Origin of the sequence: Pedobacter cryoconitis, assembly GCF_014207135.1 — a bacterium.
GTDB lineage: Bacteria > Bacteroidota > Bacteroidia > Sphingobacteriales > Sphingobacteriaceae > Pedobacter > Pedobacter cryoconitis_D.
The window spans coordinates 57672-115342 of sequence record NZ_JACHCC010000015.1; the positions used below are offsets into that span (position 1 = coordinate 57672).

Below are 57671 nucleotides of genomic sequence, written 5' to 3' on the forward strand. Positions count from 1 at the left end.
AATTTGATGTTGTTGACGTGAAAGGCAGCAACGGCTATACAATTTCTTTACCTGTGCTGATTCAGCCTGGACAAGCTGTAGGTACTGCTTCCATCGCTTTAGGTTATGGACGTGCTAAGGCTGGTAAAGCTGGTGATAACGTAGGTAAAAATGCTTATCCTTTTGCAAGTTTCAGTAATGGAACGCTGCAATATGCGACTACGATTACAATTTCTAAAACTGGTTCTACTTACGAACTTGCACAGACTCAGACTCACCATTCATTCGAAGGCAGAAACATTATCCGTGAAGCTTCTTTCAAGGAATATGTGAAAAACCCGTTTGCTGGTACTGGTAAACATGAGGAAGGTCATAAAACATATGATTTATGGGATAAATATGAGAAACCAGGAAATAACTGGGTAATGGCAATCGATCTGAATGCCTGTACCGGTTGTGGTTCTTGTATTGTTGCCTGTAACGTAGAAAATAATATTCCTGTAGTGGGTCGTGATGAGGTTCGCAGACGCAGAGAGATGCACTGGATCCGTATTGACCGTTATTATAGCTTTGAAGAGGGAGATAAGAGCGTGTCTGAGGAGAAAGAGATTGCGCACCTGGAGAATCTTGACCGTGTGACTGTTGTACATCAGCCGATGTTATGTCAGCATTGTGATCACGCTCCTTGTGAGACTGTGTGTCCTGTACTGGCAACTACACACTCTTCGGATGGTCTGAACCACATGGCTTATAACCGTTGTGTAGGTACACGTTACTGTGCGAATAACTGTCCGTATAAAGTTCGTCGTTTCAACTGGTTTAACTACTGGAATGATTCACGTTTTGATAACTACCTGAACAATGAATTTACGCAGCTGGTACTTAACCCTGATGTAACTACACGTTCAAGAGGTGTTATGGAGAAATGCTCAATGTGTATCCAACGTATTCAGGCTGGTAAATTAACAGCTAAAATGGAGAAACGTCCATTGAAAGACGGAGATATCAAAATGGCATGTCAGCAAGCTTGTTCAGCAAATGCAATTATATTTGGTGATGGCAACGATCCGGAATCAGAAGTGTCGAAAGCATTACGTAGTGAGCGCGTTTACTATGTATTGGAAGAGATCAATACACAACCGGGAGTAGGCTACATGACAAAAATTAGAAACACAGATTCATTACCAACAGTACAAGCGTAAGCTGATATTAAAGAAAACACATTATGTCAGGACATAACGAATCAATATTAAGAGAACCACTAATCACCGGCAGTGATATCACGTATGCAAAAATTACGGATGATATCTTAATGCCAGTTGAGAATAAGCCGAACAGGGCCTGGTGGATAGGTTTCATTGTTTCCCTAATGGGAGCAACCTTATGGTTAGTTGCAGTAAGTTATACTTTCTGGAACGGTATCGGAGCATGGGGATTAAATAAAACTGTAGGATGGGCCTGGGATATCACCGGTTTCGTATGGTGGGTAGGTATTGGTCACGCAGGAACACTAATTTCTGCAGTACTATTGCTTTTCCGTCAGAACTGGCGTAACTCAATTAACCGTTCGGCAGAGGCGATGACGATCTTCGCCGTTATCTGTGCCGCAACTTATGTTGTATCACACATGGGAAGACCATGGTTAGCTTACTGGGTATTACCATTACCGAATCAGTTCGGATCATTATGGGTAAACTTTAACTCACCACTGGTTTGGGATATGTTTGCGATCTCAACTTACTTCTCTGTATCATTATTATTCTGGTACACGGGTCTGTTACCGGATATTGCAACTATCCGTGACCGTGCAACAGGTTTACGCCGCAGAGTTTATTCTATCTTCTCTTTCGGATGGAGCGGTAACGTTAAAACATGGCAGCGTTTTGAGACAGTGTCTCTGATCCTTGCGGGTATCTCTACACCACTGGTACTTTCGGTACACACGATTGTATCAATGGACTTTGCTACCTCGGTAATTCCGGGATGGCACACTACAATCTTCCCTCCATACTTTGTGGCTGGTGCGATCTTCTCTGGTTTCGCCATGGTATTAACCTTATTACTGGTTGCCCGTAAAGTATTAGGTCTGGAAAACTATATCACCATGTTCCACATTGAGTCGATGAACAAAATCATCATCTTAACAGGATCTATCGTAGGTGTAGCTTATCTGACAGAGTTTTTTATTGCCTGGTATTCAGGTTCAGAATATGAAGCATATGCATTCGTCAACCGTTCTACTGGTCCTTACTGGTGGGCATACTGGATGATGATGACTTGTAACGTAATTTCTCCGCAGTTACTGTGGTTCAAGAAAATCCGTTTGAGCATTCCTGCAACATGGATCTTATCTATCGTGGTAAACATCGGTATGTGGTTTGAGCGTTTCGTAATTATCGTAACCTCTTTACACCGTGATTACCTCCCTTCAAGCTGGGCGATGTTCTATCCTACATGGGTAGATGTAAGTGTCTTTGTAGGTTCAATCGGTGTATTCTTTACTTTATTCCTGTTGTTCTTAAGAGTCCTTCCTTCAATTGCGATTGCTGAGGTGAAACTGTTACTTAAAACATCAAGTGAGCAAGCTAAACTTGCACAGATTAAAGAAGGTCATTTAGATAAAGTTCAGGTAAAGGAATACGTTGAATCTTTAGAGAAATTTGATAGTGTTAAACAAGAAGAATACGCAAAAATATAACAATGAGTAATATCAAATATATTTTAGGCAGTTTTGGCGATCCGGACGAAATGATGCATGGCATCGAAAAGTTACAGGAGAACAACATTAAGATCCATGATGTTTATACGCCTATGCCTATCCACGGCATCGAAGCCAAACTAGGAATTAAAAGATCAAGATTAGATATCCTTGCATTTTTCTGCGGGATAACAGGAACAATGTCAGCATTCGCCCTGATCTATCTGACCTCAGTTGTAGACTGGAGACATAATATTGGTGGTAAACCAGCATTCGCATTACCGGATTTTATTCCGATTATGTTCGAGGTAACCATTTTGTTTTGTGCATTTGGTTTAGTTGGATCTTACTATGCATCTACTCACCTTTTCCCAGGAAGAGCGCCAAGAGTAATGGACTTAAGAGCAACTGATGACAGATTTATTATCGCAGTTGATGCAAAGGAAAATGCTGATCACAGTAAAATTGATGGATTATTAAAAGAAGCTGGTGCTATAGAAGTTAAGCACAATGAAAGGAAGTATATTAGCTATGAATAAGAATAAAATAGTTGCAGCCTCATTTGTTGTTTTTTCCATTGTTGCAACACTTTCGTCTTGCAGGGATAAGAATAATCCAGGTTTGGAATATGCAAGGAATATGTATGATCACATCGCTTATGATCCTGATCAGCCAAATAAAAACTTTGCAAATGGTCAGACTGCGCAAACTCCTCCTGCAAATACAGATCCGATAGGATTTGTAAAGTATGAGTATGCAAATACTAAAGAAGGTTATGAAGCCGCTGGTACAAACCTGCACAATCCTTTAGCTAAGACTCCTCAGAATTTATTATCTGGTAAACATTACTTTACTGTATTCTGTAGTCCTTGTCATGGTGACAAAGGTGATGGTAAAGGTCATTTGGTTCAAATTGAGAAATTTACAGGTGTTCCGGCTTATCATGGTGATGCAGCATCATCACGTGGTGGTTTAATGAAAGATTTAACCGAAGGAAAAATCTATCATACTATCATGTACGGTTTAAATAACATGGGATCACATGCTTCTCAGCTTACTCCAGATCAAAGATGGAAAGTAGTGATGTATGTTCAACAATTACAAAAAATACAATAGAAAAGCAGATATAAATGGGAACTCACAATTATAATTTAACTGAGCAGTTTGAGTTTACAGGGAAAGCTAAAAACTTAAGCATTGCAGCGATCGTAATCGGTATCGCGAGTATAGCTTACGGTTTTTCTGATCATGGACTTCATGAGCGGACTTTCGCCAACCTGTTACTTATGGCCTATTACTTCGCCTGTGTATGTATGTCAGGTGCATTCTTTTTAGCTGTTCAGTTTGTCGCACAAGCTGGATGGTCTGCATCTATATTACGTGTACCTCAGGCGATGGCAAAAACACTGCCTATTGCAGTAGTGATCCTGATCGCTATTATTGGTATGGGTTTATACACGCATAACCTTTATCATCACTGGAACGCACCAGGATTAACTAATCCGGCAGATCCTAACTACGATAAATTAATCGATGGAAAATCGGCTTTCTTAAATGTACCTTTCTTTTTAGGACGTCAGGTTATATTTTTAGGTCTGTATTGTTTCTTCGCTTTATTACTTTCTAAATTATCAAATAACGAAGATTTAGAAGGTGGTTTAAATTCTTATACCAAGAGTTTTAAATACTCATGTATTTTCCTTGTTATTTATGGATTTACTACGCCGATATTTGCGTTTGATACAGTGATGTCATTAGAAGCACACTGGTTCTCTACGATGTTTGGCTGGTATAACTTCGCAGCAATGTGGGTAAGCAGTTTAGCAACAATGGCGGTAATCATCATCCTGTTAAGAAAAGCTGGTTACATGCAATGGGTTAACAATAGCCACCTGCATAACTTAGGTCAGTTCATCTTCGGATTCTCGATTTTCTGGACTTATGTATGGTTTGCTCAATTTATGTTGATCTATTATGCCAACATGCCGGAAGAAACTGTGTATTTTTACAAACGTTTTGAGTTCTATAAGTTCTGGTTCTTCCTGAATTTAGTGATGAACTTCCTGGCTCCGGTTTTATTACTGATGGACCGTGACAATAAAAGACAGGAAAATATCATGCTTGGTGTGTGTATAGTTGTATTGTGCGGTCACTGGGTAGATTACTATCAGATGATTATGCCTGGAACTGTAGAATCACATAATGGTTTTGGTATTATTGAAATAGGAACAGCTATAGGTTTTGTAGGCTTGTTTACCTTTACAGTATTGACTGCATTAAGTAAGAAACCACTAATTGCAAAGAATCACCCTTTCCTTCAGGAAAGTTTGAATCACCATTTGTAAGCAAAGGGTTAGAGAGTATATACATTAATTTATAGTAGAAGTACATCGTACTACTTTTAAGAAAATGAGTTTAAGAAAATATATAAGCAATAAGACAATAGCGGCTCTGGCAGTAATTGTTACTGTGTTTGGAACTACGAGCGCATTTGCACAAGAAGCTGCCGCCGGTGCTGCCGCTACGGCTAAACCTATTGATATGTTCCCGATCTACAAATCGGCAGCATTTTATACCCTGTTATTTTTACTGCTTTGCTTATTTATAGCAATAGTAGGTAAGGCAATGCGGGTATATGAATTGACACGTGAAGCTCAGGATAAACCTGCCGGAATCAACTGGAATACTATTAATGGTGTTCTGTTTGTGATTTTCTTAATCGTCGGTCTATACGGTGTTTATTTCGAATATACTGTTCATGGAAACATGCTTCTTCCTGAAGCTGCTTCGGAACATGGTAAGAAGATTGACCAGATGTTTAACATCACGCTGATCCTGACTACTATTGTATTCATCGGAACGCACCTTGTATTATTCCTGTTCTCTTATTTCTACAAAAATACTGGTAAAAGAAAAGCATATTACTATCCGCACAATAATGCGTTAGAGCGTATCTGGACAATCGTTCCGGCTTTAGTACTTACTGTATTGGTATTAATGGGATTCCTTACCTGGAGATCAATCTTCTATAAGATCGAAGATCCGAATAACAAACCACTGAGCATTGAGATTACTTCTCAGCAGTTTGCCTGGACAATCCGTTATCCTGGTGCTGATGGTGTTGTAGGAAAGAAAAACTACAAGCTGATTACCGGAACTAACAGTTTGGGTATGGACTTCAAGGATAAAAACAACCTTGATGATCAGATGGCCGAAGAAATGGTTATTCCTGTAAATAAACCAGTGAGATTAATCCTGACCAGTAAAGATGTTCTGCATAGTTTCTACATGCCGCATTTCAGAGTTCAGTTAAACACTGTTCCGGGTATGACTTCTTATTTTGAATTCACACCTACAATTACTACTGCCGACATGCAGACTAAAGTAAATGATCCAGCATTTAAATATCTTTTCTATTGCTCGAAAATTTGCGGATCTGGTCACTATAACATGCAAAAAGTTGTTAGGGTTGTTAGTCAGGCTGAATATGATGCATGGGTAGTTAAACAACCTAAGTTTATCAATAACGATTTGAGAAAACAATTTGGCTTGCCAACAGTACCGGATGCAGCTGCACCAGCAGCAGCTCCTGCTGATAGCACAGCTAAAAAACCTGCGAAGGATTCTTCTGCTGTAGCAATGAACAAACCGGCTTTAAAAAAATAATTATACTGGAATAGCGCATTATGTCAACTATAACATTACACGATACACATAACAACGATCACCATGACGGTCACGATCATGGGCATCACGAACAATCTTTCATAACAAAGTACATATTTAGCCAGGATCACAAGATGATCGCTAAACAGTTTTTAATAACTGGTATCGTTATGGCTGTTATTGCAATGGGATTGTCTATCTTATTTCGTCTGCAATTAGCATGGCCTGATAAGAGTTTTCCTATCCTGGAAACATTTTTAGGAAAATGGGCTGAGGGAGGAAGGATTAAACCTGAATTTTACCTGGCCCTGGTAACAATACATGGTACCATCATGGTATTCTTTGTACTGACCGCAGGATTGAGCGGTACCTTTAGTAACCTGCTGATCCCACTTCAGCTCGGAGTACGGGATATGGCATCTCCATTTATGAATATGCTTTCGTACTGGTTATTCTTCATCGCCTGTGTGGTGATGATGAGCTCATTCTTCATTGAGTCGGGACCTGCAAGTGCCGGATGGACAGTATACCCTCCTTTATCTGCTTTACCAAAAGCAATCCCGGGATCGGCTCTTGGTATGACATTATGGTTAGTAAGTATGGTTCTTTTTGTAGCTTCTCAGTTAATGGGTGGTATCAACTATGTAAGTACTGTATTAAACATGCGTACTAAAGGAATGGATCTTTGGAAAATGCCTTTAACTATCTGGGCTTTCTTATTAACTGCAATCCTTGGTATTTTATCATTCCCTGTTTTAGTAGCAGGTGTTGTATTATTAATCTTTGACCGTAGTTTCGGTACAAGTTTCTATTTGTCTGACATTGTAATGGGTACTCAGGTATTGCCTAACGAAGGTGGTTCACCGATCTTATGGCAACACTTGTTCTGGTTCTTAGGTCACCCAGAGGTATATATCGTAATTATGCCGGCTTTAGGTATCTCTTCTGAGGTTATCTCGGTAAATTCAAGAAAACCAATTTTCGGTTACCATGCGATGGTTTACTCTTTAATTGGTATTACTATTCTGTCATTCATCGTGTGGGGTCACCACATGTTTGTAACCGGAATGAATCCATTGTTGGGTGGTGTGTTTATGATCACTACGTTAATTATTGCTGTTCCTTCGGCCGTTAAGACGTTCAACTACCTGGCTACCTTATGGCGCGGTAATATCAGGTTCACGCCTGCTATGTTATGTGCTATTGGTATGGTTTCATTCTTTATTTCTGGTGGTTTAACTGGTATCTTCTTAGGTAACGCATCACTTGATATTAATCTTCATGATACTTACTTCGTAGTTGCCCACTTCCACTTGGTAATGGGATCTGCTGCGATCTTTGGTATGTTGGCTGGTGTTTATCACTGGTATCCAAAAATGTTCGGTAGAATGATGAACGCTAAACTAGGTTATCTTCACTTCTGGGTTACATTTATCTGTGCTTATTTAGTGTTCTTCCCTTTACACTTCTTGGGTCTGGATGGTGTTCCACGTCGTTATTATGCCTTTACTGAATTTGAATTCATGCAGAAATGGGTTACAGTAAACATCTTTGTAACGTGGGCAGCAATCGTTGCGGCTTTAGCTCAGGTGGCTTTCTTGTTTAACTTCTTCTATTCTATATTCTTTGGTAAAAAAGCAGTACAGAATCCTTGGGAGTCAAATACATTAGAGTGGACTACACCTGTTGAGCATATCCATGGTAACTGGCCAGGAGAAATCCCAACAGTGTATCGTTGGCCATATGATTACAGTAAACCAGGTGCTGAGCATGATTTCATTCCTCAGACTGTACCTTATTCTCAGACAATGAGCTCTAACATGCCACATGACTTTGAAGGAAATGCTGAATCTGAGCGTATCCAGAGAGAATGGGTTGAAAAACAAGCAAAAGAGAAAACAACACAGGATTAATATATCCGTCTTTTAATATACAATGAGGTTATCTGCTTGAGTATATACTTAGAACGGTAACCTCATTTTTTTTAAAATCAAACCAATGGTTCCTAAATCTGAAAAGAGATTTATCCGGTTAAACCTGATTACTATAGTAGTGACGTTAATACTCATCTTAGCTGGTGCAGTAGTACGTAGTACTGGTTCAGGTATGGGTTGTCCGGACTGGCCAAAATGTTTTGATCAATATGTCCCACCTACTTCGGTGGATCAGCTTCCAAAGGATTACAAACAAAAATACGTTGCCGGAAGATTAGCAAAGAACGAAAGGTTTGCGAAATTGCTGGATAAGATGGGTAAAAGTAATCTGGCTGACAGTATCCGTCATGATCAGACTATCAGTGTACCTGAGTCTTTTAATGTGGCGAATACCTGGACAGAATATATCAACAGACTGGCAGGTGTAACTACGGGTTTTTTATTAATAGCTGTTGCGGGATTTTCACTGATCTACAGGAAGAGCGCCAAAAGGATTATTATATTAAGCATATTCAACCTTTTTGTGGTTGTAATTCAGGCCTGGTTAGGTTCTATAGTAGTTTCTACAAATCTGACAGCGTGGGTGGTGACTGTACATATGTTACTGGCTCTGGTTTTACTGGCTGTGCTGGTTTATACTTATTACTATGCGCAGACCCTTTATAAAGTAGATACGGTAGTTATCTCGAAAGTATTCTGGTTAAAAGTACTGATCCTGGTTTCTTTAATATTGAGTGTATTGCAAATCGTATTAGGGACTGAGGTCAGAGAGGCAATTGATGCAGTATCGAAAAGCCTGTTATACCAGGAAAGAAATACCTGGATCGGGAAAATAGGGGATATCTTCTCTTATCACCGTGATCTGGCGATTGGAGTGGTTGTGCTCAATGCATTTATTTATCAGTTTGTGATGAATAAATTCGGAGGGAAGGCAACTGAATTAAAATTGGGGAATTCAATAGTTCTGGTATTGCTCGTACAGATTGCGAGTGGGATTTTATTGTCTACCTTTGCATTGCCGCCTGCAGCTCAGGTGGTTCATTTAGTGTTCTCTACAGTTCTGTTTACACTCCAGTTTTATTTATACCTGCTGGTATACAGAACAAGTACTTATAATCAATAATATTAAAACATATAGAATTGAAATTATTTTTCTCAGACCTATCTAAACTCATCAAATTCAGACTTACTTTTCTGGTTGTGTTTTCTGCGTCAGTTACTTTTTTAATTGGTTCAAGGATGCAGGTTGCCAGGGGAGAAGTTCCGTCTATTGACTGGGGAAACTGGCTTATTCTGGTAGCCGGTGGTTTTTTGGTCACCGCGGCAGCGAATTGCTTTAATGAAATCATAGAAAAGGATCTGGATAAACTGATGACCCGTACGATGGACCGTCCGATGCCAGCGGGCAGAATGACCACAGGACAAGGATTGGTATTAGGACTGATCATGGGTATGCTGGGCACCTGGTTATTAGGTAAACTAAATCTGGAAACTGGTCTTTTGTCGGTGTTTTCTATTCTTTTATATGCTTTTGCTTATACACCATTAAAAAGAAAATCCCCGGTTGCTGTATTTGTAGGTGCTATTCCGGGTGCTTTACCACCACTGATTGGCTATTTAGCTGCATTGGGACATACGACGAATTTTACGCATGTAGATTATGAAGTTGCCGGAATTCTGTTCCTGATTCAGTTTGTGTGGCAGTTTCCGCATTTCTGGGCAATTGCATGGGTTCTGGATGACGATTATAAAAAGGCTGGCTTCAGATTACTGCCAACCAAGAAAAGGGATAAGACTAGTGCAGTTCTTATTTTCTTAAGTACATTGATATTGATTCCGGTAAGTTTATTGCCTACTGTATATGGTTTTGGTGGTTATTATATAGCCGGTGTATCAATCGTTGCAGGGGTGATTTTCTCTTTAACGGCGTTTAAACTGCTGATTAAACTGGATGTGGAAAGTGCACGTAAAGTGATGTTCTGTTCTTTCTTTTATATCCCGTTGGTACAACTGATTTTATTGTTTGATTTTATAGGTAAATAGTTTTTATATGGTACATACATTGAAACAGGAAGAAGTGAGTCAGGATAGGATGTCTGCTTCCTTAAAAGCTAAGAAATTTGTTCTTTGGCTTTTTGTAGTTTCCTCGACTATTATGTTTGGAGGATTTACAAGTTATTATATTGTTTTTGCAGCATCTAAGGGTAAAGGACATGGTTTGGTTCTTCCGGATGTCTTTATGTACAGTACTGCAGTACTTGTATTAAGCAGTATCTGTTTATTCTTTGCCGCAAGGGCGGTTCGTCGCCAGAATATACAGACACAGAAAATATTTCTTTGGTTAACCATGCTGTTAGGCATTGGTTTCGCTTATCTTCAGTTTGATGCCTGGTCGGCATTATATCAGAGTGGTGCTACCCTGGTGAACAATAATGCAGCGATTTCTGTGATTTATATTGTTTCAGGTATGCACTTGCTGCATATTTTAGCCGGTCTTTGCTTTATACTAAACAGCCTTTGGGGGGCATACAGCAAAGTTCAACCTGAAAATGCGGTATACCGGATAGAAATTGCCTCTATATTTTGGCATTTTATAGATATATTATGGATATATCTCTATGTTTTTTTACTTTTGAACAGTTAGACTTTTTAACAAACTATTACAATTTTTAAAATGAATTCATTATCACAATTAGATCAGGTAAAAACTACTCCATGGAGTGGCGGCCGTTCACCGTGGTCGGTAGAGTACGGAAAAATAATGATGTGGTTTTTCTTGCTATCAGATGCATTTACATTCTCTTCATTATTAGTATATTACGGGGCGCAACGTTTCACTAAATTTACATGGCCTGATCCGGATTTGGTATTCCAGTCTATCCCAGGTGTACTTGATAAAGGAGCACCATTGGTGTTCGTAGGTATCATGACTTTTATCCTGATTATGAGTTCTGTAACAATGGTACTGGCTGTTGAGGCTGGTCACAGACGTTATAAAAAAGGAGTTATCATCTGGATGATTCTGACGATTATCGGTGGTTTCATGTTCCTGGGCTGTCAGGCTCTGGAATGGTCTCACCTTCACCATGAAGGTTTCTGGTGGGGATCTATCCCTGGTCCGGAAGCATTACAGGAGTTCTTTGTTGGTCCGGTGTCTAACGTGGCGGCCCAGCAGTTTGCTAACCTGTTCTTTACCATTACCGGATTCCACGGATTCCACGTATTCACAGGTGTATTGTTAAATATCATCATCTTATGTATGACGATCAATGGTACTTTCGAGAGACGTGGTCATTACCTGATGATCGAAAAAGTAGGTTTATACTGGCACTTTGTTGATTTGGTTTGGGTATTCGTATTTACCTTTTTCTATTTAGTTTAATTCCTCAAAAAATATTATTATGTCTGAACATAACTTACAAAACGCAGATGAGCATGCACACGATGAGCACGCTGGCCTGAGCAAATCAAAAATATGGCATGTATTCTTTATCTTATTAGGGATTACTGTTGTAGAGTTTATTATTGCATTGGTTATCTTACCTAAAAATCTGATTCCTCATACTGCTGGTAATATTGCCTACATCTTATTAACTCTTTTAAAAGCATATTATATTGTGGCTTACTTTATGCACCTTAAGTTTGAAAAGACCGGGCTGCAATTGTCACTGGGGCTGGCATTTATATTTATTGCATACTTTATTACCCTGATGCTGATCGAAGGCGGTTATTTGCACATACACATGACCGTTTAATTCATGAAGTTAGCTTCAATAAAAAAAATCTTAATCCTGGTATCGATTTTAGCGGTACCGGGATTTTTATATTATGAACTGGTTGAACAAGGTAAAAACAGGTATAAACCTTTACCTTTTTTCGGCCCTAAAAAAGTGGCATCTACTTTTCATTCCAAAAGGGGTAAACAGATTCCGGATACCATTTATCATCAGTTACCTGATTTCAGTTTTATCAACCAGCAGGCTGATACTGTAAAGTGGAAGAATTATGAAGGTAAAATCATCGTCCTGAATTTATTCTATACAACAGGCAACAATTATGCAGTAGAGTTTGCGAATAAAGCCATGAATGTGTATGCACATACTTATGGCAAGAACCCACTGATTCACTTTGTGGGCTTAAGTATAGATCCGGTAAATGATACCCCGGCAAAATTACTTCCTTATGCAACTCAACTGAAGGCAAAGGCTGGTAAATGGGATTTACTGACCGGTGATAGCACTGCTGTATATGACTGGATTAATAAAGGGCTGTATATTGATGCTCAGCAGCATTTTGAAAAAGGTGAACGTAAGTTCATTTACAGTAATTTATTCGTTCTGCTGGATCCTCAGCACCGCATCAGGGGTTATTATGATGCAACCAACCAGGAGGCATTATCTAAACTGGATGATGAAATAAAAGTTCTTGTAGCTGAAGAACTGAGAAATGTAAGAGACGGAAGGTAGATTGGCTTTGCCGGCACCTGAAGCTGAAAATAAATACACCATGAATATTAACGATAAATTCTTTTTACGTCTGATCTGGATAGTTACCGCAGTAGTACTTGTTGTGGTAATTACCCTGAAGATTGTACCTCCACCAGCGGTAAAACCGTCATTTATTTATTTATTACCGCATATCATCGGAGGGATTAATGCGACTTGTGCCGGATTACTGATTCTTTCACTGATTTTTATCAAAAGGAAAAACATACAGGCGCATAAAGTGACCAATGTGATTACTTTTATCTTGTCTGCACTTTTCCTTGTTTTTTATATCCTGTTCCACTTATATGAAAAGGATACTAAATATGGGGATATAGATCACAACGGAGTTTTATCTGCTGCAGAACTGGCGGCTGTGAGCGGAACCCGGATGATTTATTTCTTTATCCTGATTACGCATATTATGCTTGCCGTAATCGTACTGCCATTAATCCTTATCAGTTTTCTCAGAGGGTTCAGTATGCAAATTGAACGTCACCGTAAGATTGTGAGATGGGCTTATCCGGTATGGTTATATGTGGCTGTCACGGGCGTAATTGTCTACCTGATGATTTCCCCTTATTATAATTTTTAATAAAAAGCCTGGTATTTTTACATTGAACTTATGTAATGCCGGGCTTGTTTATTCGTTTAATCATATATTTGCATTATATAGTATTTAATCATAATCCAATGAAGAAAGCATTTATCATCTTTATTCTTTTGATCTCTGTATTTGCTGGTTCGGGTATAGAGACAGCTTCGGCGCAGTGTGCAATGTGTACCATAAGTGCTGAGCAGGGAACGAAAAATGGGAATACTCAGGCTGTAGGATTAAATACTGGTGTCCTTTACCTGATGGCGATTCCTTATTTGCTGATTGCTGGTATTGGTGTTTTATGGTATAAAAAGTATCGTCGTTCACAAAACAACAACTCTATCCCTTCCTGATATTTCTCTTTGTATAATGGAGAAAACTACAAAACTATATGCTTTAGTACATGGTAAATGTCCGCACTGTCGCAGAGGGGACATTTTTACAGGTAATTTATATGGGTTCAATCTGCAGCGTACGAATGATATCTGCAGTCACTGTGGGCAGCGTTACGAAATAGAACCTGGATATTTTTATGCTGCTATGTATGTGAGTTATGCCATGAATGTCATGGAAATGATTACTATCGGAATTGCCACTTATGTTTTTTCGGGAGGAAATCTGGAATTTGATTCTTTATGGCTTTATGTGGGGGTTATCTTTAGTGGCTGTTTTATTCTTGCCCCATTTAATTATCGTTATTCAAGAGTGATTTTATTACATTGGCTCTCGCCAAAAATTAGTTATAACGCTTATTACGACAGACAATGATTAAGCCGGAAACACTTGCTTTCTTAAGCGCAGTAGCAGCAAACAATAACAGGGAATGGTTTGCCCTGAATAAGGAACTTTATGAAACGGCAAAGGCCGATGTGATTAGTTTTGTTGAGGAACTTATCCCTGTTCTGGCTGCTGTAGACCCACAATTCCCACTGGAAACACAGGCCAAAAAATGTGTAATGCGGATCTATAGAGATGTCAGGTTCAGCAAAAACAAAGACCCCTATAAAAACAATTTCGGAATTTCTTTTTCGGTAAAAAACACGAATGGAAATGGACCTGAGTTTTATTTGCATCTGCAACCGGGCAAATCTTTTTTTGCGGGTGGTTACTGGATGCCCGAAGCCTCTCTGCTGAAAAAGATAAGGGAAGAAATTGATTACAATACCTCGGAATTTCTGGAGATCATTGAATCGAAGGACTTCTCATCTGTGTTCAAACTGAGTCAGGAAGATACCTTGAAAAATGCCCCGAAGGGTTATGATACTGACCATCCTCAGATTGGTTTGTTAAAACTTAAAAGTTATATCGCAACTTTTCCTATCACTGATGAAGAACTAGTGAAACCAGGAATGGTTAACCGGTTAAAACAGGCCTTTACCATTATTTATCCTTTTGTTAATTTTTTACGTAAAGCTATAGCACCATAATTATGAAGAGAGTAGTTTTGTTTTTGGCAGTTGGCTTGTTGGCCAGTGCATTCAGTTCATGTGTTGTCCTTTCTCCCAAGAAGTATAAAGCTTTGCTGGCTAAACAGGATTCATTGAGTAATGGCTGGACCGGGGCCCAGGGGTCTATTGATAACCTGCAAAGTGCGATTGCAAAATTACAGCGTGATACTGCGAATCTGAACGGACAATTAAATGAGCTTAAGGGTAAATATAATGCGATAGACGGCAGTTATGCCAAGTTGAAGAATAATAGCTCATCAGCTATCAGTAAGCTGTCAGAGGATCTTAAAAAACGCGAACAGCGTTTAAAGGAAGTGGAAGATATTTTGCGTAAACGTGATGAGGCTTCTAATCAGCTAAAAGAGAAATTACAGCAGGCATTACTTGGATTTTCTAAAAACGGTTTAACTGTGGAAATGAAAAATGGTAAAGTTTATGTTTCTCTGACGGATAAGTTATTATTCCCTTCAGGTAGTATTGTGATTGATGAAAAAGGAAAACAGGCATTAACTCAACTGGCCAAGGTTTTAAAAGAACAGCCTGAGATCATTATTGCTGTGGAAGGACATACAGATTCGCAAAAAATAACTAACCTCGGCCAGATCAAAGATAACTGGGATCTGAGCGTATTGCGTTCTACATCAGTAGTCCGTTATCTGACAGAGACTGAGAAAGTGCCAGGTGTGAGACTGACCGCAACAGGAAAAGGTGAATTCCAGCCATTGGAATCAAACACTACACCAGAAGGCCGGAGTAAAAACCGAAGGATTGAAATCGTATTATCTCCTAAACTGGATGAACTCTACGATCTGATTAAAAAATAAGAGAGATTTTATAAAAAAAAAGGCTTCCGGACAATCCGGAAGCCCTTTTTTGATATTTATTTGGGTCTGGTTAAAATGGGCTTACAAAGTCTTTAAAGGAAGAAAGAACAAGATCTTTATCAGATAATAAAAGTTCTTCTTTTGTCAGCTCTTCACTCCAGTTGATGTTCAGATCCGGATCATTCCAGATTACACCACATTCAGATTCCTTGTCATAGTAATTTGTCACTTTATAGGTGAAGATCGTATTATCTTCCAATGTCAGAAAACCGTGCAGAAAACCTGGTGGTACCCATAATTGCTTGTGATTTTCTCCGCTAAGTACAATGCTGAAGTGCTGACCATAAGTAGGTGAGCTTTTTCTTACATCTACAGCAACATCAAGAACTTTCCCTTGTATTACCCTAACTAGTTTTCCTTGTGAAAAGGGGGCTTTTTGCGCATGTAAACCACGTAATGTCCCTTTTTGAGAAAATGACTGATTGTCTTGTACGAATTCTGCCTGTATGCCGGCTTCAGTAAAGGAACGGGCACTAAAGCTCTCGAAAAAATAGCCTCTGTTATCTTTCCATACCTTTGGTTCAATAACGAAAAGATCGGTTATAGGTGTCTGTGTTATATTCATAATTTTAATTAGGCTATATATTCCATTACAGTAGTGAAAGAAACGTATTTATCTTTAAACCGGCTATTTAATTCTACTGATAATGCATCTGCATGTTTCAATTGATAAGTCTCATAATCTTCAATGGTCTGTACGACATATTGTGAACAATAAGTTACACCTTCATTGGGTGAGTCTATGACTTTTAACAGTCTGTTGGATACGAACAGGCCTGTAGCCATCACTTCAGGAATATGCTCTTCTTGCATCCATTGCAGCCATGCAGCAGCAGATACTTCTTCAATAATCAGGGTTACATTGTATAATAACATGGGACAAAGATAGGAACTAAGATTCAATATTATCGCCTCTGAGCTTCCTGAAATGTTTGCGTGCTTCAGCAACAAACATACTTCCTGGAAAATCTGTTATCAGTTTCTGATACAGTATTTTAGCTTGCTCATGATCGTTGAGCTGATCCTCATATAACCCGGCAAGAGTGAAAAGAGCTTCGTCTGCCCAGTTCCCTTTCGCGGAATGACCTATGAGTTCTTTAAGGAGTATGGCTGCAGTGTTATAGTCTTTATTCTTAATATATATTCCTGATTTAAACATCAGAATATCATCCGTAAGACTATGTTTAGGATAGAGTATAGAAATACTGTCCAGTTTAGCGATTGCAGCAGCTGGAAGATTGCGGAATTGTAGTAACTGGGCAGCTGCATACATTTTTAAGGCTAATGTATCAGTTGCTGTTTCCAGATGGTCTGAAATTAAAAGACTAAGATTTAATGCGTCATTGGCAATCAGTTGTTCTGTAGAAGCTTTTAAGACGTCGGCCTGAGATTTGGCGTAACTAAAATTTCCTTGCTGAAATGATAATCTGGCTGACCGGTATTTGGCCTCGGTTCCTATATTTTGGTTTTCAAATTCTTTAGCCACCTGTCCATATTGCAAAATTGCTTCCCAGGGTTGTCCGGTGAGTACATAAATATCCCCCAGCTCCAGTTTGATTTCTCCCCGTTCAGTATTGGCTATTCCGGGGATCTGCAAGGCCGTCTCGAGTGTAGTCTCCGCTTTTTTGGGAGACTGGAGATAGTAAGCTTCCAGATTTGCCAATTTTCTTAAGGCAAAGAGGGCTTTAGTATTTTTACCATATTCTTCGAGGATGCCCGAGTATTGCTCAGCAAGGATAGTAATGTCTTTTACAGTGCTTTTCCCATCTAAAAGCAGTTGATATTGTGTGTCGACTGAAGCTAGTTTTGAAGGAAGGTAATATTCGTTTTCTCTCCCTTTTGATAACAGATAGGTATAAGCTTTAATTGCCGTGTCATAAGCCTTATTTGCAACAAATATCTGTGCGTGCTGAAAGAGGATAGTTCCGTCGTCTTTAATTCTCTTATCCTGGGCGATCAGCTGACGGAGTGCCATATCATATTCTTTTTGCTGGACATATTGCCAAATCAGCAATTTGGCATAAGATTCATTCTGCGGGTCTTTCTGGATCCGTTTAAGGAGTGAATTCTGAAGATTAAGATAATCTGAATTACCCTCAAATACAGAAGGTAATACGGTTTCTGCCTGCTGGAGCATTTGTGGCATGGTAGACAAAGCATTCAGATATTCGTCTATGAGTTTGTTCTTATCTCTTTTAAACCGGTAAAGGCTGAGTAGTTCAAAAACAAAGATCTGGTTATTGTTCAATGTTTTCCTGCCTTCGAGAAAAACCTCTATAGCCTGATCATACTCTGCCGACTGATATAAATTGCTGGCTAACTCACGGATTTGGGCTTCATCTTTGGGAAGGGAATTTAAGACGCGCTCAAATGTCTTCCTGGAGTTTTCAAGCTGTCCCTCTTCTCTATAGACCCGGGCCTGCATCAATTGATACTTTAAAGAAGCCGGATTCTGCCGGATTAATTTTTTAATGGCCTTATCTGCTGTTTCGTATTGTTTTGATTTCAGGAGTGTATTCAGCATGACAGCTTCCTGCTCACTGTTATCCTGCGCTAAAACGAAATAAGGAAGGATAAATAAGAGGATGAATATAATTGCTGGCTTCATATGCTGAAAACGGACCCTGTTCATGAATAAATAAAGATAGTAAAATGTTCTCTGTACTTTTTACAGCAAAAAAATAAAGCTATTTTGAGACCGTGTTTTATTGGCGGTTAAGGTAACAATATTAGTGTATTGTCTGTTTAGACAAATGGCGTTGTGTATTTTTGCAGGCTATTAATTGCTATGACCGTAAAGAAAAGATATTTATTAGTTGTTCTGATTGCGTTATTCAGCGCCTGCCGGCAAAACAGGCAGGTGAGGGTTATTCCTGTAGCAGACTTCTTTAAGTCACAGGAGAAGGGATCATATGCGATTTCGCTTGACGGTAAAACATTGTCTTACTTAAAAGCGCAGGGTAAAAAGCAGAACTTGTTTGTTGAAGATCTGGTCACAGGGAAATCGGCTCAGATTACACAATTGAATGAGAAAAATATCAATTATTATTTCTGGGCGAGTAATGACGAGATTGTTTACTATAAGGAGAAAGCTGGTGCCGATCGGTTATCTGATATTTTTATCATTAACAAAACTGGAGCGAATGAACGAAGGCTGAGTGATAACGGAACTAGCAGAATGCGCGTTTTGAAAGACCAACTGATTGACGGGAAATTTTTGTTAGTGTCATCAAACAAAAGAGATTCTACTGTTTTTGATGTTTATCGTTTGAATGTTAGAAATGGTCATATGGATATGGCAGCAAAAAACCCAGGTAATATCACAGACTGGATTACCGATTCAAAGGGGAAGATCCGTCTGGCGACTGCAAGTGATGGGGTAAACCAGACCTTGCTTTTCAGAGAGAAGGAGAGTCAGGCTTTCAGGGCCGTAGTCACTAATAATTTTAAAACAACGCTGAAGCCTATTGCCATCTCGGATAACAGACCTGATATTATATATGCTATCTCTAACGTAAACAGGGATAAAAATGCTTTAATCGAACTGAACTGTATCACAGGAAAAGAAAGTAAAGTGCTTTTTAGTAACGATACACTAAATGTTGTTGATGCCCAGTATTCTGAATCAAAGAAGACAATCGCCTTTGTGATCTGTGAAACGTGGAAAAAAGAAAAGCATTATCTGGATACCACTGTTAAAAAATTATACGAAAAGCTGGATAAGCTGCTCCCCGGTACAGAATCAAGGATTATAGACCGTGATAAAGCAGAAAATACCTTTATTGTCAGAACGTTTACAGACCGGAACCCGGGATCTTATTACTTGTATGTTGCTGATAAGGGAACTATCCGGAAATTAAGTGACTTTAATCCTTATGTGAAAGAAGCAGAGATGTGTGAGATGAAGCCTGTTTCTTATAAGGCCCGTGACGGGCTGAAAATTCAAGGGTATCTCACTTTGCCGATGAACAGAATTCCGAAAAACCTGCCGGTGGTAGTCCTTCCGCACGATGGTCCGGGGCGCAGAAACTCCTGGGGGTATAATGCCGAAGTTCAATTTTTAGCGAACAGGGGTTATGCTGTATTTCAGGTTAATTACCGGGGATCATCTGGTTATGGAAAATCGTTTGCTGCTGCTGGGAGCGGAGAGTTGGGAGGGAAAATAAAGGATGATATAAACGATGGCGTAAGATGGCTGGTTCAAAATAAGATAGCAAACCCAAGGAAGATAGCGATCTACGGTACTGGACTTGGTGGGTATATTGCTTTAAATAGTTTATATTCGAGTCCTGGAATGTATGCGTGCGGTGGTTCCAATTCAGGAGTTATTAATTTGTTTAGTTATTTAAAATCTATTCCTCCTTTCTGGAAAACCAATCTGCAGATGTTTTATGAAGTAATAGGAAATCCGCTTACGGGGGGCGATCGTATGCGTCAGATATCTCCTGTTTTTCATGCAGATAAATTCAGGGCGGCTGTATTTATTGCGCAGAGTCCTAAAGACCCGAGAAGTAATTCGGGAGAGGCTATACAGTTTGTAAAGGAACTAAAGAAACGAAACGTTAATGTAACTTATCTGGAGAAGGAATATAGTGAGTTCTCGCCCCAGGGTGAAGAAGTACGTCAGACGTTATATGCTTCGCTGGAGCAATTTTTATCAGCGAATTTATCTAAGAAATAGGCATGGTTAATATGAACCAGGAAAGAGATAGTGGCTATCGTAAGAATTTTTCTTTGATCGTTACCTTTATTGTGGTGATCTCCGGATTGTTTATTCTGTCACTTTTTTTAGCTTATAATTTCAGTAAAAAATTTATAGAAAATGAATTTGTCTCTGAAAAGGTCAAGGTACTGGAAGAAAGTATTAAGCCTTATAATGAATTCTTTCAGAATAAAGTTCCTGAAATTTCTTACTATAATGGTTATCTCGATTCGGCAACGACTGCCAAATTTGTGGATACTATTCTCAATGTATATCCATTTGTTTCGAAAGTGGTGTTTTATGATTCTGAAATTGCCAATATCCCGGTAAGGGACGGATTAAATACCGGGCACTTTTCATTCGGTCCTAAGTCTATTTATCAGTTTGGTGATCTGGTGCCAGCAGATTCTGTAAAATTGTTTTCAAGGGATGATGCAAAGAAATTTAGTCGTGGGGATGATTTTAATGCCTTGGGTATAAAACTGATCTCTTATGTCGAAAATCTCGACACGACCAAAGTTCCCAGCCAGGAGGACCTCTTTACTAATTTCAGTATTATCCGTTCAAATAAAATTACCTACCTGAATATTCCAAGGCTGGAAGACCTGAAAGTTTACAAGAAAATGCTCAGGCAGAAACTTTCACCATCGCCTGTTTATCAGCAGGATATGCTTTCTTTTCATCTTGACCCTTATAAGATCCGGATCCTGAATACAAGACCACTTTTATATCAGAATATAAGGATTGAACCGCTGACCTATGATCCTCTAAGTACTTCAACAGATTATGTTTCTACAGAAATAACCTTACCGGGGCCATTTTCAGACTATAAACTTTATTTTATTTCAGCAAAGTCATTTGTAGATAAGGAAATCCTGAGTTATTTTCTTCCCATTGCGATGGTTATGTTGTTGTTTTACGGGATATTGGTGCTGGTGACTGTACTGATCTACAGGAATCTGAATATTAATCATAAGATGTTCAAATTGCAGTATGATTTTGTGAATAACCTGACGCATGAATTTAAGACACCAGTGAGTGTGATTAAGATTGCAGGAAATAATATCAAGAGTGCCAGTGCGCTGACTGAACGTGAACTGAAATTGTATGGTAAGATCCTGGATGAGGAAGCCGATAAGTTAAACGGTTTAATGAATAAGCTTCTGGCTTTTACGCAAATTGAAAACAGGGCTATCCAGCTCAATCAGGATGAATTGAATATAATTGATTTCATAGAAAGTACGATTGAATCACACAAATTGAAACATCCTGATTTTGTGGTGACGTATGAAGTGACGGGTTTTACTACTTTTATTACAGATCCTGTTTTACTGGGGAGCCTCTTCGATAACCTGGCGGAAAATGCCTATAAATATTCTCCTCCGGAACGTAAACAGCTTCATATTGTGGCCAGGATGATCAAGGGAAAAGTAGTATTCAGATTTGTGGATCAGGGGATAGGTATTCCTACACCGGAAATAAATAATATCTTTAAGAAGTTTTACCGGATACAAAACCAGTATAATCAAAATGGGAGTGTCGGACTGGGACTGGCTTTCTGTAAAGAACTGGTGAATTTCATGAAAGGTGAAATCACAGTGAAAAGTAAAGTAAACAGAGGAACAGAGTTTAAAATAGTATTGCCTTATAATAATTAATGATATGTCTAAAGGAATTAAAATACTGATAGTTGAGGATGATGAAAATTTAAGGTTTTTAGTTGTCCACCGTTTAAAATCTGAAGGTTATGAAGTGCTGGAGAATGGTGATGGTGAAGTGGCGGTAAAAACGATCATGGATGAAAAACCTGATATTGTTTTGCTGGACTGGATGTTGCCAGGTAAGCAAGGCTCGGAAGTTTGTCAGGAGGTACGTGAACAGGGCTTTGAGAATCTGATTATCATGATGACTGCCAAAGCCCAGGATGTTGATAAGATTGATGCTTATACCTTTGGGGTTTCGGACTATGTGACCAAACCTTTTAATATGGATGTCCTGGTTGCAATGCTGGAGAGTAAAGTAAAGTTTTTGCTGAACAATGATAAATCGGAGATCCATCGTTTCGGGGATATGGAACATCATCCGAATATCCATACGCTGTACCGTAGTGGAAGAAAAATAGAATTAACTATACTGGAGAACAGAATTCTGTTATACTTCCTTAGAAACCCTAATAAAGTGATTAATCGGGACGAACTAATGCTGGTTGTCTGGGGATATAATTCTGATGTGAATACACGGACCCTTGATATGCATATTGTACGTTTGAGAAAGAAAATCGAACTAAATCCGGATAATCCTCAGCTGTTGCAAACGGTGAGGGGAATTGGTTATCGTTTTAATGCGGGATAAAAACAGGGCAGCCCGTTAATGATGGGCTGCTTTTTGATTAACCCTTTATTGGGTTGTCCAAAAGGGATACGGTTTCCCATCTTTCCTGTCCTGGAAGGAAGTTTCATCAGGGAGAACTAAAGCACCATGCATTTTTCTGATCACGCTAAATATACTCTGGTCATGACAATGGTCAATGAAAGCAGGGTACTGAATGGTATCATCCTTCTCGTCTGTAAATAAAAAAAGGTTTTCATAAAGTGTGTCGTACCACTGATTAACCAATAGTGTGGTGTGGGAACATTTTCTCAATAGAATAACTGCAGCCGTCAGCTGTGCTGAATTAATCAATTCTTCAGGAGCCTCAAAATAATCAAAAACTTCGCGTTTGGTAAATTCATTTTCTTTTTGGGGTAGCTGAAAGGCGATTGTACCGGTTTGCGTTTCTTTAAGTAAAGCCAGGTATTCCAGATAACGTTGTCTGCCGTTTTTGTTGATCAGGCATCCTGCATCAGCATAAATCAGGATATCATCGTCGGGTAGTTCATCCAGTGTTTTTTTGATCAGATAGGGCTTCCAGATCCGGTAACCTCCTCCTTTTTCCAGAGTTAAAACTGACCGGAAGCACTTGCTGAATACAGGTTCGATGGCAGAAGGATTAAATATTCTGACCTCATCAAAAAAAGAGGATTCCAGGGCTGTCTTTTTGAGTAGCTTCCTCTGCTCTCTGTATTTGTCGTCTCCGTATGTTATAAAGTGGCTTTTCATGATGGTTAATTTATTCATAATATAATAAATTAACCATCATGGTAATATTGGGCCGGCCAATTAGTTATTCTTGAATTATTAACATTAGGAAGGAGGATCAGATTTTGCTGATTCCTGAGAGGTTTATAGAGATTATCTATACGGATTGGTTTAGCCAACCTGTATTTTCTGTTAAGCTCTTTTTAAAGTAAAAATTGTAATCTCCGGAAGTATACCAACTCTGCCAGGATAACCCAAAAAACCGTATCCTACGTTGACGTATAGCTGTTGGTTTTGTTCCTGATATAATCCTGCCCATTCTTTATAGATATATTCTATAGGGCTCCATTGGTATTTTTCGGTACGTACGCCGAACTGCATACCATGTGTATGACCACTGAACATGGCATCAATTTGCGGATATTTTGGAAGTACTTCTGCACGCCAGTGTGAAGGATCGTGAGATAACAAAAGCTTTACTGGAAGGTCATCAGTATTCTTAACGGCGAGATCCATCCGGCCATATTTAGGGAAACGTCCCATGCCCCAGTTCTCAATTCCCAGGATGCCTATTTCTTCTCCGTCCACTTTTAATCTGCGGTTCTCATTCATCAGCAGATCCCATCCCATAAGTTCGTGGGTTTTGATCACATCTTTCAAATTTTTAACCTTTGCCGGTGAAGATTCCTTACCGAAATAGTAATCCCCGTAATCGTGATTTCCCAGTGAAGAATAAACGCCCAAAGGTGCTTTGACTTTCGTAAAGATATCCTGATAGTCTCTCATCTCTGTGGCCATATCATTGACAATGTCTCCGGTGAAAAAGATAAAATCAGGTTTCTCTCCAAGTAGCATTTCCACGCCACCTTTTACAGCTTTCTGGTTATAGAAACTTCCGGAGTGGATATCAGAGATCTGTCCCATCGTAATGCCATCAAAAGCGGCCGGCAGGTTGGGCAGTATCAGTGTTTTTCTTCTGACCTGGTAATCATAGGCCCCTGAGGTAATTCCCCAGGTTAATGAAGTAAGTGGAACTGCTGCTGCAACAAGCCCGGCTTTGACAAGAAATGAAGACCTGCTGATCGGTTCTCCTATAGCCGGACTGGTATCGTTTTCGGGTTGTTTCTTTAACCGCCTGAACAGATAAATACCTAATCTGCGTAAATCATCAACCAAAAGAAAAGGTAACATTACGATTTTGCAGGCTGTAGTCAGAAAGAAAGAGACTAATATGATAGCCCGCAGAGAGAGAAATAAATTTAAAAATATACCGGCAAAAACACCAATGACCAGGACAATGGTAATTCCCCAGTAGATGCGGGTAAATCTGGTTTTTGCTTTGTCGCTCCAGTTTTTAAAGGTAGCGAGCACTGCTTTAACAAAGTAAAAATCGAATGCTATGACTAAAAGGCATCCGGCTATAAGAAAGGGTAATCGGCCCATTTTTTTTAATATAAATTTGTTAGGCGTTGAAGTCTATATCGTCATCATCTTCAAGCTCTGTATTAAATAAGCTGTCAAACATATCAGAAAAGCCAAAACCACCGCTCAGGTATTTTTTGTTTAACTGTGAATACTCTGCCAGTCCATGCAATACAAATTCCATTAATAGTAATGTTTGATTAGCACTTAATTTGGGATGAAACTTTTTAACCAGGTCGTTTAACCCTTCAACCTGCATGAGTTCTGTCTGATATTGAGCTGCTGTCAGATTATCAGCAATATCAAGTGTATTGCCGTCTGTAAACCAGTCTGTGATCTGTTGATAAGGATTAGCTGTCTTGCTCTTTTTAGCTTTTTCAGGATCCGGGAAATATCGGCTAAAAAGACTTTTAATAGCTTTTCCTATCAATGTATTGGCTACTTTGGCCGGGCCTTCCAGCTCACCTTCATAAACCAGTTCTATTTTTCCTGTAACTGCGGGAATAATTCCGGTGAGATCGGCTAATCTTACAAAAGTATTTTCTTCAGCATTAATCAACATTCTTCTTTCGGCGGTACTGATCAGGTTTTCATAAGCAGAAATGGTTAAGCGGGCAGATACACCAGATTTCTGATCTATAAATTCACTTTTACGTGCTTCAAAAGCAATCTGCTCTACAAGATCTTTAACCAGGCCATCAGCCTCTATCTTTAGCTTTTGTGTATCTGTGATTTTTGCTTCCTGGAACGTAATTTTTCTGGAGATGGCGATGGTCTTTGGATAGTGGGTCAGGATCTGGCTCTCTATTCTGTCTTTTAAAGGAGTAACAATAGAGCCCCGGTTTGTATAATCTTCAGGGTTGGCCGTGAATACAAATTGTACATCCAGAGGAAGACGGAGTTTGAAGCCTCTGATCTGAATATCTTTTTCCTGTAACATGTTAAACAGAGCTACCTGAATACGTGCCTGTAAATCGGGCAACTCATTAATCACAAAAATACTGCGGTGTGCCCTAGGAATTAATCCGAAATGGATTACACGCTCATCGTTATAGGTAAGTTTCAATGTAGCGGCTTTAATAGGGTCCATATCCCCAATAAGATCAGCTACTGTAACGTCTGGTGTAGCCAGTTTTTCTGTATAACGGTCCGAACGGTGCTGCCAGCTGATAGGGGTGGCATCGCCATGCTTAGCAATTTCCTGTCTGCCATACCAGGAAATTGGATTCAGGGGATCATCGAATATTTCGCTCCCGCTTATATAAGGAATGTATTCATCGAGTAAATTGACCATTAAACGTGCAATACGTGTTTTAGCCTGTCCTCTTAAACCCAGCAACAGAATATTGTGCCTTGATAAAATGGCAGTCTGAAGTTCCGGAATAACTGTGTCGTCATAACCCAGGATCCCTTCAAAGCCAGCATCTTTATTTTGCAGCTGCTGAATAAGATTCTTGCGTAATTCGTCTTTTACTGTTATTGAGGTATAGTTTGAGGCTTTTAATTCGCCAAGAGTTTTAATTGAGGTCTGCTCCATAGGTATAATCTAGCCGGGTTAACGGACTGTTTTTCTTCTGTTTTTAATATAATCTTCAAAAATATACTCTCCTAATCCGGTTAATGAACTGTAAAAGGCTCTTCCACCATTGATTTCAGTAAATTCTCTTACAAATTGCTGTAAATAGGGATCCTGGGCAATCATAAATGTAGTGATAGGAATATTAAGCCTCTTGCATTGTGCAGCCATGTTCAGGGTTTTATTGATCACCTTTCTGTCCAGACCCATGCTGTTTTTATAATAACGGCCATTCTCTTTAAGACAGGTTGGTTTGCCGTCGGTAATCATGAATATCTGTTTATTATGGGTTTTACGGCGGCGTAACAGATCAGCAGCCAGTTCAAGTCCGGCAAGCGTATTGGTATGATAGGGGCCTACCTGCAGATAAGGTAAATCTTTGACTGTAATTGGCCATGCATCATTTCCAAAAACAACAATGTCCAATGTATCTTTAGGGTAGCGGGTATGAATTAACTCTGCCAGAGCCATGGCGACTTTCTTAGCAGGTGTAATCCTGTCTTCGCCGTATAAGATCATGGAATGCGAAATGTCGATCATCAGGACGGTAGAAGTGAGTGTTTTATAATCCTTTTCTTCAACTTCGAGATCACCTTCAGTTAAAGTGAAATTACCTATGCCGTGTTTGATCTGTGCGTTTTGTATAGAGGCAGTCATATCGATCTGATCAAGGCTGTCACCAAAGGTATACTCGCGGCGGTCTGCATTTTTTTCTTCGCCAATGCCGGAGATATTGCTATTGTGGTTGCCTCTGCCTGCCTTTTTTAGTTTCCCGAAAATTTCTTCGAGTGCGGATTTACGGATGGTCTGTTCAGTTTTGGAGGTAATCTCCATATTTCCATCCCGGGAATTTTCTTTGATGTAACCCTTGTCTTTCAGGTCATCAATGAAATCACCCATGCCGTAATCACCTGTAGTGAACTTATATTGTTTATCCAGTTCGTTCATCCAGGCCAGTGTTTCACCTGCATCACCAGCAGTATAATTCAATAACTGAGTGAATAACTTCAGCATTTCATCAAACCCGCCTTTTGGCTTGTCATCTGCTTGAAAATTAGAAAAATGGAAACCTCTCATATTCTTATAATAACGGAATATCGAAGGTAAAAGTTTGACAGAGGATTTATGTTACCCGCTTGTAAAAATACCCTTATAAAGATTAAGGGAAAAATAGTCTGTTCCTGGTCATACCAGGAACAGACTTATATTGGTGGCTAAGGGTATAGCCGGAATTAGAATTATTTTCTTGGAAGTCCTTTGGCCAGAGCCTTTTCTGCACGTTTAACGGCTAGTTTTTCTCTGAATTCTGCATAAGGTGCTTTTAAAGCCATCTTTAAAACACTGTCCAGGCCACCTTTAATGGCAAGGTTAAACAAACTTTGTGCCTTTCTGATCGGAGAAGCGTCCCATGCCCTTAAACTTAAAGAGAAAGAGCCATCTAGGTATTTCATCCAATGCCACATCCCGGTAGGCATGAAAAGTGTATCGCCATGCTCGAGGAAAACTTCATAACCTTCTACACCTCTTAGTGCCGGGAATTTATCAAAATCAGGATTAGCTACATCATAGTCTTCTAATGCATAAGTTGCATTAGGAATACAATAAAGCCTTTCCTTCCATTTGTTATCAAATAAGATGATATGTTTCCTGCCACCAAAATGTGTATGGAAAAGATGCGGAAGATCTATATCATAATGCAGAAAGGTAACCGAGTTTGAACCACCGAAGAACATAGCTGGCATACTCTCAATAAACCCACCCATCAGGTCTTTGGGCAACACGATATCTTTAATCAGGCTGGGTACATGCTTGAAAAGATTAAAGAAAAATATACGCAGTTCTGTAGGTTCTCTTTTGATCAGATCAAGATAATCACCAAAACGCATATGCGCTGCTGCTGAATTGATAGGTTTAGAGGGATCCACCTTTGCATTGTCATACAAAGGAACTTCCAGGTCTCCACCAATTTCCTTAAGGTATTCTGTTGTCCATTTCTCTCTTGCCGGCCAGCTTTTTGTCAAGCCTTTTATGATTAGAGGTTTTCTGGGATCTAAATAATTTTTTTTAAAGTCTGCTGGACTAATATTCTCAACGGTATCTACCGGCTTTAATATAAAGCTCATAATCAAATAAGATCTTGTTTGAGAACAAAAGTGTAAATTAAAATTTACTTATTTATATAAACTAAGTCTTAATTAGGAAGGAATACGATCTGCGAGTGCTTTGTTTGCTCTTTTTACCGCAAGCTGTTCTTTCCAGGTCATATATTTTTCTCTGAAATTAGCTTTCATAAAGTCATCAAATTTGCGTTGTATGATCAGGTTGTACAGGCTCCTGGCTTTGACTGCCCATGATTTATCCCATGCCCTGAGGCTGATTGAAAAAGAGCCGTCCAGATACTTCATCCAGTGCCAGTAACCTGTTGGCATGAACAGCGTATCACCATGTTCGAGATAGGCTTCTACTCCTTTGACTCCTTTTAAGGCAGGGAATTTGTCAAAATCAGGGTTTTCAATATCATAGTCTTCCAGTGCATAAGTGGCGTAGGGAATTTGATAGAGACGTTCTTTCCATTTGTTTTCAAACAGGATCACATGTTTGCGGCCATTGAAATGGGTATGGAAGATATGGGCCATATCTATATCGTAGTGTAAAAAGGTAACAGAACCTTTTCCGCCAAAAAACATGTTTGGATAGCTGTCCAGAAAACCACCCATCAAATCTTTTGGTGCGATATAATCTTTCAGGAGTTTGGGTGCCTGTTTAATAGGATCGAACAAAAATATACGCAGGTCTGTAGGAGTGGTTTTGATGAGTTCGATATAATCTGAGAACTTCATTTCTGTGGCAGCGGCATTAATTGGCTTGGATGGATCGGCTTTGGAACTATCATATAGTGGAACTATTTTGTCTCCCACTACTGTTTTCATATAATCCATAGACCACTTTTCATATGCAGGCCAGTTTTTGGCCATGTTCTTAATGATGAGCGGTCTGCGTGCATTGAGATATTTTTTTTCAAAATCCTCTTTGGAAATATCATCAACGCAATCAATTTGAGTTAAATCAAATTTCATGTTAAAATAATGTTAAGTCAAGTAAATTTATAGAAATAGACCATTTGAAACAAAATGTGTTTTAAAAATAAAAAAAGCTGACAATAAAAAAACACAGCCATTATGGCTGTGTTTCTCAATTTACACAATTTAATCTGGAAAAATTTAGTTAGGCATTAAAACTGAGTCAACAACATGTATAACTCCATTTTTTTGCATGACGTTGGCAATAGTTACAGTAGCAGTACCACCTTTTTCGTCTGTTAAAATTAATTTGTTTCCGTCCATTGAAGCCCATAATTTACCACCTGAAACGGTCGTTAATTCGGCCTTGCCATTACCGGCTTTAATTGCTTTTGCAATTGCTCTTGAATCCAGTTTTCCGGCGACTACATGGTAAGTCAGGATTTTAGTTAACAGTGCTTTGTTTTCTGGTTTTAAAATCATTTCTACAGTACCTGCAGGAAGTTTGTCAAAAGCTTCGTTGGTAGGAGCGAAGACTGTGAATGGACCTGCACTTTTTAATGTCTCTACCAGACCAGCTGCCTTAACTGCTGCCACCAGTGTAGTATGATCTTTTGAGTTTACTGCATTATCAACAATGTCTTTGGTCGAATACATTGCTGCACCACCAACCATTGGATTTTTCTGAGCGTAAACTGAAGTTGAAAATGCCATAGCTGCTATGACAAATAAAGGTAAGATGAATCTTTTCATGATCTTGTTTTATAAACAGAGATACGGCGAATACTAAGGCTTGGTTTTCTGATTCGTAATTTTCGCAGTTCTGATGTATTTCGAAAACCTGGACGGGAAGAATCTCTTGAATAAAACTCCTTTGACTTCTTTGCCACCCATATATACCTCTTCCTTGTTTTGCTGAATAGCTTTGATAATTTTATCGGCACAATCTGCTGCGGATAAACCATTCTCCTGGTTATCATCCATGATGTCGTATGCGGTACCGTCGGCTGTAACAGCATTTTTTGAAATATTGGTTTTAATATAACCAGGACAAACCAGGAGAATCTGAATTTTCTGTTCATATACCTCCGAACGTAAAGAATCAAAATAGCCTTGTAATGCATGTTTTGATGCTGCATAGGCCGAACGGAAAGGTGTCCCGAACTTACCCATAAGACTACTGATACAAATAATTTTACCGCCGCCATTGGCTATCATCTGTGGTAATACGGCTTTGCTCAAAGCTACCGTTCCCCAGAAATTTATATTCATGATTTTTTGTTCAACAGCGAGTTGCGTGTCCAGTGCGAGTGAACGCTGACTGATCCCGCCACTGTTAATAAGCATGTCTATGTGACCAAAGATTTTTTGTGCATCCTTAGCCTTATCAGCTAATGCAGCAGTATCTTCCAGGTCAAAAGACAAGACGTGAACGTTAATCTGATTTTTACAGTTTCCTTTCACCCTGAAAAGCTCATCTCTGTTCCGGGCTGAGATAATGAGATTTGCACCTGATTTATTATAGGCATATACCAGTGCTTCGCCAATACCTGAAGAAGCTCCTGTGATCCAGATTACTTTGGGTTTCATAAGTTTTATTTTTGTCTTTTATTTATCCGGGTGTTCATCCAGCAGAAATAATTCTGAGGCGATATAATCTGCAAATAATTTACCATCCGAAGTAAGTATCAGCTTGTCATCTTCATTTTTCAACCAGTTCCTTTGTATAAAGGGAACACTATTTTTCAGCGTGTCTTCTAAAAATATTTTGCCAAATTCGGCCTTTATTTTTACTAAATCTGAACCCCACATGGTACGGAGTGAAGTCATGATGTACTCATTAAACCGGTCGTATATGTCCAGTTCTTCAACTGTTTCGGCTAATTTACCCAATGCCAGCTGCTGCATATATTTTGCATTATTGGCAATGTTCAGATATCTGATGTTGCTGTTGAATCCGTGTGCAGATGGCCCGATACCCAGGTAGGGAATACCTCTCCAGTAGTTGGTATTATGGATGGCATGACGTCCTGGTAAGCTATAATTAGAAATCTCATAATGATCGAAGCCAGCCGTGGCCAGTTTTTCTGTCAGGGTGATAAATTGTGCTGCACTTTGTTCATCATTAACAGGTATCTGTTTTCCTTTTTTAATAGCCGCTGCCAATGCTGTTCTGGGCTCGACCGTTAATGAATAAGCTGAAATGTGCGGAGTTTGAAGGCTGACCACTTTATGGATATTACTCAACCATTTTTCGTCGGTAAGTAAAGGAAAGCCATAAATTAGATCAATGCTCAGGTTTTCAAAACCTGCATCCTGACTGCGTTTGATACAGGTTTCGGCCTCTGTAGAATTATGGGCCCTGTTCATCCAGACCAGGTCATCATTAAAAAAGGACTGAACACCGATGCTGAAGCGGTTTACGGGCATTTGCCTTAACTGAGCAATTTTCTTTGCGTCTAAATCATCCGGATTGGTTTCAATAGTAATTTCGGCATCGGCCGCAATAGAAAAATTGGAGGTTAAAGTATTGAATATTTTTGCGAGGGATTTTTCCGGTAATAGCGAAGGAGTACCCCCTCCAAAATAAATACTGCCCACCTGTTCTGTAATCCTGTCCTTCTTTAAGATAATCTCTTTGCAGATCGCATCAGTCATTTCATCCACATACTGAAGGGAAGTGCTGAAATGAAAATCGCAATAATTACATGCTTGTTTACAAAAAGGGATGTGGATATAAATTCCTGCCATTTCACAAAGGTAAGCGGCTTATAGGGAAAGCATGTCATTTTGTTATAAAAACAATATCACGAGCAGTTTACAGGAATATTAACCAGGGGTCAATATTTTGTTAATTTTTTATCTCTATAGTGTATTTTGTTTGTAAATGGCTTCTTTTGTCCGTTATGAAACATTATTCTTTCCCGGCTTTTGCACTTACTGTGTTATTGCTTTTCGCAGGATGCAAAAAGAAAAACAGCGAAATCGCACCAGATCAGGATATGAGCCCTGTACAATTTATTTTTACTTCAGATGCGCATTATGGATTGACACGGAGCACATTCAGGGGGAACAGTAAAGTAGATGCTCATATAGTCAACGCTGCAATGGTTGCAAAAATGAATAGTCTTCCGGATCTTATATTGCCCGATGACGGTGGCGTGAATGCCGGAAAGAAAATCGGATCTGTGGATTATATTCTGGAAGCAGGTGATATTGCTAACCGGATGGAGACCAGTACAACTGTCCAGACAGCAGCACAGTCGTGGCAGCAATTTAATATGGATTACCTCCAAAGTGTCACACTGAAAAACAAGAACAATAAAAAAACGGAGCTGTTTGTGGTTCCCGGAAACCATGATGTTTCTAATTCAATCGGCTTTTATGGGATGATGTCTCCATTAACTGATGCCAGTTCAATGGCTAATATTTATAACCTGATGTTAAATGCCCCGGTGGCTAAAACAGCAGCAACGTTTAATTATAATACGGACAGGATCAACTATTCGAGAGAAATTGCCGGTGTTCATTTCTGCTTTATTCAGATGTGGCCTGATTCGGCTGTCAGGATCTGGTTAAATAAGGATCTGCAAAATGTGGCGGGCAGTACTCCTGTAATTATTGTAGCACACGATCAGCCAGCCGTCGTTTCCAATCATTTTACAAATCCTAACGGGACCTTTTCAATTAATCCGGTAGATAAATTTGATAATGTACTGGATGAGCATTTCAAAGATGGTAAAGTACCGACAGTAACTGCGAATATTGAACAGCGGGCTTTTGCCGCATTTTTAAAACTCCATCCAAATATTAAAGCGTACTTACATGGGCATGTGCACGAAAGTAAATTTTATGTCTGGAACGGGCCGGATAACGATCTTAACTTGAATGCGGTGAGTGCAGATTCGCCGATGAAAGGGCTGATTTCGGCGAATGATGAAACTAAACTGTCATTTCAGTTTGGTGCTATTGATCCTAAAACGATGACGATGACTATCAGGGAATGTTTCTGGAATGTTAATCCTTCGGCGCCCGCCGAACCGGTCAAATGGGGAAATATGGTTACGATAAAACTTAGATAGTTTATTGTAATTTAGTTCCTATGAAAAGAAGTATGTTGCTATTGTTTTGTTATCTGGTTTTGCCTTTTGTGGTAAAATCACAGACTATTGTAATTATCCGTCATGGAGAAAAACAGGAACAAAATGAAAACCTGAACTGTATGGGGCTTAACCGGTCATTGAAGCTGATTAATGTACTGCATAAAAAAATAGGGGTGCCCAGTTATATTTATGTTCCATCTTTGGGCAATGGCAATAAAACTCTTCATTCCAGGATGTTTCAGACTATTACTCCCTTCGCTGTCAGGTATAATATAAGTATCAACAGTAGTTTTGATGGCACTGATTTCGCTAGTCTGGCTAAGGAACTGAAACACAAAAAGGGAACTATACTATTGGTGTGGAATCACGGCAAAATTCCAGCCCTTGCAAAAGCACTGGGGGTCAAACACCAGAAACTGAGCTGGAATGACACCGACTTTGATTCTATCTGGACGATTACAGGCACTGGTAAAGATAAGGTTCTGAAGGTTGATCATGAGGGGATTGTCCCTGCTAATGGGTGTCCTGTGTTTTAATTGAGCATTTCAAGAAAATAAGGCGGGGGCTACTTGGGGTATAATTTCTATTCATAAATTTATTTTCATTGCTGCTTTCTTCCTGGTGTCTACTCTCCAGAGATACAATATGAGAATAGCCGCCATCATTACAAAAACTGTAATAATTGATCCTTCCAAACCAAAATTTCCGCCATTTATGATATTCTGTCTAGTTAACTTCTGAGTAAATAAAGATTGCATTTTGATTTCGCTAACGGAAAAACCGAAAATTGAACTTTGAAAAAATTCCATGCCCAGTGCAGTCCGATTGAAACCCAGATATTGAAGTTTGAGTAGATAAAAACCTGGGCTAAGAGTATCCCTGCTAAAAATATGTTTAAGAAACCAATACTGGAAATATTGGGGTTTAACATATGAAAAAGTGAAAAAATGATTGCGGAGATTAGAATCGCAGGTTTTTCAGCATTTTTGATGAGCATTAAATAGTTCAATACGATACCACGCATGAAAATTTCTTCAGATAGTGATACGAATAAAAATAAAAGGATGCTTTGTGCACCATATAGCATATAATATTAGGTCGGTAGTTCAAGGTATAAAAAAGAAACAAATCTGGATGGGATGAAAAGTTAACTGAAAGAAATTCAGACCAGAGCCGTAGATCTAATCAGCCTATATATGGGCATGTATAACCCCTATTACAGTTGATTTTGGACTTGTGTAGTTATTATACCAGGTGACAATTTGTTTCAGTCAAAATTACAGAACCTGAAAATACCTCCGATCATCAGCAAATGCAAAAAGTCGATGAGATACTTATACACGAACATAAAATACTAGATGCTATATACATCTATTATTTATTATCCCTCCAATATTTGGATTAAGTCGTCATTAACATAAAATAACTCTTTACCGTCTTTTATTGGACTTAATATTTTTGCTGCAACTAGTTCATTGAAATATTTTGTAAGCGTTGTCCTGGATGTTATATTTAATTGATCACCAATGAATTTAGGTTTGATATAGGGCTGACTGAAAATTAATTCATTTACTTCTTTATTATACCATTTTATTAAACCTTTGGCGTGTGCCAGCGTTGAATCCATCTGTGCAAGTATGCTGTTAATTAGCTGGCTTGTTAATTGAGCTGTCTTTTCTACTGCTTCCAGCAAATATAGTATCCAGGGTTTCCACGAGCCTCGTTGTGTGACGATACCCAGATTATAGTAATAATCGTCTTTATTAACGATGATATATTTAGATAGATAAAGTACGGGTTGATTTAATAAGCCCGCATGTACAAGATATAATAGGTTTAGAATACGTCCGGTTCTGCCATTCCCATCGGGAAAAGGATGTATGGCTTCAAATTGATAGTGAGCAAAACACATTTTAAGTAAAGGGTCTGTGGGATATTTTTCATTGTCATTTAAATAGATCAATAAATTATCCATTAGTTTTTCTAGTACTCCAGCCCCTCTTGGTGGAGTGTAAATTACTTCGCCCGAACGAAATTCACTTTGTCCCCGCTGTATGATAGTTAATGATGCTGGTGATCGCAACCCCGATGTTGTATTTTTGATCTGTCTGAAAATTCCTAAAATACTCTCTAAATCGATATTGTTGTTTTTCTTGATGAGTCGATAGCCAGTCCATAAAGCTTCACGATACCGTAATACTTCTTTTGTTGCAACATTTGCTTTGTCTTCATGTACTGTGTCTGAAACGGCTTTATATAAAGCGTCTTCAGTTGTGAAGATATTTTCGATAGCAGTAGAAGCTTTAGCTTCCTGTAAAGCAATTGTATTCACCAGCATCAAAGGATTGGGTAATCTCATAATGCTACTGTTTACTGTCGCCAAAGCTCTTGAAGCGGTCACTAGTTTCTTTAAGATTTCAACATCATTTTCGATTTCCGAAATTGGTGGTAATAATGGTAAATCGTTGAATGGTTTGCTCCGGTCGTAAGCCATATAATGTGTCCATTTTTTAATTTCATTTGAACATGACACAAATAAACAAAATATTTTAGAACAATTGAAATGTCGTGTCCATTTTTCAATGAATTATGAACGCATTGTTTTTTGGATAAAAAAATATGGACACAAAATGATTACATGTTCATTATTTTGTGATTAATGGACGTATTTTCCGATAAGGAAATAAGGCAATCTGTGATTTTAGTATTTAAAAGGATCAACAAAAATTTAAAAGCCTGGTTGGCCTATAAACTGCTGGCTAACATACTTAGGCCACCGCTTTTGTATGGGTATGGTGCCTGTTTATCGTTGTTTAAAGCCGCAATACACTGTATTACGGCTGTGTCTGAAGTGGATCTGATACGGGTTTGATACGGGTTTGAAACGGGTCAGGGCGTATCAAACCCGTATCAAACCCATGTCAAACCCGTAATAAACTGAGGGGAAGTATAGTGCTAATATTTGTTGTAATATTATTTTTATACTGGATTTTAATGTCTATATTGTTAATGTTATTTAGTTTATGTAAAAAATTCGGTTATGGCGATACTTAGAAATGGGTCGAATGATGGTTTCATTGGCAGGAGTGGTAATACAGTCACTTATTTGCGGTATGGAAAACTGGTAAAGAGAACAATTGGTTTACGAACAGATAAACCAACGGTTCCAGTATTAAGAAGCAGACAGGTAACTGCCCTGATTACTGCTTTACTGAAACCTGTTAAAAGCTTCATTGCCGTTGGGTTTGAACTGGAAGGAAAACTTAAACTTACGAGTTATTATACTGTAGCTACTTCTTATAACCGGCTAAATGCAATTTCAGGTACCTATCCTGAGCAGCGAATAGATTTTACAAAAGTTTTATTTAGCCGTGGCAAGATGCCCCTTACACCGGATGCTTCTGTACGCCGGACGGAGAAAGGTTTGATTTTTAACTGGGATGCCAGCTTTACTGCATCAGGAGTAAACGGAAATGACCAGGTGATGCTGATGGCTTATGCTCCAGGTAGTTCAGGTACTGTATTTCAATTGAATGCTGGCAGGAGAAGTGAAGGACAAGCAATTTTATCCATTCGTAAAAGGAGAAAACCATTATTACTGGAAACTTATATCTCCTTCATGTCTGAAAATCGAAAAAGGGTTTCTAACAGTATTTATACGGGCCACATTATCTGGTAAATAGATTGGCTCAGCAATAAAAATAAATAATCATGGCAATCTTAAAGCAGGGTTCAATAGGAGTATTCACCGGAAAAATAGGTGCATTAGTAATTGTGAAGTGGAAAGATAAGTATGTTGGCAAAAGTAAGCCAAAATCAACATCAAAAAAGGCTACAGTTTTACTGGATACCCAGCAGTCTAAGTTCAGAATAGCTGGTAAATTTCTGCGTATGGTTAAGTCTGTAGTGCCTTTTAGTTTTCAAAAGGTGCCTAAAAATATGACGGCGATGAACTATGCCATGTTGTATAATCTAAAACATTCAATCAAGGGTGCATATCCTGATTTTGCTTTGGATTTTGCTCAGGTGAAGTTAAGTGAACCGGCAGATTATACAACCGAAATTGATAACGGATTTAATGTATCAGGGACTGCGTCCGGTAAAAAAATTAAAATATCCTGGGAAGAAGATGAACTGCCGGAATCTGATGGGACAAAACCGACAGACCGGGCTTATTCTTTTATTTATCATCCTGGAAAAAAGACATTTATTAATCCATTGCCTCCACAAAGAAGTGAGTTAGGTATTGAGATTAATTTGCCGTCTGCATTTTTGGGTAAGGTACATTTATGGATTTTCTTTGCGTCTGAGGATTATAAATTTGTGTCGCAGACGCGGTATATGGGAGAGTTTAGTGTTCTATAACCTGGATGCCGTAATTGCTTAGTAGGGTATCGTGTAAATAGCTTTAGAATAACACAATTCCGTATTTAGGCTACCAAACTATTACGTGAGTTTATTATCAAAGGTTTTGTCGCAGACATAAAATAGCTAATTAACATTGAGGGGATTCGTTATGAGTCTCATTATAGCAGGCTGTTTCTCCGGATTTTTAAGGAGCGACCAAAATTTCTATCAATTAATGGGTGCTCAATTTTGCAACTTGGACTGAATTATTATTTCCGTAGATAAAGACAAATGAAAAAATATATTTTTATTTTATGCCTTTCCATATATTCAATTACTGCTTTTAGTCAACATAAAGTTACTGGAAGAATTCTAGATGAAAATAATTATCCAATAGATCTGGCTAAAGTTATAATGTCTGTCAATGATTCCATTATACAGGAAACTTTCACTAATCCAAATGGGGAATTTTCTCTAATGGCAAATGACCAGAATTATAAATTTGTTATTTATTATATCGGAGAAGTCATATTTAAAAAAGACCTGGTAGTAAATGGAAATATAGACCTTGGAGTTATAAAATCCCAAAAAATATTAAAACTTGCAGAAGTTAATATAGTTGGAAAGCGTAAAGTCATTGAAAGGAAAATAGATAGATTAGTTTTTAATCTGGATAGGACTATTTTATCTTCCGGGGGAGATGCGATTGATGCATTGAAGATTACCCCTGGAGTAAGATTAAAGGGTGAAGAAATTTCTTTAGTTGGTAAAGACCGCTTACAAGTAATGATCGATGGCAAAATAGTAAATATGTCAGGTGATAATTTAAATGATTTTTTGAGATCTATATCTTCTGACAATATAAAAAGTATTGAGGTCATTACAACTCCGCCTGCAAAGTATGAGGCAGAGGGAAATAGCGGAATGTTGAATATCATTCTAAAGAAAAATAATATTAATAACTGGAATGCAACACTTGGAACTAGCTATACGCAAAGAACGTACGGGACTAAATCTATAACAGGTAATTTGAATTATAATAAGAACAAAGTTTCGATTTATTCTAATTTTAATTTAAGTGATGGATATAAACGATTAGATGACAATAATCAGGTTTACTATCCAAGTAATTTATGGTCCCAAAATAATCCCAGAAAAGCAGGAAATACTTCTTTTAGTGGGAGAATCGGTTTAGGTTACGATGTTAGCAAGATCTGGAGTACAGACCTACAGTATCTGGGAAGTGTCTCTGACATTAGAACTAGTGATAATCCATTAACATCAATATCTAATTATTTAAATGGAGGAATTGACTCTTACATAAGTTCAACCTCTAAAACCGACAAAAAACCAAGTCTCAATTCCATTACATGGAATAATGCAATTAAACTAGATACTAATGGCAGCAATATTTTGGTTTCTCTAGATTATTTCCGGTTTAATAATTCTGATTCAAGAAATTATAATGGAAACTCATTAGATAAGAATGGCGTTGTTTTGCCGAATACATATTTTGCAGCTATTAATAGTAACAACCAGAAAATCACAAATTATTCAGTGAAGATTGATGGACAGTCTAAATCAAAATTGGTAGACCTTGATTTTGGATATAAATACTCATCTTCAGAAACGAATAACTCGATCAGGTTTTTTAACAATGATAGTGGTGTAGAGAAATTAGATACAAACAACACTAATTACTTTAAATATAATGAAAAAATTCATGCAGTATATATTTCTGGAAATAAGAAATTTGATAGTAAATGGGAGTCTAAGGTTGGTTTAAGGGAGGAATATACAAGGAGTATGGGGATCTCTGAAAATAATAACCAGACTACAAAAAATAGTTATGTTCAATTCTTTCCTACTGCTTACCTTTCTTATACTGCGAATGAGAATAATAATTTTTCGTTCGCCTATAGCAGGAGAATTGATAGACCAAAATTTGAACAATTAAACCCCTTTAAAGCGTATGATAGTCCATATATTTATATAGAAGGAAATCCTTTCTTACAACCTTCTTTTACTAATAATTTAGAACTAGTATATGCTTACAAGACATTAGAAAATAAATTTTATTTTAGCAATAAAACGGCGGGTTTTGAACAATTCGGGATTGCAGATCCAAATACAAATATAACGAGGTTTTTCGTTGATAATTTTCTTACTTCTAGGAAATTTGGGATTTCTGAATCATACACATATGATAAAGTTAAATGGTGGACAAGTTCTAATAGTTTGGATTTTAACTATGCAGTTTCACATTCTAGTAATCCTGTTACGGCAAAGCAAAGAAATGGATATAGTAGTTATATTTCTTCATATAATGACTTTAATCTTAATAAAGCCAAAAGTATGGCGCTGAGTGTGAACTATTGGTATAGTTTACCTGGAGTTGATGGTCTAGATAAGGTGAGTTCAGCAAACTCTCTTTCTCTTGCGTTTAAATTACTTTTATTGAACAAAAATTTGCAAATTACGATTGCCGGTAATGATATTTTTGGTACAGAGAGGTATACTCTTACTAGTTATACAAATGATATAAAGCTTGTATATAGAAACTATTATGATAACCGTTCATTCCGTTTTGGCGTATCTTATAAATTCGGTAATCAAAAAATCAAAGTTAATTCAGGAAAAACGGGTAATGAAGATGAAAGACTTAGAACCGCAAATTAAATGATTAAAATTGTAGCTGTTTTGTAGATACGCCAAGGAGTTTAAACACAAAGAAGGAAACTATATTATTGGTGTGGAATCATGGCAAAATTCCAGCTCCCGCAAAAGCATTGACTACCCTGTCTTTTAATTGAGCATTTCAAGGAAATAGGGCAGTGCTGAATTGTCATTCAATTTATTCCAGACGGCGTATAACTCAGTTTGTTGCGGTATATTTTTCAATTCTATAAATTTAATATTGGGGTTTTCGGTTGTCGCCAGCGATTTAGGTATAATTGATAGGCCCATCCCATTTTCTACCAACTTAAAAATAGTTGGCGCATGGATAGAACGATGTGTGATATTGGGGGTAAAGCCCTGATCAGCGCATAAATTGATGATCTGCTGGTAGTATAACTGACTTTGATCGTTTGGAAACAAAATAAAATGCTCGTCTTTTAACTCCCCGACGTGATTGAATTTCGCTGCGGTCATAGGATGGGCTTTTGGTAAAACCAGCGTAAAGTTTTCTTTAAAAACACTTTTGATCATCATGTTCTGGCCTACCTGATTAGAGCGCATAAAACCGAGATCTATATCTCCTTTCTGCAAAGCTGCCAATTGCTCTTTATTGGTTAGTTCCTCCAGATAGAATTTAATATTAGGACAATCACTGTTGAATTTTTTAAGTAAACCTGGTAATATGGATTGCATGGCCGAGGCGACGAAACTGATTCCGATCTGCCCAGTGTTTCCTCTTTTGAGCAGCTTTAAATTATTCAGTGCTGTCTGCATCTTATGGATTACCTGTATAGCATCCTTATAAAATAATTTACCCGCATCATTCAATACTACACGCTTATTGATTCTGTCAAAAAGAGAAAGCTCCAGCAGATTTTCCAGTTGTTTGATCTGCTGACTCAATGCTGACTGGGAGATGTAAAGTTTTTCTGCTGCTTTACGGTAGTGCAATTCTTCTGCTAAAACCTTAAAATAATGGAGATGCCTTAGTTCTATTTGATTAGTCATACTTATCATGATTGAAGTAATCAGTATTAATACTAATGGTAAATCTAAAGATATTTGAGGTAATTAACCAAATACAACCCAAAACACATGATCTATAAAATTTTAAGTCTAGGACTAGGTAAAGTAGGAACATTGGTAGCAACCCTGCTCAGTGAACAGTTTGAAGTAACAGGTATGGACAAACAGGCTCCTCATTACGACTATGAATTGCCTTTTGATATTCTGACCGGGGATGTCTCTGACCTGTCACTGATGGAAAAAACTATAGGACGGTTTGATGCTGTGGTTTCGGCGCTGCCATATTTTTTAAACAGCCCTGTGGCAAGGATAGCACATAAACTGGGAAAACATTATTTTGATTTAACTGAAGACGTACCTACTACTGATGAGATCAGGAAACTAAGTGAAACAGCAACGGCAGTTATGGCTCCGCAATGTGGTCTGGCACCGGGAATTATCGGGATTATTGGTGCGCATCTGGCAAAGGATTTCGACAAACTGCGTTCTATTGATATGCGTGTAGGGGCTTTACCTAAATACCCAAATGGAAAGATGGGCTATGCTTTTACCTGGTCGGCGGCAGGGGTCGTCAATGAATATATTAATGATGCAGAGGCTATCCATAATGGAAAACGGAAAATGGTACCCTCTCTGCAAGGTAAGGAAGTCATTAATATAGAAGGAGCAGCATATGAGGCTTTTTATACTTCAGGTGGTCTGGGTACGATGTGTGAAACTTATGAGGGCAAATTAGACAGGCTGGATTATAAAACTATCCGTTATCCGGGACATTGTGATCTGATGAATTTTCTGGTTCATGAGCTTCATATGAAAGAAGATAAACAGCAACTGGAAGATATTCTTAAAAATGCCAAACCTCCTGTAGAAGAAGATGTAGTCATTATTTATGCAGATGCAGAAGGCTGGAAAAATAAAGAGCTGAAACGAAATGAGTTTTGTAAAACCTATGGCCCGATTATGCTGAACGGAAATTCATGGCGTGCTATTTCGTGGACTACGGCAGCGAGTTTAGTGGCGGTAATCGAGATGGTAGCTAATGGTTCATTACCAGCTAAAGGTTTTATTAAACAGGAAGAGATTTCTTTTGAAGCACTCTTAAACACTAGATCTGGTAGTTTATTTAAATAACAAAATATGAATTTTAACGAGCAAACTCCACTGGATATATTCCTGAATACGCTTTTTGAACGTTACCGGACTGCCGTTCCGGCGGTGGATTTAATTACAACTGCTTTACTTGATCAGGGTGTAATCCATTCTCAGGAAGAGATTGTGAATGATCATATTGCTTTCAGAACTTTAGGTGTGCCTCATCTGGGTATTGATTCTTTTGAGAAGATCTTTCTGTATCACGGATACCGGAAGATGGACCATTATTATTTTGAGGGTAAGAAACTCAATGCTTACTGGTATGCTCCGTCATTACCCAATTATCCAAGAATATTTCTAAGCGAACTGATGGTTTCTCAGCTTTCTGAAAATGTGCAGCAGACGATCAAAAGTTATACTGATGCCATCACAGCTGATCCGGTAGATGCTATTGATCTGGATAATGGTGAAGCAATAGCTACTTTCCTTCATGAACCGCTTTGGAGATTACCGATCCTGGAGGATTATAATTTACTACTGGAAGAGAGCGAATACGCTGCCTGGGTAATTTATAACCGCTATTATCTGAATCATTATACAATAAGTGTACACGCTTTAAAAGAAGGGTATAATACACTACCCGATTTCAATCACTTTGTGGAAGGGCTGGGTATTAAATTAAATAATTCCGGGGGTAAGATTAAAACCAGTGAAGATGGGATGCTGAGTCAGAGCAGCACAGTAGCTGGTTTACAGGAAGCTGTTTTTGCTAATGGAGAGACCAGGGAAATCGCAGGCAGTTATGTAGAGTTTGCGGAACGCCAGGTTTTACCACAATTCAGAAGTCTTCCGGCTGAGGAAATCAAACCGGAGCATCGGAGAGATGGATTTGAAACAAATAATGCTGATAAAATTTTTGAGAGTACATATACTGATCAGACAAAAACTATTACTGATAAATAAAAAATCATGAAGAACATATTAAAATCAACAGGTATTGAGTCGCATAATGAAGGAACTTCTACAGGAAGTAACTGGATCAAAACTGATGGACCCGGAATTACTTCCTGGTCACCTGTAGATGGTAAGGAAATTGCCACAGTTCAGACCTCAACAAAGGAAAACTATGATAAGGTTGTTGTGAAAGCACAGGAGGCTTATCTGGAGTGGCGGTCGTGGCCTGCGCCTAAAAGAGGTGAAGTGGTCAGACAAATTGGGGATGCACTGAGAGCGAATAAAGAAAGTTTGGGTAAACTGGTTGCTTATGAAATGGGCAAAAGTTTACAGGAAGGTTATGGGGAAGTACAGGAGATGATCGATATCTGTGATTTCGCTGTTGGTTTATCGAGACAGTTACATGGATTAACCATGCATTCGGAGCGTCCTTTACACAGAATGTATGAGCAATGGCACCCGATAGGAATTGTAGGGATCATATCTGCATTTAATTTCCCGGTTGCAGTCTGGAGCTGGAATGCGATGCTGGCCTGGATTTGTGGAAATGTATGTATCTGGAAGCCGTCCGAAAAAACACCTTTAACTGCTGTAGCGTGTCAAAAAATTGTAGCTGCTGTTTTTGCTGCCAATCACGTGCCGGAAGGCGTAAGCGGACTAATTAACGGAGGAAGAGAAGTTGGGGAATGGTTAAGTAAAGATGCACGTATCCCATTGGTTTCAGCAACAGGATCAACCAGAATGGGTAAATTGGTGGCCGCTACTGTAGCCGAAAGGTTAGGAAGATCCCTGCTTGAATTAGGAGGGAATAATGCCATCATTATTTCTTCAGCAGCAGATGTGGATACGGCTTTGATAGGTGTGGTTTTTGGAGCGGTTGGAACTGCAGGGCAGCGCTGTACAACTACTCGCCGGTTAATTATTCACGAAAGCATTTACGCTGATTTTACAGCGAAGCTGGTTAAAGCTTACGGACAGTTAAGAATTGGAAGTCCGCTGGATGAAAAGAATCACGTAGGGCCGTTGATTGATTCGGATGCAGTTAAGGCATATATGGATACTATCAGTAAGATAAAAGAACAAGGAGGACAGTTTTTGGTTAATGGCGGTATACTTGAGGGAGGTGAATATACTTCTGGATGTTATGTTAAACCATGTATTGCTGAAGTTCAGAATTCTTTCCCAATTGTACAGCATGAGACTTTTGCGCCCATCTTATATGTGATGAAGTATACCGAAATGGCCGATGCTATTGCTATGCAGAATGATGTTCCGCAAGGCCTTTCTTCATCAATAATGACATTAAATATGCGTGAAGCAGAATTGTTTTTATCAGCACAAGGTTCTGACTGTGGAATTGCCAATGTAAATATAGGGACATCAGGCGCCGAAATCGGAGGTGCATTTGGCGGTGAAAAAGAAACAGGTGGTGGTAGAGAAAGTGGATCTGATGCCTGGAAAGCTTATATGCGCAGACAAACCTGTACGATAAATTATGGTGCAGTATTACCACTGGCACAAGGAATCAGGTTCGATCTTTAGACAAATAATAATAAGCTTACCCAATTTATGAAATCCAAACTCCGGGAACTGTCTGCTTTGTTGCAGGGCAATCTTTTTACCGATGATCAGACGCGTATCCTGTATGCTACAGATGCTTCAGCCTACAGGGAACTGCCAGTGGCGGTAGCCATCCCTCATACAGTCAGTGATCTGAAGGAGTTAATTTTGTTTGCAGACAGAGAAGGATGTTCATTGATTCCCCGTACCGCTGGTACATCACTGGCAGGTCAGGTAGTAGGTAAAGGAATTGTTGTGGATGTATCGAAACACTTTAATCAGATTCTGGAACTTAACAAGGAAGAACGCTGGGTAAGAGTACAACCCGGGGTGGTGCGTGATGAGCTGAACCAGTATTTGAAGCCCTATGGTCTTTTCTTTGGCCCGGAAACCTCAACAGCTAACCGGGCTATGATCGGAGGAATGGTCGGCAATAATTCGTGCGGATCAAATTCATTAATATACGGGAGTACGAGGGAGCATACGCTTGAAATTAAAGCATTGTTGAGTGATGGTACTGAGGTGGATTTTAAATCGATGAACTTCGAGGCTTTTATTGATAAATGTTCGGGAGATACTCTGGAAGCTGCGGTTTACCGTAATATCAGGGGGGTACTCGGCAACTATGAAAACCAGGTTTCTATCCGGGAGGAGTTCCCGGTTAAAAGTATTTTACGGCGAAATACAGGATATGCGATTGATTTATTGCTGGAGACTGCTCCTTTTACCGCGGGACAAGAAGATTTTAATTTCTGTAAACTCATCGCGGGATCTGAGGGTACATTAGCTTTTATTACTGAGATTAAGTTAAATCTTGAGCCTTTACTTCTGGAGGAAACAGCCTTACTTTGCATCCATTTTAATTCTATTGATGAGGCTATCAGGGCAAACCTGATAGCCTTAAAGTATAAGCCAAGGGTGAGTGAGCTGATTGATCATTATATTCTGGAGTGTACTAAAGGTCATATTGAGCATCTTCAAAACCGGTTTTTTGTGGAAGGTGATCCGGCTGCTGTGCTTGTTGTAGAATATGCAGGTAAAGACAGAGAGGACATTACCGTAAAAGCCGCACAGGTGGAGGCTGAAATGCGTGCAGTAGGATTGGGTTATCATTTCCCTTTGTTATTCGGGAAGGATATGTCGAAAATATGGGCACTCAGAAAAGCTGGCCTGGGCTTATTAAGCAATTTGCCCGGTGATGAAAAGGCTGTAGCTGTAATTGAAGATACTGCTGTCGACGTGAATGACCTGCCTGCTTATCTGAGAGATTTCAATGAAATATTGAAGAAACATGGTTTGTTCTCTGTCCATTATGCACATGCCGGTACAGGAGAAATTCATCTGAGGCCAATCCTCAATCTGAAAACGGCAGAAGGGAACAGGCTGTTCAGGGTGATCGCCGAAGAGATAGCCACTCTGGTGAAGAAGTATAAGGGTTCATTGAGTGGTGAACATGGGGATGGCAGATTAAGAGGTGAGTTCATTGAACAGATGATCGGGGCACATAACTATAGTTTACTTCGGGAGGTTAAAGCAGCCTGGGATCCGAAGCACATTTTCAACCCCGGAAAAATCACAGATACTCCTCCGATGGATAGTATGTTGCGTTATGAACCCGGGCAGAAAGTAGTTCCTGTTAAAACTGTATTCCGTTATCCCGGACAGAATATCCTGCAGCACGTTGAACAATGTAATGGTTCGGGCGACTGCCGGAAGTCTCATTTAGCGGGCGGAACCATGTGCCCTTCATTTATGGCAACCAGGAATGAAAAGGATACGACCAGGGCCAGAGCGAATATATTACGTGAAATGCTGACTCACTCCGGTAAGGATAATCGTTTTGATCACCAGGAGATCAAAGAAGTCATGGATTTGTGTTTAAGCTGTAAAGGTTGTAAATCTGAATGTCCTTCTAATGTAGACATGGCTAAACTCAAGGCCGAATTCCTCCAGGGATATTACGATGCTAACGGTGTGCCGTTAAGAACCAGGATGATTGCTGGTTTTAGTCTGTTGAACCGAATGGCTTCGATCGTTCCGGGATTGTATAACCTGATGATGAACCATCAGCGGATTAGTCCGGTAATTAAACGGCTTTGTGGTTTTGCTCAGGCACGTTCTCTGCCAAATCTATACCATACGACCCTGAGAAAATGGTTTTACAAAAGACTCGGATCTGAAAGAATAACAAAAGGCACCGGGACGAGGGTTGTGTATTTCTTCTGTGATGAATTTACTGATTATCTCGATACAGAGATTGGTATTAAGGCGATTCTGCTACTTGAACATTTAGGTTACCAGGTCATTATTCCACGACATGTGGAGAGTGGAAGAGCATGGTTGTCTAAGGGATTGCTACATAAAGCAAAAAAAATAGCACAGTACAATGTCTTTTTACTGGACCCATTGATTACAGAACAGACACCATTGGTTGGTGTAGAGCCATCAGCAATATTGAGCTTTAGAGATGAATATGTAGACCTGGTTGACGAGCCTCAGCTTGATCCGGCACGAAAGCTGGCAAAAAATGCATTGTTAATAGATGAGTTCATTGCCAGGGAAATCAAAAACGGGAATATTACCAGGGAACAGTTCACGCTCGAGAGTAAAGAAATCAGACTACATGGGCATTGTCAGCAAAAAGCGTGGTCGGCTTTAACATTCTCCGAGCAGATCCTTTCTTTTCCTGAAAATTACAGGGTTGAGGTGATTCCCTCAGGGTGTTGTGGAATGGCCGGTTCTTTTGGTTATGAAAAGGAACACTATGAATTGTCCATGCAGATCGGGGAGCTGGTTTTACTGCCGGCAGTCAGGAAACAGGCTGAAGAAGTAATTATTGCTGCTACAGGCACAAGCTGCAGGCATCAGATCAAGGATGGTACTGCAAGAAAGGCACTGCATCCTGTAGAAGTATTGTATGACGCACTCGTCCGGTAGGTTTCCTTTGTATTTGTGTTAATTATGAAATAATAATAGCTTAAATTTGCACAAAGGAATAATCCCGCTACTTTTACAATTCAATGTATAAATATTTTTTGGTGACTTTTTTCCTGCTGTGCATTGCAGGCTTTGGGAAGGCGAATGTGCAGAACCTGCCCGTTGCCAGAGATTCTACTATAAAACGCTGGGTTTATAAGCCCAGGATAGTCAGAGACTCTGCATTTCTTGCGCGACAGAAATTTGTTACAGATTCTATCATGACCCATACCTGGATCCTCCCGGATTCACTGATCAATAAACATATGTTAATTGACAGTATCGTAAAAGCTAACGTTTTTGAGAAACTGGATCTGAATGCCTGGTTTAAAAAATACAGCAAATTAAAAAAAATCAGCCGTTTCAGAACGGGCAATCCCCTGCATAAAGGGCAGACCTGGGTGCTCGGTTTTATTGTGTTACTTCTGGTCGTTTTTGCGGTGTTAAGGATCTCTTTTTCGAAGCAATTACAGAGTATCGTGCAATCTTTTTACAGTAATCGAGGGTTAAATAACCTGAATAAGGAAGATAATGTGTTCAGTTCCTGGCCATTTTTGTTCTTATTTATACAATTTGGATTTACAATCGGGATGTTTTTTTATCTGGTTGCGCAATATTATCAGCTCGCTTATGTTCATCAGGGTTTCCGTTTTTTTGTCAGCGTTTCCATCCTGATTGTTGTCTTATATGCAATGAAAATTTTGCTGCTTCGGGTGCTTGGTCACCTGTTTAACATCCAAAAACCTATCCACGAGTACATTTCTATATTATATTTGAGTTATTTTAACATCTCTTTAATATTCATTCCGTTGGTCGTAGCTTTTGCATTATCACCAATGAAATATGGTATATACTATATAGTTATCTCATTTATTCTGCTGGCTGTTATCTTCACGTTTCAATTTATAAGAGCAGGAATAAATATTTTATCTCATTATCGGTTTTCAAAATTCTATTTATTTATGTACTTTTGTGCCCTCGAAATATGTCCTATTTTGATATTAATCAAGGCCGTAGGATTAGAGCTGTAATTAGGTAAAATGCAAGAAAGAACAGAAGATAGGTTGCGTAAAGTAAAAAGTATACTGATAACTTTGCCGAAACCGGAAACAGAGAAATCTCCATACTTTGATTTGGCTAAGAAATATAACTTAAAAGTTGATTTCAGGTCATTCATTCATGTGGAGGGTATTCCAGCCAGAGATTTTAGAAAAGATAAAATCGCATTAGGTGATTACACTGCTGTAGTTTTTACAAGCAGGAATGCAGTGGATCATTTTTTTAGAATTTGCGAAGAAATGCGGTATGAAGTACCAGCAGATCTGAAATATTTTTGTATTTCAGAATCAACTGCGCTTTATTTGCAGAAGTACATTCAGTACCGGAAACGCAAAATTTTCTTTGGCAAGCAGACAGCTGCCGATTTAGCTGAAGTATTGAAGAAACATGCAGGGGAGAAATTCCTTTACCCATGTTCTGATGTGGCTACTGAAGATACAATGAATTTTCTATTGAAAAATGGATATGATCTGACCCCGGCGGTATTGTTTAAGACAGTTGTAAGTGATCTTTCTGATCTTGCTGAAGTGACTTATGATATGATTGCTTTTTTCAGTCCTTCAAGTATTCAGTCACTTTATACAAACTTTTCTAACTTCCAGCAAAATAATACTCGTATTGCAGCGTTTGGAGTAAATACGCATAAGGCAGTGAGGGATAATAACCTGATTGTTGATATTGCAGCCCCATCACCAGAGTCACCATCCATGATTATGGCGATTGAAAATTATATTAAGAAATCGAACAAATAATAAAGAGGTGTTGATATATTTTCCCATATTGGGGAATATGCTGCAAGCCTGGGAATTTTTAAAACTAAAAAGCAAGATGTTACAGAATCGTTAACATCTTGCTTTTTTTGCTTTTAAGACATATTTTTATCTCATAATAATTGTTTATATCAATCATAATTGATAAAATTGTTGTAAAATTGCTCTACGGCTTATGAGGAAAATTTACACACTGGGTTTTATATTAGTTACGGCATTGTTTACGAGCTGCGGAAAAGGTGGGCAAGGTGAGCTCGTTGGTGCTTATAATAAAAAATTCAATAACAAGAAAATGCCGAGAGGGATGGTTTATATACCTCAGGGTAAAACGCTGATCGGTATGTCTGATGAGGATATTAACAACTCTCAGACTTCTCCAAGTAAAATGACCTCATTCAGTGCCTTTTACATGGATGAAACTGAGATGACCAATGCTAAATACAGACAGTTTGTGAATTGGGTGAGAGACTCAGTTGCTTTAACATCTGTTGGTCCTACAGGAGCCCCTGCTTATTTTATCAATGCTAAAACTACCCCGGGAGGAGCTACGCTTTCTTCACAGAAAAATATTGACTGGAAAAAGGTTGGTAATGGCTCTGTGCTCTGGAATGATAAAAAAGGTGGCCTGAGCGCTAAATTCAAAGACATGTACTATACCGGAGACGATGCTTTGCCTGGTCGTAATGAGCTTGATATTAGAAAATTAAGATATTCCTATAGTATTGTGAATCTAGACCTGGCAGAAGCCGGAAGGAAAGACCCTACTAAAAAACGTAAAGATTTTATTGAAAGTTATGTGGATTCACCTGATCCGAATAACCCTAATCAGTTTCCCTCTATCAATGTTTATCCGGACACTATGGTCTGGAAATTAGATTATTCTTATACTCAGAATGATCCGATGGTGAAATCTTATTTCAATCACCCTTCTTATGATAATTATCCTGTAGTTGGTGTGACCTGGGAACAGGCAAATGCTTTCTGTGTATGGCGTACCCGTTTGTATGAACCGGTTGCTGCTTCAAGAAAAATTCCTTTGAGTTCCCGTCCTGAGTATAGATTACCAACAGACGCTGAGTTTGAATATGCTGCAAGAGGTGGTAAGGTAAAGACGAAATATCCCTGGGGAGGTCCTTATATAAGAAATGCCAAAGGATGTATGCAGGCTAACTTTAAAGTAGGAAGAGGTAACTATGCCGACGACGGAGGTTTGTATACAGTCAATGTGAAATCTTATTTCCCGAATGATTATGGTTTGTATAATATGGCAGGTAATGTTTCAGAGTGGACAGTAACGGCCTATAATAATTCGGCCGCACCATTATTACTGGATTTTAACCCTAACTTCACTTATGTGGCTAAACCTTCAGACAGCAAATACCTTAAACGTAAGGTGGTTAAAGGTGGCTCCTGGAAAGATATAGGTTTCTTCCTTCAGAATGCAGTAAGCACTTACGAATACCAGGACCAGGCAAGATCCTACATAGGATTCAGATGCGTTTCTTCTTATGCAGGTACTGATATTCATTTCAAAAACTAAGTCGATCCAATTTCAATTATAAAAATTTAAACAACATCTATCTAGTATAATATGGCAGCAAAAAAGAAATTTGATTTGTTACACGTAGCAATATCATGGGGAGCGAGTGTAGTAATTATCGGGGCATTATTTAAAATCCTTCACATTGGTGGTATCATGGGAAATTACATGATCGGTATCGGTTTGGGTGTTGAAGCTTGTTTATTCTTTATCACTGGATTTTTTCCGCCAGCACAAGAACCCGCATGGGAGAAAGTATATCCTGAATTAAGCGATGATTTTACAGGTGAATTACCTAAGGCGTCAGCAAGACCAGTTGCAGCAGCCGGTTTTTCTTCAACTGCTGCTTTAGATAAAATGCTTGTTGACGCTAAAATAGGTCCTGAATTAATTGAAAGTCTGGGTACTGGGTTACGTACCTTCGGAGATAAAGTATCTACTATATCAACAGTTGCTGATGCTACATTGGCTACTAATGATTTTACTGGAAAAGTTAAGTTAGCCTCTGCTGGTTTTGATCAGCTGAACGGTGCATTTGGTAAAGCAACCACCCAACTGGTAGAACTGGGTGAGAGCGGAACTGCTTCTAAAAGCTACCATGAGCAGGTAACTGCCCTTTCTAAAAATTTATCGGCCCTGAATGCTGTTTATGAATTAGAATTACAAGATTCTACTTCTCATCTTAAATCTATGAACAAATTTTATCAGAACCTTTCTGATACGATGAGTAACTTCAATGAGTCAATGGACGATTCGAAACAATTTAAGGAAGAAGTAGGTAAACTTGCTAAAAATCTATCGTCGCTGAATGCTATTTATGGCAATATGTTAACAGCAATGAACCAGCCACGTCCTTAATCAGGTAATCATTTATTTTAATCACCAGAGAGAACCATAACCATAAAAATGGCCGGAGGAAAAGAAACAACGAGGCAGAAGATGATCAATATCATGTATTTGGTATTGTTAGCTATGCTTGCCCTAAACGTATCTGATACTATACTGAATGCCTTCAAGAATATCAATGATAGTCTTGAATCTTCAAAGACAAATGTAAACACGAGTATTGATCAGTTATTTACTGCATTTCAGAATACCAAACTTAAGGAGGAGCCTGCAAGGGCTCAGCCGATCTGGGAGAAAGCTAACCAGGCGAAGAAATATGCTGATGACCTGACCAGTTATATTCAACAACTGAAACAACGATTTAATACCGCTGGTGGAGGAATCGATGAACAGACTGGTGATATGGTTGAAAGAGGAAACCAGGATATCGCTCAGGGGATCATGATCAACAACAAAGAAGGAGTGAAGCTGAAAGCTAAGATCAATGAGACCCGTGAAAAACTGATTGCACTTTTGAGCCCTGAAGACCGTAAACATGTTTCTTTCTCACTGGAAGCTAATGATGCGACAAAAAGAGTAGAAGGTAAAAAAGCATGGGAAGATATCAACTTTGGTGAAGGTACTCCATTAACAGCTGCAAATACAGTTTTAACAAAGATTCAGGCAGATACAAAAAATGCAGAAGCTGAGATTGTTAAAAAATTATTCGGAAATATGGATAAGTCTCTGGTCAACCTCGATCAGTTTGCTGCTGTAGCTGTAGCTCCGACTTCTTATGTGATACAGGGCCAGCCTTATACTGCACAAGTATTTTTAACAGCAAGCGATTCTAAATCAAGTCCTGAAATCAGTGTTGGCGGCGGAAAATTAGCAACTAAAGAGGGTAAAGGAACTTATACAGGAAGTACTGGTTCAGTTGGCGTGTTTAAATGGGTTGGTACAATCCGTGTAAAACAAACTGACGGACAGATTAAAGAATACAGGACACCTGAACAAAGTTATCAGGTTGCCAAGCCTTCAGCTACTGTTTCACCAGATAAAATGAACGTGATTTATGCAGGAATTCCGAATCCGTTTTCTGTATCTGCTGCAGGTTTTCCTTTGGAAAGCGTAAAAGCAAGTATTTCAGGTGGATCGATCAGCGGAGCTAACGGAAAATATTCTGTAAGCGTAGGTGGTGATCAGATTGGTAAAACGTTAAATATTACCGTTACTGCTAATAATGCAGGTAAATCCGTCAATCTGGGGTCGCAACAATTCAGGGTTAAGGCTTTACCTACACCTAAAGCACTTGTTAAAGGCAAATCAGGCGGTAATGTTGAATTGGAATGGCTGGCGAGGTCAGGAGCGATCGAAACTGAACTGGAAGATTTCGTATTTGATATTAAATACAAAGTAATCAGGTTTAACGCTACCTTTATTAATCCAAGATCTGATGCTGTTAATATTCAAAACAGCGGAGGCTCATTCAGCGGACAGATTAAAGGTGCTTTAAATTCAATTAAACCAGGAGCAACAGTTATCTTTAAGGATATTATAGCTGAAGGTCCTGATGGCAGACAGAAGAATTTAGATGGTATAACATTTACAGCTAAATAGAATTAAGATGAAACAATTTTTATACCTGATTATCCTGTTGGTTTTAGGTAATGCATCTTTTGCCCAGGACAAAACTGTAAAACCAATAGTCAGCCAGCGTCCTAAGATAAAGGCTGTTAAAACAACGGATACGCCAGTACCAGCACAACAACCTGTTACTACAGCTCCGGCTACTGTTACGCCTGTGGCAGATGCAGGTAATCAGCCTGTACAAACGGCTAAGCCACTAGGTGTTGTGCCTACTGCAAATGCAACAGCAAACGCACCTGTAGCTACAAGCGCTGCAGCTGGTTCACAATCTTTACTGAAAAAATCAAAGATCAAGATACCGCCAAAAGACGGCTTTTTTGAGAGAAAAGATGTAGACAGTAGTGTGATGGTTCCTTATGCTGACGTAAGGGAGGAAGACGTTTTCTATTCTAAAAGGATCTGGCGTGAGATTGATTTAAGAGATACGATTAATTCGGTATTAAATACTGACAAATCCAAATTGATTGAAATCCTTCTGGAAGCTATCGGAAATGAAGAATTAACAGCCTATTCACCTAAGGATACCGTTGCTGGTAAATTATTGGAAGATAATGACTCTTTCCGTATTGCTTTAACCAGTGCTGAAGCGCTGAGAAATGCAAGAGGTACAGCCGAGGGAGAGGCTGATGCAAAAGGCAAAATCGGCGAACCGACTTTAAGAAGGTTAAGACCGGATGAGTTCCAGAAATACAGAATTAAGGAAGACTGGATTCTGGATGTGAAGCGCTCAGTGTTCGAACCACGTATTGTTGGTATTGCTCCAATGAAAATGGTAGAAGGTAACTGGCAGCCTGTATTCTGGATCTATTACGATGAAGCCAGAACAATCTTAAGTAAGAAAAAGCTGGTAGACCCATCAAATGATGCTTCGGTATTGACCTATGATGATTTCTTTGTGCGACGTCTTTTCTCAAGCAATATTGTCAAAGAGACCAATCCGGCGAATAAAACGATCGTGGAAATTCTGAATCAGACAGATCCTAAAGACCCGAGAAAGTTATATGAATCGGAACGTATTAAAAAAGGAATGTCAGATTACGAACAGAGTTTGTGGGAATACTAAGATGAAATATAAGAGCGCTGTTATCCTAAAAGATAACAGCGCTTTTGCTTTTAGGCTTTTTTTGCGCTGAAATGAGCGAGTAGTGTTTTGACCTGTGTTTTGTTTAAGACCTGTTCCAGTTCGGTTTCTGAGGCCTCTTTAATTCGTTTTACGGATTTAAACTGACGGAGCAGCTTATCCGCGGTAGCTTTACCAATACCGGTTATTTCTTCAAGCTCTGTCTTTAAAGTTCCCTGATCTCTTTTCTTTCTGTGGAAGGTGATCCCGAAACGGTGAGCTTCATCACGAAGTTGCTGAATAATTTTCAGCGTTTCAGATTTTTTATCCAGATGTAAAGGGTAGCTGTCTCCTGGATAATATAGTTCCTCCAGCCTTTTCGCGATTCCTATTACAGTTACCTTCTTGTCTATACCCAACTTTTTAAGACTACTTACAGCAGAAGATAACTGGCCTTTGCCGCCGTCAATGATGATCAATTGAGGTAATGTCCCTTCTTCCTCTAACATGCGCTTATATCGCCTGTAAACGGCTTCTTCCATAGTCGCGAAATCATTCGGGCCTTCTACAGTTTTAACATTAAAATGTCTGTAGTCTTTTTTTGAAGGTTTAGCATCTTTAAAGACGACAATTGCCGAAACGGGATAAGCCCCCTGGAAATTGGAGTTATCAAAACACTCAATATGAACAGGCAGCTGAGTCAGCATTAAATCTTTCTGCATTTGCGTTAAGATACGCTCAGACCTTAAATCAGGGTTGAGTTTTTCATACTGATTCAGCTTTTCCCGTCTGAAAAATAATACGTTTTTATGTGAAAGTTCCAGCAGGTTTTTTTTCTCTCCTAGTTTTGGAACAGTGAATTTCAGGTTTTTATCATTCAGTTTGATTTCAAAAGGAACGATGATCTCTCTCGAAGTGCTGCTGAATTTGGTCCTGAATTCGGTAATTGCCAGTGTCAGCAGCTCCTCATCAGATTCGTCCAGTCGTTTTTTGATTTCAATAGTCTGCGTCTGAATAATGCTGCCGTTCATTATTTTCAGATAATTGACAAAAGCATAACGTTCATCAGAGGCAATACTAACCACATCTACATTGGTAATGGAGCTATTAACTACTGTCGATTTACTTTGATATTTTTCTAAGACCAGCAGTTTTTTCTGGTATTGATGAGCATATTCAAAATTCAGCTCAGTGACTGCATTTTTGATAATCTGTTTAACGTCTTTGATTACATTGCCGATTTTACCATTCAGAATATCCTTGATTTCTTCAATACTTTGATCATAATCTGTATCGGATTGATAAGCCTGGCAGGGGCCTTTACAATTGCCTATCTGGTATTCAAGGCATACTTTGAATTTTCCGGCATTGATATTTTCTTCACTAAGCGGAAGATTACAGGTACGTAAAGGATAAGTCTCTTTAATAAGCTCCAGGATCGTATGCATCATCCCTACAGAAGCATAGGGGCCAAAATAGGTTGATCCGTCCTTAACCATCTTTCTGGTCCAGTACAAACGTGGGAAAGGCTCTTTTTTGATGATAATCCATGGATAGGTCTTATCATCTTTCAACATAATATTATACCTGGGCTGATGCTTTTTAATCAGGCTGTTTTCAAGCAGCCATGCGTCGATCTCAGTATCCACTATGGTAAAAGTGATTTTCCGGATTTTGGAAACCAATACTTTGGTTTTACCATTCATCTGGTTATCCTGGTTGAAATAAGAGCCAACCCGGTTCCTTAAATCTTTGGCTTTACCAATATAAATGAGTGTACCCTCCTGATCCCAGTATTGATAAACACCGGGTTTATGAGGAATATCGGCTAATGCCTTTTTGTAATCAAAAATGCTCATTTAAAAACCCAGCTTCTTATCCAGTTCTGTGGTATCAGTTTGTTGCTGTTGATATTGGTTACAATCGTAAGTGATAGATACACCGTTTTTAGGGGCTTCAAATTCTCCTTTACTGACTTTTAATTTTGAATTGGCATAAACCTTTTTGAAAAATCCACCAAAAACAGGCATTGCCGTTTTGGAACCTTCACCTTCTCTGGTATTGATAAAGTGGAAAGCACGATCCTCGCAACCCGTCCATACACCGGCAACAAGATCAGGAGTAATACCTACAAACCAACCATCAGAGTTATTCTGTGTAGTTCCGGTTTTACCACCAACTGGATTTTTTAAACCATATTTACTGATCAGTCCATAACCGAGACCATTTCTGACTACACCTATAAGCATGCGGTTCATGACATAGGCTACATCTTCATTCAGCGCAGGGTGTTTTTGTGGGGTTTGTGAGAATAGTACTACACCATTTTTATCTTCAATTCTTAAAATATAAGTAGGTTGTGTCCATACACCTTTATTGGCAAATACACTATAAGCACCCACCATATCAAAGACAGAAGCATCAAAAGATCCCAATGCAATGGAAGGATAAGCAGGTACATTTGAAGTGATCCCCATCTTTTTGGCAAGAGTAGCTACTGCAGTCGGACCTACCTGTTTCATTAAATAAGCTGCCACATAA

At 38.9% G+C, this 57671-nt stretch carries 53 protein-coding genes (2 of these 53 cut by a window edge); 36 read left to right on the forward strand and 17 right to left on the reverse strand.

Annotated features, from left to right (window positions below; genetic code table 11):
* The 18 genes from HDF25_RS23855 to HDF25_RS23940 all read left to right on the forward strand — a co-directional run.
* Window positions 1–1181, forward strand: the 3' portion of a protein-coding gene (locus HDF25_RS23855; protein ID WP_184628922.1) for a TAT-variant-translocated molybdopterin oxidoreductase. It extends 1852 nt beyond the left edge of the window; 1181 of the gene's 3033 nt are visible here — the last part of the coding sequence; the start codon falls outside the window, past its left edge; the stop codon is at window positions 1179–1181.
* Between the two features lie 23 nt (window positions 1182–1204).
* A complete protein-coding gene (gene nrfD / locus HDF25_RS23860; RefSeq protein ID WP_184628923.1) occupies window positions 1205–2677 on the forward strand; it encodes an NrfD/PsrC family molybdoenzyme membrane anchor subunit in 1473 nt (490 codons plus the stop codon).
* A gap of 2 nt (window positions 2678–2679) precedes the next feature.
* Window positions 2680–3216, forward strand: a complete 537-nt coding sequence (locus HDF25_RS23865; protein ID WP_184628924.1) for a DUF3341 domain-containing protein — start codon at window positions 2680–2682, stop codon at window positions 3214–3216.
* A complete protein-coding gene (locus tag HDF25_RS23870) occupies window positions 3209–3793 on the forward strand; it encodes a c-type cytochrome (RefSeq protein ID WP_260409455.1) in 585 nt (194 codons plus the stop codon). The genes HDF25_RS23865 and HDF25_RS23870 overlap by 8 nt, the downstream gene beginning before the upstream one ends.
* Window positions 3794–3807: 14 nt before the next feature.
* On the forward strand, window positions 3808–5022 hold the full coding sequence (locus HDF25_RS23875) for a quinol:cytochrome C oxidoreductase (protein ID WP_184628926.1): 1215 nt from the start codon (window positions 3808–3810) through the stop codon (window positions 5020–5022).
* A gap of 64 nt (window positions 5023–5086) precedes the next feature.
* Window positions 5087–6343, forward strand: coding sequence for a cytochrome c oxidase subunit II (locus tag HDF25_RS23880; protein WP_184628927.1), 1257 nt, complete (start codon window positions 5087–5089; stop codon window positions 6341–6343).
* A 20-nt stretch (window positions 6344–6363) separates the two neighbouring features.
* Window positions 6364–8256: a cbb3-type cytochrome c oxidase subunit I gene (locus tag HDF25_RS23885; protein WP_184628928.1), complete on the forward strand. Its 1893-nt coding sequence runs from the start codon at window positions 6364–6366 to the stop codon at window positions 8254–8256.
* Between the two features lie 85 nt (window positions 8257–8341).
* Entirely contained in the window at window positions 8342–9400 is a 1059-nt protein-coding gene (locus HDF25_RS23890) for a COX15/CtaA family protein (protein ID WP_184628929.1), read from the forward strand.
* A 17-nt stretch (window positions 9401–9417) separates the two neighbouring features.
* A complete protein-coding gene (gene cyoE / locus HDF25_RS23895) occupies window positions 9418–10320 on the forward strand; it encodes a heme o synthase (RefSeq protein ID WP_184628930.1) in 903 nt (300 codons plus the stop codon).
* 7 nt (window positions 10321–10327) lie between these two features.
* Window positions 10328–10921: a heme-copper oxidase subunit III gene (locus HDF25_RS23900; protein ID WP_184628931.1), complete on the forward strand. Its 594-nt coding sequence runs from the start codon at window positions 10328–10330 to the stop codon at window positions 10919–10921.
* 30 nt (window positions 10922–10951) lie between these two features.
* On the forward strand, window positions 10952–11659 hold the full coding sequence (locus HDF25_RS23905; protein WP_184628932.1) for a cytochrome c oxidase subunit 3: 708 nt from the start codon (window positions 10952–10954) through the stop codon (window positions 11657–11659).
* Window positions 11660–11678: 19 nt separating this feature from the next.
* Window positions 11679–12032, forward strand: coding sequence for a cytochrome C oxidase subunit IV family protein (locus HDF25_RS23910; protein ID WP_184628933.1), 354 nt, complete (start codon window positions 11679–11681; stop codon window positions 12030–12032).
* Window positions 12033–12035: 3 nt separating this feature from the next.
* Window positions 12036–12743, forward strand: coding sequence for an SCO family protein (locus HDF25_RS23915; protein WP_184628934.1), 708 nt, complete (start codon window positions 12036–12038; stop codon window positions 12741–12743).
* Between the two features lie 40 nt (window positions 12744–12783).
* Window positions 12784–13356, forward strand: coding sequence for a DUF420 domain-containing protein (locus HDF25_RS23920; RefSeq protein WP_221451015.1), 573 nt, complete (start codon window positions 12784–12786; stop codon window positions 13354–13356).
* A gap of 98 nt (window positions 13357–13454) precedes the next feature.
* Window positions 13455–13712 (forward strand): hypothetical protein, encoded by a 258-nt coding sequence (locus tag HDF25_RS23925; RefSeq protein WP_184628935.1) that lies wholly within the window; start codon window positions 13455–13457, stop codon window positions 13710–13712.
* A 16-nt stretch (window positions 13713–13728) separates the two neighbouring features.
* Window positions 13729–14127 carry a DUF983 domain-containing protein gene (locus HDF25_RS23930; RefSeq protein WP_184628936.1) on the forward strand — a complete coding sequence of 133 codons (399 nt, stop codon included), beginning with the start codon at window positions 13729–13731 and terminating at the stop codon, window positions 14125–14127.
* Entirely contained in the window at window positions 14124–14786 is a 663-nt protein-coding gene (locus HDF25_RS23935; protein ID WP_184628937.1) for a DUF2461 domain-containing protein, read from the forward strand. Before HDF25_RS23930 ends, HDF25_RS23935 begins: the two co-directional genes overlap by 4 nt.
* Before the next feature lie 2 nt (window positions 14787–14788).
* Entirely contained in the window at window positions 14789–15631 is an 843-nt protein-coding gene (locus HDF25_RS23940) for a flagellar motor protein MotB (RefSeq protein ID WP_184628938.1), read from the forward strand.
* Window positions 15632–15701: 70 nt separating this feature from the next.
* Here the strand turns inward: HDF25_RS23940 and rfbC are convergent, their stop codons facing one another.
* From rfbC to HDF25_RS23955, 3 genes are read right to left on the reverse strand one after another with little or no spacing between them, the layout of a single operon-like run.
* Window positions 15702–16256, reverse strand: coding sequence for a dTDP-4-dehydrorhamnose 3,5-epimerase (rfbC, locus tag HDF25_RS23945; RefSeq protein WP_184628939.1), 555 nt, complete (start codon window positions 16254–16256; stop codon window positions 15702–15704).
* Window positions 16257–16264: 8 nt separating this feature from the next.
* Complete coding sequence (locus HDF25_RS23950) at window positions 16265–16567, reverse strand: DUF4286 family protein (RefSeq protein ID WP_184628940.1); 303 nt, start codon at window positions 16565–16567, stop codon at window positions 16265–16267.
* Between the two features lie 16 nt (window positions 16568–16583).
* The gene (locus HDF25_RS23955) at window positions 16584–18323 is read right to left on the reverse strand and encodes a tetratricopeptide repeat protein (RefSeq protein ID WP_184628941.1); all 1740 of its coding nucleotides are present in this window, start codon (window positions 18321–18323) and stop codon (window positions 16584–16586) included.
* 156 nt (window positions 18324–18479) lie between these two features.
* On the opposite strand from HDF25_RS23955, the gene HDF25_RS23960 reads away from it, so the two are divergent.
* Genes HDF25_RS23960 through HDF25_RS23970 form a run of 3 tightly spaced genes read left to right on the forward strand, consistent with a single transcriptional unit; the run spans window position 18480 to window position 22745 of the window.
* Complete coding sequence (locus HDF25_RS23960; protein WP_184628942.1) at window positions 18480–20372, forward strand: prolyl oligopeptidase family serine peptidase; 1893 nt, start codon at window positions 18480–18482, stop codon at window positions 20370–20372.
* Window positions 20373–20383: 11 nt separating this feature from the next.
* Window positions 20384–22051 (forward strand): sensor histidine kinase, encoded by a 1668-nt coding sequence (locus HDF25_RS23965; RefSeq protein WP_184628943.1) that lies wholly within the window; start codon window positions 20384–20386, stop codon window positions 22049–22051.
* A gap of 4 nt (window positions 22052–22055) precedes the next feature.
* On the forward strand, window positions 22056–22745 hold the full coding sequence (locus HDF25_RS23970) for a response regulator transcription factor (RefSeq protein WP_184628944.1): 690 nt from the start codon (window positions 22056–22058) through the stop codon (window positions 22743–22745).
* 45 nt (window positions 22746–22790) lie between these two features.
* Here the strand turns inward: HDF25_RS23970 and HDF25_RS23975 are convergent, their stop codons facing one another.
* The 9 genes from HDF25_RS23975 to hemW all read right to left on the reverse strand — a co-directional run bounded on the left by HDF25_RS23975 (window position 22791) and on the right by hemW (window position 32240).
* Window positions 22791–23510 carry a hypothetical protein gene (locus tag HDF25_RS23975; RefSeq protein ID WP_184628945.1) on the reverse strand — a complete coding sequence of 240 codons (720 nt, stop codon included), beginning with the start codon at window positions 23508–23510 and terminating at the stop codon, window positions 22791–22793.
* A gap of 153 nt (window positions 23511–23663) precedes the next feature.
* A complete protein-coding gene (locus tag HDF25_RS23980; protein WP_184628946.1) occupies window positions 23664–24914 on the reverse strand; it encodes a metallophosphoesterase in 1251 nt (416 codons plus the stop codon).
* Window positions 24915–24933: 19 nt separating this feature from the next.
* Window positions 24934–26430 carry a sigma 54-interacting transcriptional regulator gene (locus HDF25_RS23985; protein WP_184628947.1) on the reverse strand — a complete coding sequence of 499 codons (1497 nt, stop codon included), beginning with the start codon at window positions 26428–26430 and terminating at the stop codon, window positions 24934–24936.
* An 18-nt stretch (window positions 26431–26448) separates the two neighbouring features.
* Complete coding sequence (locus tag HDF25_RS23990) at window positions 26449–27546, reverse strand: vWA domain-containing protein (protein WP_184628948.1); 1098 nt, start codon at window positions 27544–27546, stop codon at window positions 26449–26451.
* Between the two features lie 161 nt (window positions 27547–27707).
* A complete protein-coding gene (locus HDF25_RS23995; protein ID WP_184628949.1) occupies window positions 27708–28592 on the reverse strand; it encodes a cupin-like domain-containing protein in 885 nt (294 codons plus the stop codon).
* Between the two features lie 72 nt (window positions 28593–28664).
* Window positions 28665–29546: a cupin-like domain-containing protein gene (locus tag HDF25_RS24000; protein WP_184628950.1), complete on the reverse strand. Its 882-nt coding sequence runs from the start codon at window positions 29544–29546 to the stop codon at window positions 28665–28667.
* 144 nt (window positions 29547–29690) lie between these two features.
* Window positions 29691–30242, reverse strand: coding sequence for a fasciclin domain-containing protein (locus HDF25_RS24005; protein ID WP_184628951.1), 552 nt, complete (start codon window positions 30240–30242; stop codon window positions 29691–29693).
* Between the two features lie 33 nt (window positions 30243–30275).
* Complete coding sequence (locus tag HDF25_RS24010; protein ID WP_184628952.1) at window positions 30276–31079, reverse strand: SDR family oxidoreductase; 804 nt, start codon at window positions 31077–31079, stop codon at window positions 30276–30278.
* An 18-nt stretch (window positions 31080–31097) separates the two neighbouring features.
* Window positions 31098–32240 (reverse strand): radical SAM family heme chaperone HemW, encoded by a 1143-nt coding sequence (gene hemW, locus HDF25_RS24015; protein WP_184628953.1) that lies wholly within the window; start codon window positions 32238–32240, stop codon window positions 31098–31100.
* A 155-nt stretch (window positions 32241–32395) separates the two neighbouring features.
* Between hemW and HDF25_RS24020 the strand changes: the two genes are divergently transcribed.
* Together HDF25_RS24020 and HDF25_RS24025 are read left to right on the forward strand one after the other, a co-directional pair.
* Window positions 32396–33571, forward strand: coding sequence for a metallophosphoesterase family protein (locus HDF25_RS24020; RefSeq protein ID WP_184628954.1), 1176 nt, complete (start codon window positions 32396–32398; stop codon window positions 33569–33571).
* 20 nt (window positions 33572–33591) lie between these two features.
* On the forward strand, window positions 33592–34128 hold the full coding sequence (locus HDF25_RS24025; RefSeq protein WP_184628955.1) for a histidine phosphatase family protein: 537 nt from the start codon (window positions 33592–33594) through the stop codon (window positions 34126–34128).
* Between the two features lie 194 nt (window positions 34129–34322).
* Here the strand turns inward: HDF25_RS24025 and HDF25_RS25995 are convergent, their stop codons facing one another.
* Together HDF25_RS25995 and HDF25_RS24035 are read right to left on the reverse strand one after the other, a co-directional pair.
* Entirely contained in the window at window positions 34323–34679 is a 357-nt protein-coding gene (locus HDF25_RS25995) for a CPBP family intramembrane glutamic endopeptidase (protein WP_184628956.1), read from the reverse strand.
* 294 nt (window positions 34680–34973) lie between these two features.
* Complete coding sequence (locus tag HDF25_RS24035) at window positions 34974–36086, reverse strand: Fic family protein (RefSeq protein ID WP_184628957.1); 1113 nt, start codon at window positions 36084–36086, stop codon at window positions 34974–34976.
* 546 nt (window positions 36087–36632) lie between these two features.
* Between HDF25_RS24035 and HDF25_RS24040 the strand changes: the two genes are divergently transcribed.
* From HDF25_RS24040 to HDF25_RS24050, 3 genes are all read left to right on the forward strand, one after another.
* Window positions 36633–37271, forward strand: coding sequence for a DUF6266 family protein (locus HDF25_RS24040; protein ID WP_184628958.1), 639 nt, complete (start codon window positions 36633–36635; stop codon window positions 37269–37271).
* Window positions 37272–37303: 32 nt separating this feature from the next.
* Window positions 37304–37957, forward strand: coding sequence for a DUF6266 family protein (locus HDF25_RS24045; RefSeq protein WP_184628959.1), 654 nt, complete (start codon window positions 37304–37306; stop codon window positions 37955–37957).
* A 273-nt stretch (window positions 37958–38230) separates the two neighbouring features.
* Entirely contained in the window at window positions 38231–40618 is a 2388-nt protein-coding gene (locus HDF25_RS24050; RefSeq protein ID WP_184628960.1) for an outer membrane beta-barrel family protein, read from the forward strand.
* Between the two features lie 126 nt (window positions 40619–40744).
* On the opposite strand, the gene HDF25_RS24055 is transcribed toward HDF25_RS24050, so the two are convergent.
* Window positions 40745–41626: a LysR family transcriptional regulator gene (locus HDF25_RS24055; protein WP_260409456.1), complete on the reverse strand. Its 882-nt coding sequence runs from the start codon at window positions 41624–41626 to the stop codon at window positions 40745–40747.
* 87 nt (window positions 41627–41713) lie between these two features.
* On the opposite strand from HDF25_RS24055, the gene HDF25_RS24060 reads away from it, so the two are divergent.
* The 10 genes from HDF25_RS24060 (at window position 41714) to gldN (ending at window position 55133) form a co-directional block, all read left to right on the forward strand.
* Window positions 41714–42775 (forward strand): saccharopine dehydrogenase family protein, encoded by a 1062-nt coding sequence (locus HDF25_RS24060; protein ID WP_184628962.1) that lies wholly within the window; start codon window positions 41714–41716, stop codon window positions 42773–42775.
* A 6-nt stretch (window positions 42776–42781) separates the two neighbouring features.
* Window positions 42782–43699 carry a DUF1338 domain-containing protein gene (locus HDF25_RS24065; RefSeq protein ID WP_184628963.1) on the forward strand — a complete coding sequence of 306 codons (918 nt, stop codon included), beginning with the start codon at window positions 42782–42784 and terminating at the stop codon, window positions 43697–43699.
* Between the two features lie 6 nt (window positions 43700–43705).
* Window positions 43706–45232, forward strand: coding sequence for an aldehyde dehydrogenase family protein (locus tag HDF25_RS24070; RefSeq protein ID WP_184628964.1), 1527 nt, complete (start codon window positions 43706–43708; stop codon window positions 45230–45232).
* Between the two features lie 27 nt (window positions 45233–45259).
* On the forward strand, window positions 45260–48187 hold the full coding sequence (locus HDF25_RS24075; protein WP_184628965.1) for an FAD-binding and (Fe-S)-binding domain-containing protein: 2928 nt from the start codon (window positions 45260–45262) through the stop codon (window positions 48185–48187).
* Window positions 48188–48270: 83 nt separating this feature from the next.
* Window positions 48271–49257 carry a DUF4271 domain-containing protein gene (locus tag HDF25_RS24080; protein WP_184628966.1) on the forward strand — a complete coding sequence of 329 codons (987 nt, stop codon included), beginning with the start codon at window positions 48271–48273 and terminating at the stop codon, window positions 49255–49257.
* Between the two features lie 9 nt (window positions 49258–49266).
* Window positions 49267–50037, forward strand: coding sequence for a uroporphyrinogen-III synthase (locus tag HDF25_RS24085; protein WP_184628967.1), 771 nt, complete (start codon window positions 49267–49269; stop codon window positions 50035–50037).
* Window positions 50038–50230: 193 nt separating this feature from the next.
* Window positions 50231–51595, forward strand: a complete 1365-nt coding sequence (locus tag HDF25_RS24090; RefSeq protein WP_184628968.1) for an SUMF1/EgtB/PvdO family nonheme iron enzyme — start codon at window positions 50231–50233, stop codon at window positions 51593–51595.
* Window positions 51596–51646: 51 nt separating this feature from the next.
* A complete protein-coding gene (gene gldL / locus HDF25_RS24095; protein WP_184628969.1) occupies window positions 51647–52453 on the forward strand; it encodes a gliding motility protein GldL in 807 nt (268 codons plus the stop codon).
* Window positions 52454–52501: 48 nt separating this feature from the next.
* Window positions 52502–54040, forward strand: coding sequence for a gliding motility protein GldM (gldM, locus tag HDF25_RS24100; RefSeq protein WP_184628970.1), 1539 nt, complete (start codon window positions 52502–52504; stop codon window positions 54038–54040).
* Window positions 54041–54047: 7 nt separating this feature from the next.
* Window positions 54048–55133, forward strand: a complete 1086-nt coding sequence (gene gldN / locus HDF25_RS24105; RefSeq protein ID WP_184628971.1) for a gliding motility protein GldN — start codon at window positions 54048–54050, stop codon at window positions 55131–55133.
* A gap of 50 nt (window positions 55134–55183) precedes the next feature.
* Here the strand turns inward: gldN and uvrC are convergent, their stop codons facing one another.
* Together uvrC and HDF25_RS24115 are read right to left on the reverse strand one after the other, a co-directional pair.
* Window positions 55184–56989 carry an excinuclease ABC subunit UvrC gene (uvrC, locus tag HDF25_RS24110; RefSeq protein ID WP_184628972.1) on the reverse strand — a complete coding sequence of 602 codons (1806 nt, stop codon included), beginning with the start codon at window positions 56987–56989 and terminating at the stop codon, window positions 55184–55186.
* On the reverse strand, window positions 56990–57671 hold the 3' end of the coding sequence (locus tag HDF25_RS24115; RefSeq protein ID WP_184628973.1) for a penicillin-binding protein 1A. The gene runs 1544 nt beyond the window's last position; 682 of the gene's 2226 nt are visible here — the last part of the coding sequence; the start codon falls outside the window, past its right edge; it ends in the stop codon at window positions 56990–56992.

Excerpts from the sequence above, each read along its gene's own strand:
- nrfD (WP_184628923.1), top strand. The coding sequence starts at position 1,205 with ATGTCAGGACATAACGAATCAATATTAAGAGAACCACTAATCACCGGC.
- HDF25_RS23865 (WP_184628924.1), top strand. The coding sequence starts at position 2,680 with ATGAGTAATATCAAATATATTTTAGGCAGTTTTGGCGATCCGGACGAA.
- HDF25_RS23870 (WP_260409455.1), top strand. The coding sequence starts at position 3,209 with ATGAATAAGAATAAAATAGTTGCAGCCTCATTTGTTGTTTTTTCCATT.
- HDF25_RS23875 (WP_184628926.1), top strand. The coding sequence starts at position 3,808 with ATGGGAACTCACAATTATAATTTAACTGAGCAGTTTGAGTTTACAGGG.
- HDF25_RS23880 (WP_184628927.1), top strand. The coding sequence starts at position 5,087 with ATGAGTTTAAGAAAATATATAAGCAATAAGACAATAGCGGCTCTGGCA.
- HDF25_RS23885 (WP_184628928.1), top strand. The coding sequence starts at position 6,364 with ATGTCAACTATAACATTACACGATACACATAACAACGATCACCATGAC.
- HDF25_RS23890 (WP_184628929.1), top strand. The coding sequence starts at position 8,342 with ATGGTTCCTAAATCTGAAAAGAGATTTATCCGGTTAAACCTGATTACT.
- HDF25_RS23900 (WP_184628931.1), top strand. The coding sequence starts at position 10,328 with ATGGTACATACATTGAAACAGGAAGAAGTGAGTCAGGATAGGATGTCT.
- HDF25_RS23905 (WP_184628932.1), top strand. The coding sequence starts at position 10,952 with ATGAATTCATTATCACAATTAGATCAGGTAAAAACTACTCCATGGAGT.
- HDF25_RS23910 (WP_184628933.1), top strand. The coding sequence starts at position 11,679 with ATGTCTGAACATAACTTACAAAACGCAGATGAGCATGCACACGATGAG.
- HDF25_RS23915 (WP_184628934.1), top strand. The coding sequence starts at position 12,036 with ATGAAGTTAGCTTCAATAAAAAAAATCTTAATCCTGGTATCGATTTTA.
- HDF25_RS23920 (WP_221451015.1), top strand. The coding sequence starts at position 12,784 with ATGAATATTAACGATAAATTCTTTTTACGTCTGATCTGGATAGTTACC.
- HDF25_RS23925 (WP_184628935.1), top strand. The coding sequence starts at position 13,455 with ATGAAGAAAGCATTTATCATCTTTATTCTTTTGATCTCTGTATTTGCT.
- HDF25_RS23930 (WP_184628936.1), top strand. The coding sequence starts at position 13,729 with ATGGAGAAAACTACAAAACTATATGCTTTAGTACATGGTAAATGTCCG.
- HDF25_RS23935 (WP_184628937.1), top strand. The coding sequence starts at position 14,124 with ATGATTAAGCCGGAAACACTTGCTTTCTTAAGCGCAGTAGCAGCAAAC.
- HDF25_RS23940 (WP_184628938.1), top strand. The coding sequence starts at position 14,789 with ATGAAGAGAGTAGTTTTGTTTTTGGCAGTTGGCTTGTTGGCCAGTGCA.
- rfbC (WP_184628939.1), bottom strand. The coding sequence starts at position 16,256 with ATGAATATAACACAGACACCTATAACCGATCTTTTCGTTATTGAACCA.
- HDF25_RS23950 (WP_184628940.1), bottom strand. The coding sequence starts at position 16,567 with ATGTTATTATACAATGTAACCCTGATTATTGAAGAAGTATCTGCTGCT.
- HDF25_RS23955 (WP_184628941.1), bottom strand. The coding sequence starts at position 18,323 with ATGAACAGGGTCCGTTTTCAGCATATGAAGCCAGCAATTATATTCATC.
- HDF25_RS23960 (WP_184628942.1), top strand. The coding sequence starts at position 18,480 with ATGACCGTAAAGAAAAGATATTTATTAGTTGTTCTGATTGCGTTATTC.
- HDF25_RS23965 (WP_184628943.1), top strand. The coding sequence starts at position 20,384 with ATGAACCAGGAAAGAGATAGTGGCTATCGTAAGAATTTTTCTTTGATC.
- HDF25_RS23970 (WP_184628944.1), top strand. The coding sequence starts at position 22,056 with ATGTCTAAAGGAATTAAAATACTGATAGTTGAGGATGATGAAAATTTA.
- HDF25_RS23975 (WP_184628945.1), bottom strand. The coding sequence starts at position 23,510 with ATGAATAAATTAACCATCATGAAAAGCCACTTTATAACATACGGAGAC.
- HDF25_RS23980 (WP_184628946.1), bottom strand. The coding sequence starts at position 24,914 with ATGGGCCGATTACCCTTTCTTATAGCCGGATGCCTTTTAGTCATAGCA.
- HDF25_RS23985 (WP_184628947.1), bottom strand. The coding sequence starts at position 26,430 with ATGGAGCAGACCTCAATTAAAACTCTTGGCGAATTAAAAGCCTCAAAC.
- HDF25_RS23990 (WP_184628948.1), bottom strand. The coding sequence starts at position 27,546 with ATGAGAGGTTTCCATTTTTCTAATTTTCAAGCAGATGACAAGCCAAAA.
- HDF25_RS23995 (WP_184628949.1), bottom strand. The coding sequence starts at position 28,592 with ATGAGCTTTATATTAAAGCCGGTAGATACCGTTGAGAATATTAGTCCA.
- HDF25_RS24000 (WP_184628950.1), bottom strand. The coding sequence starts at position 29,546 with ATGAAATTTGATTTAACTCAAATTGATTGCGTTGATGATATTTCCAAA.
- HDF25_RS24005 (WP_184628951.1), bottom strand. The coding sequence starts at position 30,242 with ATGAAAAGATTCATCTTACCTTTATTTGTCATAGCAGCTATGGCATTT.
- HDF25_RS24010 (WP_184628952.1), bottom strand. The coding sequence starts at position 31,079 with ATGAAACCCAAAGTAATCTGGATCACAGGAGCTTCTTCAGGTATTGGC.
- hemW (WP_184628953.1), bottom strand. The coding sequence starts at position 32,240 with ATGGCAGGAATTTATATCCACATCCCTTTTTGTAAACAAGCATGTAAT.
- HDF25_RS24020 (WP_184628954.1), top strand. The coding sequence starts at position 32,396 with ATGAAACATTATTCTTTCCCGGCTTTTGCACTTACTGTGTTATTGCTT.
- HDF25_RS24025 (WP_184628955.1), top strand. The coding sequence starts at position 33,592 with ATGAAAAGAAGTATGTTGCTATTGTTTTGTTATCTGGTTTTGCCTTTT.
- HDF25_RS25995 (WP_184628956.1), bottom strand. The coding sequence starts at position 34,679 with ATGCTATATGGTGCACAAAGCATCCTTTTATTTTTATTCGTATCACTA.
- HDF25_RS24035 (WP_184628957.1), bottom strand. The coding sequence starts at position 36,086 with ATGGCTTACGACCGGAGCAAACCATTCAACGATTTACCATTATTACCA.
- HDF25_RS24040 (WP_184628958.1), top strand. The coding sequence starts at position 36,633 with ATGGCGATACTTAGAAATGGGTCGAATGATGGTTTCATTGGCAGGAGT.
- HDF25_RS24045 (WP_184628959.1), top strand. The coding sequence starts at position 37,304 with ATGGCAATCTTAAAGCAGGGTTCAATAGGAGTATTCACCGGAAAAATA.
- HDF25_RS24050 (WP_184628960.1), top strand. The coding sequence starts at position 38,231 with ATGAAAAAATATATTTTTATTTTATGCCTTTCCATATATTCAATTACT.
- HDF25_RS24055 (WP_260409456.1), bottom strand. The coding sequence starts at position 41,626 with ATGACTAATCAAATAGAACTAAGGCATCTCCATTATTTTAAGGTTTTA.
- HDF25_RS24060 (WP_184628962.1), top strand. The coding sequence starts at position 41,714 with ATGATCTATAAAATTTTAAGTCTAGGACTAGGTAAAGTAGGAACATTG.
- HDF25_RS24065 (WP_184628963.1), top strand. The coding sequence starts at position 42,782 with ATGAATTTTAACGAGCAAACTCCACTGGATATATTCCTGAATACGCTT.
- HDF25_RS24070 (WP_184628964.1), top strand. The coding sequence starts at position 43,706 with ATGAAGAACATATTAAAATCAACAGGTATTGAGTCGCATAATGAAGGA.
- HDF25_RS24075 (WP_184628965.1), top strand. The coding sequence starts at position 45,260 with ATGAAATCCAAACTCCGGGAACTGTCTGCTTTGTTGCAGGGCAATCTT.
- HDF25_RS24080 (WP_184628966.1), top strand. The coding sequence starts at position 48,271 with ATGTATAAATATTTTTTGGTGACTTTTTTCCTGCTGTGCATTGCAGGC.
- HDF25_RS24085 (WP_184628967.1), top strand. The coding sequence starts at position 49,267 with ATGCAAGAAAGAACAGAAGATAGGTTGCGTAAAGTAAAAAGTATACTG.
- HDF25_RS24090 (WP_184628968.1), top strand. The coding sequence starts at position 50,231 with ATGAGGAAAATTTACACACTGGGTTTTATATTAGTTACGGCATTGTTT.
- gldL (WP_184628969.1), top strand. The coding sequence starts at position 51,647 with ATGGCAGCAAAAAAGAAATTTGATTTGTTACACGTAGCAATATCATGG.
- gldM (WP_184628970.1), top strand. The coding sequence starts at position 52,502 with ATGGCCGGAGGAAAAGAAACAACGAGGCAGAAGATGATCAATATCATG.
- gldN (WP_184628971.1), top strand. The coding sequence starts at position 54,048 with ATGAAACAATTTTTATACCTGATTATCCTGTTGGTTTTAGGTAATGCA.
- uvrC (WP_184628972.1), bottom strand. The coding sequence starts at position 56,989 with ATGAGCATTTTTGATTACAAAAAGGCATTAGCCGATATTCCTCATAAA.